Origin of the sequence: Streptomyces sp. DT190 (genome assembly GCF_049846985.1) — a bacterium.
Taxonomy (GTDB): Bacteria; Actinomycetota; Actinomycetes; order Streptomycetales; family Streptomycetaceae; genus Streptomyces.
Genome location: NZ_JBNCNM010000003.1, coordinates 577,384 through 633,515 on the forward strand (window position 1 = coordinate 577,384; position 56,132 = coordinate 633,515).

At 71.4% G+C, this 56,132-nt stretch carries 52 protein-coding genes (2 of these 52 only partly in view); 21 read left to right on the plus strand and 31 right to left on the minus strand.

Annotated features, from left to right (window positions below; all coding sequences use genetic code 11):
- Both ACPXCS_RS09365 and ACPXCS_RS09370 read right to left on the minus strand, forming a co-directional pair.
- Positions 1-112 carry the 5' end (the start) of a ribonuclease HII gene (locus ACPXCS_RS09365; RefSeq protein WP_425944900.1) on the minus strand. The gene continues 590 nt to the left of window position 1, outside the view, so the window shows 112 of its 702 coding nt (coding positions 1-112); the start codon lies at positions 110-112; its stop codon lies off the left edge, out of view.
- An 81-nt stretch (positions 113-193) separates the two neighbouring features.
- A complete protein-coding gene (locus ACPXCS_RS09370; protein ID WP_425944901.1) occupies positions 194-811 on the minus strand; it encodes a TetR/AcrR family transcriptional regulator in 618 nt (205 codons plus the stop codon).
- A gap of 187 nt (positions 812-998) precedes the next feature.
- Between ACPXCS_RS09370 and ACPXCS_RS09375 the strand changes: the two genes are divergently transcribed.
- Positions 999-2,549, plus strand: coding sequence for an MFS transporter (locus ACPXCS_RS09375; protein WP_425944902.1), 1,551 nt, complete (start codon positions 999-1,001; stop codon positions 2,547-2,549).
- A 372-nt stretch (positions 2,550-2,921) separates the two neighbouring features.
- On the opposite strand, the gene ACPXCS_RS09380 is transcribed toward ACPXCS_RS09375, so the two are convergent.
- The 3 genes from ACPXCS_RS09380 to ACPXCS_RS09390 form a co-directional block, all read right to left on the minus strand.
- Positions 2,922-3,827, minus strand: a complete 906-nt coding sequence (locus ACPXCS_RS09380; protein ID WP_425944903.1) for an ADP-ribosylglycohydrolase family protein — start codon at positions 3,825-3,827, stop codon at positions 2,922-2,924.
- Positions 3,828-3,839: 12 nt separating this feature from the next.
- A complete protein-coding gene (locus ACPXCS_RS09385) occupies positions 3,840-4,499 on the minus strand; it encodes a histidine phosphatase family protein (protein ID WP_425944904.1) in 660 nt (219 codons plus the stop codon).
- Between the two features lie 262 nt (positions 4,500-4,761).
- On the minus strand, positions 4,762-5,367 hold the full coding sequence (locus ACPXCS_RS09390) for a YdbC family protein (RefSeq protein WP_425944905.1): 606 nt from the start codon (positions 5,365-5,367) through the stop codon (positions 4,762-4,764).
- Positions 5,368-5,523: 156 nt separating this feature from the next.
- Between ACPXCS_RS09390 and ACPXCS_RS09395 the strand changes: the two genes are divergently transcribed.
- Positions 5,524-6,057, plus strand: coding sequence for a TerD family protein (locus tag ACPXCS_RS09395; RefSeq protein WP_425944906.1), 534 nt, complete (start codon positions 5,524-5,526; stop codon positions 6,055-6,057).
- A 119-nt stretch (positions 6,058-6,176) separates the two neighbouring features.
- Here the strand turns inward: ACPXCS_RS09395 and ACPXCS_RS09400 are convergent, their stop codons facing one another.
- On the minus strand, positions 6,177-9,068 hold the full coding sequence (locus ACPXCS_RS09400; RefSeq protein WP_425944907.1) for a vitamin B12-dependent ribonucleotide reductase: 2,892 nt from the start codon (positions 9,066-9,068) through the stop codon (positions 6,177-6,179).
- A 162-nt stretch (positions 9,069-9,230) separates the two neighbouring features.
- Positions 9,231-9,791, minus strand: coding sequence for a transcriptional regulator NrdR (nrdR, locus tag ACPXCS_RS09405; RefSeq protein WP_425944908.1), 561 nt, complete (start codon positions 9,789-9,791; stop codon positions 9,231-9,233).
- A 633-nt stretch (positions 9,792-10,424) separates the two neighbouring features.
- On the opposite strand from nrdR, the gene lexA reads away from it, so the two are divergent.
- The gene (gene lexA / locus ACPXCS_RS09410; RefSeq protein ID WP_171145262.1) at positions 10,425-11,204 is read left to right on the plus strand and encodes a transcriptional repressor LexA; all 780 of its coding nucleotides are present in this window, start codon (positions 10,425-10,427) and stop codon (positions 11,202-11,204) included.
- A 209-nt stretch (positions 11,205-11,413) separates the two neighbouring features.
- On the opposite strand, the gene ACPXCS_RS09415 is transcribed toward lexA, so the two are convergent.
- The 4 genes from ACPXCS_RS09415 to ACPXCS_RS09430 all read right to left on the minus strand — a co-directional run bounded on the left by ACPXCS_RS09415 (position 11,414) and on the right by ACPXCS_RS09430 (position 18,314).
- A complete protein-coding gene (locus ACPXCS_RS09415) occupies positions 11,414-13,393 on the minus strand; it encodes an ATP-dependent DNA helicase (protein ID WP_425944909.1) in 1,980 nt (659 codons plus the stop codon).
- A gap of 291 nt (positions 13,394-13,684) precedes the next feature.
- Entirely contained in the window at positions 13,685-14,524 is an 840-nt protein-coding gene (locus ACPXCS_RS09420; RefSeq protein ID WP_425944910.1) for a GNAT family N-acetyltransferase, read from the minus strand.
- A 279-nt stretch (positions 14,525-14,803) separates the two neighbouring features.
- The gene (locus ACPXCS_RS09425; protein ID WP_425944911.1) at positions 14,804-16,837 is read right to left on the minus strand and encodes an IucA/IucC family protein; all 2,034 of its coding nucleotides are present in this window, start codon (positions 16,835-16,837) and stop codon (positions 14,804-14,806) included.
- Between the two features lie 106 nt (positions 16,838-16,943).
- Positions 16,944-18,314: an aminotransferase class III-fold pyridoxal phosphate-dependent enzyme gene (locus ACPXCS_RS09430; protein WP_425944912.1), complete on the minus strand. Its 1,371-nt coding sequence runs from the start codon at positions 18,312-18,314 to the stop codon at positions 16,944-16,946.
- 466 nt (positions 18,315-18,780) lie between these two features.
- Between ACPXCS_RS09430 and ACPXCS_RS09435 the strand changes: the two genes are divergently transcribed.
- Together ACPXCS_RS09435 and ACPXCS_RS09440 are read left to right on the plus strand one after the other, a co-directional pair.
- Positions 18,781-20,004 (plus strand): trypsin-like serine peptidase, encoded by a 1,224-nt coding sequence (locus ACPXCS_RS09435; protein WP_425944913.1) that lies wholly within the window; start codon positions 18,781-18,783, stop codon positions 20,002-20,004.
- A 320-nt stretch (positions 20,005-20,324) separates the two neighbouring features.
- Positions 20,325-21,530 carry a trypsin-like serine peptidase gene (locus ACPXCS_RS09440; RefSeq protein ID WP_425944914.1) on the plus strand — a complete coding sequence of 402 codons (1,206 nt, stop codon included), beginning with the start codon at positions 20,325-20,327 and terminating at the stop codon, positions 21,528-21,530.
- A 132-nt stretch (positions 21,531-21,662) separates the two neighbouring features.
- On the opposite strand, the gene hflX is transcribed toward ACPXCS_RS09440, so the two are convergent.
- The 6 genes from hflX to miaA form a co-directional block, all read right to left on the minus strand.
- Positions 21,663-23,156 carry a GTPase HflX gene (gene hflX, locus ACPXCS_RS09445; RefSeq protein ID WP_425944915.1) on the minus strand — a complete coding sequence of 498 codons (1,494 nt, stop codon included), beginning with the start codon at positions 23,154-23,156 and terminating at the stop codon, positions 21,663-21,665.
- A 156-nt stretch (positions 23,157-23,312) separates the two neighbouring features.
- Positions 23,313-24,881 carry a M1 family metallopeptidase gene (locus tag ACPXCS_RS09450; RefSeq protein WP_425944916.1) on the minus strand — a complete coding sequence of 523 codons (1,569 nt, stop codon included), beginning with the start codon at positions 24,879-24,881 and terminating at the stop codon, positions 23,313-23,315.
- Between the two features lie 130 nt (positions 24,882-25,011).
- Complete coding sequence (locus ACPXCS_RS09455; RefSeq protein ID WP_425944917.1) at positions 25,012-27,234, minus strand: RelA/SpoT family protein; 2,223 nt, start codon at positions 27,232-27,234, stop codon at positions 25,012-25,014.
- A gap of 348 nt (positions 27,235-27,582) precedes the next feature.
- Positions 27,583-28,455 carry a diaminopimelate epimerase gene (gene dapF / locus ACPXCS_RS09460; RefSeq protein ID WP_425944918.1) on the minus strand — a complete coding sequence of 291 codons (873 nt, stop codon included), beginning with the start codon at positions 28,453-28,455 and terminating at the stop codon, positions 27,583-27,585.
- A gap of 103 nt (positions 28,456-28,558) precedes the next feature.
- Positions 28,559-29,089, minus strand: coding sequence for a hypothetical protein (locus ACPXCS_RS09465; protein WP_425944976.1), 531 nt, complete (start codon positions 29,087-29,089; stop codon positions 28,559-28,561).
- Positions 29,090-29,197: 108 nt separating this feature from the next.
- Positions 29,198-30,136, minus strand: coding sequence for a tRNA (adenosine(37)-N6)-dimethylallyltransferase MiaA (gene miaA, locus ACPXCS_RS09470; RefSeq protein ID WP_425944919.1), 939 nt, complete (start codon positions 30,134-30,136; stop codon positions 29,198-29,200).
- Positions 30,137-30,318: 182 nt separating this feature from the next.
- On the opposite strand from miaA, the gene ACPXCS_RS09475 reads away from it, so the two are divergent.
- Together ACPXCS_RS09475 and ACPXCS_RS09480 are read left to right on the plus strand one after the other, a co-directional pair.
- Complete coding sequence (locus ACPXCS_RS09475) at positions 30,319-30,603, plus strand: hypothetical protein (RefSeq protein ID WP_425944920.1); 285 nt, start codon at positions 30,319-30,321, stop codon at positions 30,601-30,603.
- A 26-nt stretch (positions 30,604-30,629) separates the two neighbouring features.
- Positions 30,630-31,115 (plus strand): antitoxin, encoded by a 486-nt coding sequence (locus ACPXCS_RS09480; protein WP_425944921.1) that lies wholly within the window; start codon positions 30,630-30,632, stop codon positions 31,113-31,115.
- A 141-nt stretch (positions 31,116-31,256) separates the two neighbouring features.
- On the opposite strand, the gene ACPXCS_RS09485 is transcribed toward ACPXCS_RS09480, so the two are convergent.
- The 4 genes from ACPXCS_RS09485 to ACPXCS_RS09500 all read right to left on the minus strand — a co-directional run bounded on the left by ACPXCS_RS09485 (position 31,257) and on the right by ACPXCS_RS09500 (position 35,330).
- Complete coding sequence (locus tag ACPXCS_RS09485; RefSeq protein WP_425944922.1) at positions 31,257-31,970, minus strand: class III extradiol dioxygenase subunit B-like domain-containing protein; 714 nt, start codon at positions 31,968-31,970, stop codon at positions 31,257-31,259.
- A gap of 60 nt (positions 31,971-32,030) precedes the next feature.
- Entirely contained in the window at positions 32,031-33,557 is a 1,527-nt protein-coding gene (miaB, locus tag ACPXCS_RS09490; RefSeq protein ID WP_425944923.1) for a tRNA (N6-isopentenyl adenosine(37)-C2)-methylthiotransferase MiaB, read from the minus strand.
- A gap of 64 nt (positions 33,558-33,621) precedes the next feature.
- Positions 33,622-34,287 (minus strand): response regulator, encoded by a 666-nt coding sequence (locus tag ACPXCS_RS09495; RefSeq protein ID WP_425944924.1) that lies wholly within the window; start codon positions 34,285-34,287, stop codon positions 33,622-33,624.
- Positions 34,284-35,330 carry a sensor histidine kinase gene (locus ACPXCS_RS09500; protein ID WP_425944925.1) on the minus strand — a complete coding sequence of 349 codons (1,047 nt, stop codon included), beginning with the start codon at positions 35,328-35,330 and terminating at the stop codon, positions 34,284-34,286. Before ACPXCS_RS09500 ends, ACPXCS_RS09495 begins: the two co-directional genes overlap by 4 nt.
- A 124-nt stretch (positions 35,331-35,454) precedes the next feature.
- Here ACPXCS_RS09500 and ACPXCS_RS09505 point away from each other — a divergent pair, with 124 nt between their 5' ends.
- Both ACPXCS_RS09505 and ACPXCS_RS09510 read left to right on the plus strand, forming a co-directional pair.
- Positions 35,455-35,940 carry a cation:proton antiporter regulatory subunit gene (locus tag ACPXCS_RS09505; protein ID WP_365093646.1) on the plus strand — a complete coding sequence of 162 codons (486 nt, stop codon included), beginning with the start codon at positions 35,455-35,457 and terminating at the stop codon, positions 35,938-35,940.
- Between the two features lie 4 nt (positions 35,941-35,944).
- Positions 35,945-37,180, plus strand: coding sequence for a cation:proton antiporter (locus ACPXCS_RS09510; RefSeq protein WP_425944926.1), 1,236 nt, complete (start codon positions 35,945-35,947; stop codon positions 37,178-37,180).
- 445 nt (positions 37,181-37,625) lie between these two features.
- Here ACPXCS_RS09510 and ACPXCS_RS09515 read toward each other — a convergent pair whose 3' ends face one another.
- Positions 37,626-38,033 carry a MazG nucleotide pyrophosphohydrolase domain-containing protein gene (locus tag ACPXCS_RS09515; RefSeq protein ID WP_425944927.1) on the minus strand — a complete coding sequence of 136 codons (408 nt, stop codon included), beginning with the start codon at positions 38,031-38,033 and terminating at the stop codon, positions 37,626-37,628.
- Positions 38,034-38,156: 123 nt separating this feature from the next.
- On the opposite strand from ACPXCS_RS09515, the gene ACPXCS_RS09520 reads away from it, so the two are divergent.
- Complete coding sequence (locus tag ACPXCS_RS09520) at positions 38,157-39,158, plus strand: TAXI family TRAP transporter solute-binding subunit (protein WP_425944928.1); 1,002 nt, start codon at positions 38,157-38,159, stop codon at positions 39,156-39,158.
- Here the strand turns inward: ACPXCS_RS09520 and ACPXCS_RS09525 are convergent.
- Positions 39,148-40,554, minus strand: a complete 1,407-nt coding sequence (locus ACPXCS_RS09525) for an ATP-binding protein (RefSeq protein WP_425944929.1) — start codon at positions 40,552-40,554, stop codon at positions 39,148-39,150. The two genes, ACPXCS_RS09520 and ACPXCS_RS09525, sit on opposite strands and share 11 nt — an antisense overlap.
- Positions 40,555-40,563: 9 nt before the next feature.
- Positions 40,564-41,250, minus strand: a complete 687-nt coding sequence (locus tag ACPXCS_RS09530) for a response regulator transcription factor (RefSeq protein ID WP_425944930.1) — start codon at positions 41,248-41,250, stop codon at positions 40,564-40,566.
- Positions 41,251-41,540: 290 nt separating this feature from the next.
- Here ACPXCS_RS09530 and ACPXCS_RS09535 point away from each other — a divergent pair, with 290 nt between their 5' ends.
- From ACPXCS_RS09535 to ACPXCS_RS09570, 8 genes are all read left to right on the plus strand, one after another.
- Complete coding sequence (locus tag ACPXCS_RS09535; protein ID WP_094053832.1) at positions 41,541-42,317, plus strand: amino acid ABC transporter ATP-binding protein; 777 nt, start codon at positions 41,541-41,543, stop codon at positions 42,315-42,317.
- Positions 42,318-42,391: 74 nt separating this feature from the next.
- Complete coding sequence (locus ACPXCS_RS09540; protein ID WP_425944931.1) at positions 42,392-43,237, plus strand: glutamate ABC transporter substrate-binding protein; 846 nt, start codon at positions 42,392-42,394, stop codon at positions 43,235-43,237.
- Between the two features lie 128 nt (positions 43,238-43,365).
- Complete coding sequence (locus ACPXCS_RS09545; protein WP_425944932.1) at positions 43,366-44,043, plus strand: amino acid ABC transporter permease; 678 nt, start codon at positions 43,366-43,368, stop codon at positions 44,041-44,043.
- Positions 44,040-44,945 (plus strand): amino acid ABC transporter permease, encoded by a 906-nt coding sequence (locus tag ACPXCS_RS09550; RefSeq protein WP_425944933.1) that lies wholly within the window; start codon positions 44,040-44,042, stop codon positions 44,943-44,945. Before ACPXCS_RS09545 ends, ACPXCS_RS09550 begins: the two co-directional genes overlap by 4 nt.
- A 208-nt stretch (positions 44,946-45,153) precedes the next feature.
- Positions 45,154-46,773: an FAD-dependent monooxygenase gene (locus tag ACPXCS_RS09555; protein WP_425944977.1), complete on the plus strand. Its 1,620-nt coding sequence runs from the start codon at positions 45,154-45,156 to the stop codon at positions 46,771-46,773.
- Positions 46,774-46,882: 109 nt separating this feature from the next.
- Positions 46,883-46,954 carry a putative leader peptide gene (locus tag ACPXCS_RS09560; RefSeq protein ID WP_310851512.1) on the plus strand — a complete coding sequence of 24 codons (72 nt, stop codon included), beginning with the start codon at positions 46,883-46,885 and terminating at the stop codon, positions 46,952-46,954.
- A gap of 93 nt (positions 46,955-47,047) precedes the next feature.
- Positions 47,048-47,587 carry a cysteine dioxygenase gene (locus ACPXCS_RS09565; RefSeq protein ID WP_425944934.1) on the plus strand — a complete coding sequence of 180 codons (540 nt, stop codon included), beginning with the start codon at positions 47,048-47,050 and terminating at the stop codon, positions 47,585-47,587.
- Positions 47,578-48,003, plus strand: a complete 426-nt coding sequence (locus ACPXCS_RS09570; RefSeq protein ID WP_425944978.1) for a rhodanese-like domain-containing protein — start codon at positions 47,578-47,580, stop codon at positions 48,001-48,003. Before ACPXCS_RS09565 ends, ACPXCS_RS09570 begins: the two co-directional genes overlap by 10 nt.
- 40 nt (positions 48,004-48,043) lie before the next feature.
- Here ACPXCS_RS09570 and recX read toward each other — a convergent pair whose 3' ends face one another.
- Positions 48,044-48,997, minus strand: a complete 954-nt coding sequence (recX, locus tag ACPXCS_RS09575) for a recombination regulator RecX (RefSeq protein WP_425944935.1) — start codon at positions 48,995-48,997, stop codon at positions 48,044-48,046.
- Between the two features lie 3 nt (positions 48,998-49,000).
- Positions 49,001-50,125 (minus strand): recombinase RecA, encoded by a 1,125-nt coding sequence (gene recA, locus ACPXCS_RS09580; RefSeq protein WP_425944936.1) that lies wholly within the window; start codon positions 50,123-50,125, stop codon positions 49,001-49,003.
- 351 nt (positions 50,126-50,476) lie between these two features.
- Here recA and ACPXCS_RS09585 point away from each other — a divergent pair, with 351 nt between their 5' ends.
- Complete coding sequence (locus ACPXCS_RS09585; RefSeq protein ID WP_425944937.1) at positions 50,477-51,031, plus strand: hypothetical protein; 555 nt, start codon at positions 50,477-50,479, stop codon at positions 51,029-51,031.
- A 69-nt stretch (positions 51,032-51,100) separates the two neighbouring features.
- On the opposite strand, the gene ACPXCS_RS09590 is transcribed toward ACPXCS_RS09585, so the two are convergent.
- The gene (locus ACPXCS_RS09590; protein WP_425944938.1) at positions 51,101-52,366 is read right to left on the minus strand and encodes an AI-2E family transporter; all 1,266 of its coding nucleotides are present in this window, start codon (positions 52,364-52,366) and stop codon (positions 51,101-51,103) included.
- 91 nt (positions 52,367-52,457) lie between these two features.
- Entirely contained in the window at positions 52,458-52,652 is a 195-nt protein-coding gene (locus ACPXCS_RS09595; protein ID WP_425944939.1) for a DUF3046 domain-containing protein, read from the minus strand.
- A gap of 80 nt (positions 52,653-52,732) precedes the next feature.
- Between ACPXCS_RS09595 and ACPXCS_RS09600 the strand changes: the two genes are divergently transcribed.
- Positions 52,733-53,677 carry a hypothetical protein gene (locus ACPXCS_RS09600; RefSeq protein WP_425944940.1) on the plus strand — a complete coding sequence of 315 codons (945 nt, stop codon included), beginning with the start codon at positions 52,733-52,735 and terminating at the stop codon, positions 53,675-53,677.
- Here the strand turns inward: ACPXCS_RS09600 and ACPXCS_RS09605 are convergent, their stop codons facing one another.
- From ACPXCS_RS09605 to ACPXCS_RS09615, 3 genes are read right to left on the minus strand one after another with little or no spacing between them, the layout of a single operon-like run.
- Positions 53,678-53,983 (minus strand): AzlD domain-containing protein, encoded by a 306-nt coding sequence (locus ACPXCS_RS09605; RefSeq protein ID WP_425944941.1) that lies wholly within the window; start codon positions 53,981-53,983, stop codon positions 53,678-53,680.
- Positions 53,980-54,702: an AzlC family ABC transporter permease gene (locus tag ACPXCS_RS09610; protein ID WP_425944942.1), complete on the minus strand. Its 723-nt coding sequence runs from the start codon at positions 54,700-54,702 to the stop codon at positions 53,980-53,982. Before ACPXCS_RS09610 ends, ACPXCS_RS09605 begins: the two co-directional genes overlap by 4 nt.
- Before the next feature lie 22 nt (positions 54,703-54,724).
- A complete protein-coding gene (locus tag ACPXCS_RS09615) occupies positions 54,725-55,555 on the minus strand; it encodes an AraC family transcriptional regulator (protein ID WP_425944943.1) in 831 nt (276 codons plus the stop codon).
- 184 nt (positions 55,556-55,739) lie between these two features.
- On the opposite strand from ACPXCS_RS09615, the gene ACPXCS_RS09620 reads away from it, so the two are divergent.
- Positions 55,740-56,132, plus strand: the 5' portion of a protein-coding gene (locus tag ACPXCS_RS09620; RefSeq protein ID WP_425944944.1) for an ATP-dependent helicase. Its footprint extends 4,581 nt past the window's final position; only the first 393 of its 4,974 coding nucleotides appear in the window; the start codon lies at positions 55,740-55,742; its stop codon lies off the right edge, out of view.

The window sequence follows — 56,132 nt, forward strand, 5'->3', positions numbered from 1 at the left end:
CGGGACCGGCCCACGCGCCGCGCCCCACCTCGTCGACACCTGCAACGATCTTCGCTCCGGTCGTGGCGCGAAGGGAGCGCTCGACGGTGTGAGTAGGCGGTTCGTACGGCATGGCGCCCCTAGATTACGCCGCCCCGAACCAGCCGCGACACCCTGGGCCACCCTGTGGCGCCAGGGCCTTCAGCAACGCGGTTCAGGAACCGTCCGGCCGCAGCAGCGGAACCATCAACTGGTCGATCATCTCCGTGATTTCGTCGTCACTCCATTCGCAGCCGCACATCTTGGAGCGGTACATCATCATGGCCGGGATGGCGTCGAAGACGTACCCGTTGGCAGCGTCGGAACGCACCTCACCTCGGGCGATGCCTCGCTCGATCACCTCACGGAGCATCTTGATGGTGGGCTCCACGACACCGTCGAAGATGACCGCGTGGAAGCGTTCGGCCTGAGTCGTGTCGCATTCGTGAATGACCGAGCGAAGCGCGAAACCGGGGCGGGAGAACATCGCGTCACGGGCGCGCAGGCACAGCGCCAAGAGGTCCTCGCGCACACCCCCTTCGTCGGGCGCCTGGTCGAACTCCGGCAGCCCGGCGCGCAGGGCGTCGGCGACGAGGTCCTCCTTGGAGGGCCAGCGCCGGTAGACGGCCGCCTTTCCGGTCTGGGCGCCGGCGGCGACACCTTCCATCGTCAGGCCGTTCCAGCCGACGGTGCTGAGTTGGTCCAGCGCGGCGTCGAGGATCGCGCGTTCGAGCACGGCGCCGCGGCGGCGGGCCGTCTGAGCGGGGGCATCCGCCCAGCTCGGGGTAACCATCGGACTCTCTCCAACGAGCAGAGGAAGCGGGGATTCCGGGGATGGGGCGCGCGCCGGGCGGCACCACAGGGGGACGTGCCGAGCGACGCCGCCGTAAGTGAACGCTTGCGTTCACTGTCGGGGACTCACTACCGTTGACGCGACAGTGAACGCGAGCGTTCACTAAGGCACTCGTGGGGGACCCATAGTGACAACCTCTCCTTTGCTCCAAGACCAGAAGAAGCCGGGTGCGGCCCGTCGGGAGGGACACCCCGGCATCGCCCTCGCAGTCATCGCGGCCTGCCAACTCATGGTGGTACTCGACGCGACGATTGTGAACATCGCGCTCCCGCACATTCAAGACGCACTCCGATTCAGCACCACCGACCTCACCTGGGTCGTCAGCTCCTACACGCTCACCTTCGGCGGCCTGCTGCTCCTCGGCGGCCGTGCCGGCGACATCCTCGGCCGTCGCCGCGTCTTCATGGCCGGCATCCTGCTGTTCACCTTCGCCTCGCTGCTCGGCGGGTTCGCTCAGGAGCCCTGGCAGCTGCTGGCCGCGCGCGTCCTGCAGGGTGTGGGAGGCGCGATCGCGTCGCCCACTTCGCTGGCGCTCATCACCACCACGTTCCCCGAGGGGCCGGAGCGCAACCGGGCCTTCGGTGTCTTCGCCGCCGTCTCGGCCGGTGGCGGCGCCATCGGCCTGCTCGCGGGCGGCATGCTCACCGAGTGGCTCGACTGGCGCTGGGTGCTCTTCGTGAACGTGCCGATCGGCGTGCTGATCGCGGTACTGACACCGCTCTACATCAGCGAGTCCGAGCGGCACCCCGGCCGCTTCGACATCGCCGGCGCGGTGACGTCGACGGCGGGCATGGCGGCCCTCGTCTACGGCTTCATACGCGCGGCGGACGAGGGTTGGGGAGACAGCCTCACCATCGGCTCCTTCGCAGCCGCGGTGATCCTGCTGGTGGCGTTCGCGATCGTCGAGTCCCGGGCCAAGGACCCCATCACACCCCTGCGGATGTTCGCCGACCGGAACCGCTCGGGCACCTACGTGATCATGCTGAGCCTGGCTGCGGCCATGTTCGGGATGTTCTTCTACATCGTGCTGTTCGTGCAGAACGTGCTCGGCTACACCCCGATCGAAGCAGGACTGGCCTTCCTGCCCGTCACGGTCGTGATCGCGCTGGGCGCGGGTCTGTCCCAGCGGTTCCTGCCGGTGCTGGGCCCCAAGCCGTTCATGGTCGTGGGCTCGGTGCTCGCGATGATCGGACTGGCCTGGCAGGCGCTCATCAGCTCCGACAGCTCCTACGTCGGCGGGGTCCTCGGCCCGATGCTGGTGTTCGGCTTCGGCATGGGGCTGAACTTCGTGACGCTGACGCTCACCGCCGTCTCCGGCGTCGCCCAGCACGAGGCGGGCGCGGCGTCCGGGCTGCTCAACGCCACACAGCAGGTGGGTGGAGCGCTGGGTCTGTCCATCCTGACGACGGTCTTCGGCTCGGCCACCAGGAACGAGGCGGAGAAGCAGCTTCCGCAGTTCATGGCGGAGGGCTCCGCGCAGCAGAAGGCGGAGTTCGCCACCACCCACCAGCTGCCGGCGCCCTGGGGGCACGAGGTACTGGCCCAGGGCATCTCCGCGGCCTTCGTCCCGGCCGCCGCCATGGCCGTCCTGGCCGTGGTCACGGCCTGGCTGGTGATCCGGGTCCGCAAGAGCGACCTGGAGGCACTGGCCGGCTCGGCCGGGCCGGGGATGGGCTGACACCGGGACGTCACGAACCGGCTGCTGCGGCTCGCCGGCAGGACCGACCGAGTCCTGCCGGCCGCTGCCGGGCCGGACCGCGGCCGGCCCGGCCCCGACGAGGCGCACGGCAGCACTCCAGCAGTGGAGCAGAACGGCGAGCAACGCCTTCATGATCACCCCCTCGCATCCAGCACGGACTCCCGGGATCGCCTGCCCGGTCATCCCACCCCCCGCCGCCACGCAGCGGTTGTCAGGACAACGAGCGGGCCGTCACGCAGAGTTCCCATGAATACGCAGAGTGCGCAAAGAAGCGGTGCCGACCCGGACTGCGAAGGCATCCGAGGGGCCGCGCCCAGGCCGTGCGGTCGGCACGCGGGGGGTGCCTGTCCCTCAGATCGACGTCGGCACCCAGTCCGGAAGGGCCTCGGTCCGCTGAACCCATTCGGCGGGCGGCGTCCCCGCCTTGCCCGAGGCGATCACGCCACCGACGATGGCGCAGGTCGTGTCGACGTCACCGCCGACCTGGGCGGTCGTCCAGAACGCCCTCTCGTAGTCGTGGAGACTCCTCGCGGCCGACCAGAGGGCGAAGGGCACGGTGTCGTGGGCCGTCGTCCGCCGCCCGCAGCCCAGCACCGCCGCGACCGTGGCGGCGTCGCCGTAGTCCAGCATGTCGCGGGCCCGGCGCAGCCCCGCGCCCACCGCGCTCTTGGGGACCAGGTCGATCACTCCGTCGAGGAGTGCTTCGGCGCTGGGCGGTCCGCCCGGCGCCGCGACGAAGGCGGCGGCCGCGGCGACGGCCATGGCGCCGACCACGGCCTCGCGGTGCTGGTGGGTGGTGTAGGCGGAGATCTCCGCTTGGTGGGTGGCCTGCTCGGGGTCGTCCGCGTACCAGGCGCCCAGCGGGGCGATCCGCATCGCCGCGCCGTTGCCCCAGGATCCCTGGCCGTTGAACAGCCCGGCGGCGAGCTCGCGCCAGTCGCCGCCCTCCCGGACGAGTCGCAGGAGGCGGTTGACCGCCGGACTGTAGCCCCGGTCGAAGTCGTGGTGCTCGGCGAAGGACCGGGCGAGCGCGTCCTGGTCGATGCGGTGATGGGCCGCCAGCACCGCGACGACGGAACCCGCCATCTCCGTGTCGTCGGTCCACTGCCAGGGCCCGGGCGGGAGCTCGCGGCGCTTCAGCAGCGGGTAGTTCACCGGCACGAAGTACTGGGAGCCCAGGGCGTCCCCGACGGACAGTCCGCGCAGGGCGGCCAGGGCGCGGTCCAGGCGCACCTCGGGGGAGAAGTCAGCGGTCATCGCCCTGCCACTCTATCCGGAGATCCCGTACGGCTCGGGATCACGCCAGCGATCGAACGGCCGGTCCAGTGTGTACTTGCCGTCGTCTCCCAGAACGAGCATCCGCATCTCGCCGTTCCCCGGATTCGACAGTGACTCGAACTCCGCGACCGTCCAGTGGAACCACCTCATGCAGAACAGCCGCATCGCCAGCCCGTGGGTCACGATGAGGACGTTCGGCGGGTGGTCGGGGTCCTCGAAACTGCGGAACAGGCTCTCCAGGAAGCCGCCGACCCGGTCGTAGACGTCGGCGCCGGACTCGCCCTGGGCGAAACGGTAGAAGAAGTGGCCGTACGCGTCCCGGTAGGCCTTCTGCAGGCGGACCTCGTCCCGGTCCTGCCAGTTCCCCCAGTCCTGCTCGCGCAGCCGTGGCTCCTCGCGTACGCGTATGAGCCCGGGGTCCAGGTGGAAGGAGCGCAGTGTCTCGTGAGTGCGCCGGTACGGGGAGACGTAGACGCTGACGCGTTCGCCGCCGAACAGCTCGCGCAGCCGCTCGCCCGTCGCCTCCGCCTGCCGTCGACCGCGGTCGGTCAGGGCCAGGGCGTGGTCGGGTTCACGCTCGTACACGGAGTCATCAACATTGCCCGTTGACTCGCCGTGCCGGACAAGGACGATGCGCCGTGGTCGTGCCATGCCGAAACCCTAGATCGGGTCAGGGCTCGCCGAGCACCCGGACCGTACCCTTACGGCGTAGGTCACACGAATTCCGCACCGGGGGGCGCGCACGCGAGGCGCGCACGCGGGGTCGCCGGCCCCGAGCGCCGACTGAGGTCAGACATCGCCCGCTCCCGAGCCGGCCGCGATCGGACATCGCCGCTCCCGAGCCGAGCGCGGTGAGACGTCGCCGCTCCCACACCGGCCCAGTCAGACGTCGCCGGTCCAGCACCGGCCGCGGTCAGACGGTCCAGCTCGGCTCCATGTCCACGACGTCACCGGTCAGGGCCGCCACGTCGGCCTCCGTCTGGGCCCGCAGGGCGAGCCGCTCCACCCGCTCGGTGCGGTACTTGCCGTGCTCGGCGGCCGACCGCCACATCGACAGCACCAGGTACTCGTTGCCCGGCGCCTCGCCGAACAGCCCGCGCACCATGCCGGGCGAACCGGCCATGGCCGGGTTCCAGACCTTCTCCTGCATCAGCACGAAGTGCTCGGCCCGTTCCTCGTGGACACGGCAGAGAGCGACGCGCAGCAGGTCGGCGTCCGTGAAGCGCGGCTCGAAGCCGGTCTTCACATCGAAGCGGTAGTCGAAGAGCCTGACCTGGGCGTCCTTGAAGGTGCCCGACTGCGCCGACGCGAGCCGGTCGTGGGACCGCGCCATGAAAGAGTCGTAGAAGGCGCGGCTCTCCCAGAACGCGAAGATGTGCGCCACGTCCGGTCGTCTCCGGCTCCAGCCACCCCCCTGCCCGCGAAATCCCGGCTCCCCCAGAAGCCCCGCCCACTTCCGCTGCCCCCGCTCGAACCCGCGGCGGTCCACCACGGTGCAGCGAATCCACTTGACCAGCACCGCGCCATGGTAAGGCCAGGGAGCGTGGCGCCGGTCACTCCCGGCTGGACCGCTCTGCCCCGCGGGCACCCGCGCGCGTGGCAGGATGGACAAACAGTCGTGAGTGCCCGTCAGTTGGGGTTGAACGGGCGGGTCGGAACGGGGAAGGGGACGCCGGTGGACGGGCTCAACAAGGGGCTGCGCAAGGTCGAGATCGCGGTGCGGTGGGATCCCAGCCCGGCGGGGCAGCCCTCCACCGACCTGGATCTCGTCGCGGCGACGTACACGGCGGACGATCCGCACGGCGACCCCGCCTACGTGGTGCACTTCGACAGCCGCTCCCCCGACGGGACGATCTACCTCAACCGGGACAGCAAGGACGGTCAGGGCTTCGGCTTCGACGAGGTCATGATGCTGGAGCTGGAGCGGCTCGCCGACCGGTACGCGCGCGTGGTAGTCGGGGTCATCATCCAGCAGCGCCCCGCTGAGCGGACCTTCGTCAGTGTCGTCAATCCCGGTCTGCGCATCCGCGAGGGGTACGACGTCCTCGCCGAGGACGACTTCGGCGGCGTCCTGGGCGCCACGGCGGCCACGGTCGCGGAGTTCGTCCGGGAAGGCACCGGCCCTTGGCGCTTCCGTCCCGGCCTGCGCGGCTTCGAGGGCGACCCCGTGGCGTTCACCAGGACGATGGGCGCGGTGGGCCGGTCCTGACGCCGCCCTCCGGAGCGTCCCGCGCGGACGCCCACGAGGCTCTGTGACAGCTCAGTGACGACGAGAGGGGCACCGGCCCGAAGGCGGTGCCCCTCTGTCATCGGCTCAGGCGCCCGGCGTCAGCTGCAGCCGCTGGTGGAGCCGCAGCCCTCGCAGATGTAGCAGGAACCGGCACGCTGCATCTTCGTCCCGCAGGAGAAGCACAGCGGGGCGTCGGCCTGGATGCCCAGCTGCATCTCGACCAGTTCGGCACTGGTGTGGGCCTGCTGCGGGGCGGGCTTGGCCGCCTCCTCCGCCTTCGGAGCGGAAACGGCCTTCAGCTCCTGCGCACGCGGCGCCGACTGGGCCAGGCCCTCGACGTCGACCTCGTCCTCGGAGGGCTCGTACGAACCGGTCTCCAGGTGACGCTGACGCTCCTCGGCGGAGTGGATGCCGAGCGCGGAGCGCGTCTCGAAGGGCAGGAAGTCCAGCGCCAGGCGGCGGAAGATGTAGTCGACGATCGACTGCGCCATCCGCACGTCCGGGTCGTCCGTCATACCGGCCGGCTCGAAGCGCATGTTCGTGAACTTCGAGACGTACGTCTCCAGCGGCACCCCGTACTGCAGGCCGACCGAGACGGCGATGGAGAAGGCGTCCATCATGCCCGCGAGGGTCGAGCCCTGCTTGGACATCTTCAGGAAGACCTCACCGAGGCCGTCGTCCGGGTAGGAGTTGGCCGTCATGTAGCCCTCGGCGCCGCCGACGGTGAAGGACGTGGTGATGCCGGGACGTCCCTTCGGGAGGCGCTTGCGGACCGGGCGGTACTCGACGACCTTCTCGACCGCGGTACGGATCGTCTCCTCGGTCTTCTCCGTGATCTCCGCCTTCTCCTTCTCCTTGGTCTTGGCGGAGAGGGGCTGGCCGACCTTGCAGTTGTCGCGGTAGATCGCGAGCGCCTTGACGCCGAGCTTCCAGGCCTCGAAGTAGATCTCCTCGACCTCCTCGACGGTCGCCGTCTCCGGCATGTTGACCGTCTTGGAGATGGCGCCGGAGATCCACGGCTGGATCGCGGCCATCATGCGGACGTGGCCCATCGGGGAGATGGCCCGCTCGCCCATGGCGCAGTCGAAGACCTCGTAGTGCTCGGGCTTGAGGCCGGGGGCGTCGATCACGTTGCCGTTGTCGGCGATGTGGGCGACGATCGCCTCGATCTGCTCCTCGAGGTAGCCGAGGCGGCGCAGGGCCTGCGGCACGGTGCCGTTGACGATCTGCATCGAGCCGCCGCCGACGAGCTTCTTGAACTTGACCAGCGCCAGGTCGGGCTCGACACCGGTGGTGTCGCAGGACATCGCGAGACCGATGGTGCCGGTCGGGGCGAGCACGGACGCCTGCGCGTTACGGAAACCGTTCTTCTCGCCGAGGCGCAGGACGTCGCCCCAGGCCTCGCTGGCGGCGGCCCACACCGGGGTGTCCAGGTCGTCCATGCGGACGGCCTTGTCGTTGGCGTCGGCGTGCTGCTTCATGACGCGCTTGTGGGCGTCCGCGTTGCGGGCGTACCCGTCGTACGGGCCGACCACCGAGGCGAGCTCGGCGGAGCGGCGGTAGGCCGTGCCGGTCATCAGGGAGGTGATGGCGCCGGCGAGGGCGCGACCGCCGTCCGAGTCGTAGGCGTGGCCGGTGGCCATCAGCAGGGCGCCGAGGTTGGCGTAGCCGATGCCGAGCTGGCGGAACGCGCGCGTGTTCTCGCCGATCTTCTGGGTCGGGAAGTCCGCGAAGCAGATCGAGATGTCCATCGCGGTGATGACCAGCTCGACGACCTTCTGGAACCGCTCGGCCTGGAAGGACTGGTTGCCCTGGCCGTCGTCCTTGAGGAACTTCATCAGGTTCAGCGAGGCGAGGTTGCAGGACGTGTTGTCCAGGTGCATGTACTCGCTGCACGGGTTCGACGCGGTGATCCGGCCGGACTCGGGGCAGGTGTGCCAGTTGTTGATCGTGTCGTCGTACTGGATGCCGGGGTCGGCGCATGCCCAGGCGGCCTCCGCGATCTTGCGGAACAGCTGCTTGGCGTCGACCTCCTCGATGACCTCGCCGGTCATCCGGGCACGCAGGCCGAACTGGCCGCCGTCCTCGACCGCCTTCATGAACTCGTCGTTCACGCGGACGGAGTTGTTGGCGTTCTGGTACTGGACGGACGTGATGTCGTCGCCGCCCAGGTCCATGTCGAAGCCCGCGTCGCGCAGGACGCGGATCTTCTCCTCTTCCTTGACCTTGGTCTCGATGAAGTCCTCGATGTCCGGGTGGTCGACGTCGAGGACGACCATCTTGGCGGCGCGGCGGGTCGCGCCACCGGACTTGATCGTTCCCGCGGAGGCGTCGGCGCCGCGCATGAAGGAGACCGGGCCGGAGGCGTTGCCGCCGGAGGACAGCAGCTCCTTGGAGGAGCGGATCCGGGAGAGGTTCAGGCCGGCGCCGGAGCCGCCCTTGAAGATCATGCCCTCTTCCTTGTACCAGTCGAGGATCGACTCCATGGAGTCGTCGACGGACAGGATGAAGCAGGCGGACACCTGCTGGGGCTGCTTGGTGCCGACGTTGAACCAGACGGGGCTGTTGAAGCTGAAGATCTGGTGCAGGAGGGCGTAGGCCAGCTCGTGCTCGAAGATCTCGGCGTCGGCGGGCGAGGCGAAGTACTTGTGGTCCTCACCGGCCTTCCGGTACGTCTTCACGATGCGGTCGATCAGCTGCCTGAGGCTGGTCTCGCGCTGCGGGGTGCCGACGGCACCGCGGAAGTACTTGCTGGTGACGATGTTGACCGCATTCACCGACCAGAAGTCGGGGAACTCGACGCCGCGCTGCTCGAAGTTGACCGAGCCGTCGCGCCAGTTGGTCATGACGACGTCACGGCTCTCCCAGGCCACCTCGTCGTAGGGGTGGACCCCAGGGGTGGTGTGGATGCGCTCGATACGCAGGCCCTTGCTCGCCTTGGGGCTCTTGGCGCGGGAACTCCGTGCCGGACCGCTCGCCGTCTCTGTCATGCCGCCTCCCTGTACGGGCGAAAACGCCCTGAAGTGCCCCGTTGTTCCGGTGCACGGTGTTCTGTCTGGTGCTGCGGGTGTCCGCTCACGTCACCCGCAACAGGTCTTCACATCGCCGCCGCCCGGCCGGTCCCGGAACTGCCGCCGGGTCCGGCCCGCCGGTCAGTCGGCGGCGCCTGCGGGCTCGGGGACCTGTGGAGTCCCTCCGGGCCCGCGGTCGTCTTCCTGGCTCCCCGCACCCGCGTCCTCGCGGTCGCCGTCGTCCGCGTCGGGGCGTCCCGTCTCTTCCCTGAGCTGCGCGATGGCCGCCTCGAAGTCCTCGAGCGAGTCGAAGGCCCGGTAGACGGAGGCGAAGCGCAGGTAGGCGACGAGATCGAGTTCCTGCAACGGGCCGAGTATGGCCAGCCCCACGTCGTGGGTGGTCAGCTCGGCGCTTCCGGTGGCCCGCACCGCCTCCTCGACCCGCTGGCCCAGCTGGGCGAGCGCGTCCTCGGTGACGGGCCGTCCCTGGCACGCCTTGCGCACACCATTGATGATCTTCGTGCGACTGAAGGGTTCGGTGACGCCGGACCGCTTCACCACCATGAGCGAGCACGTCTCCACGGTCGTGAAACGACGGGAGCAGTCAGGGCACTGGCGGCGCCTGCGGATCGACGTGCCGTCGTCGGTGGTACGGCTGTCGACGACCCGGCTGTCGGGGTGCCTGCAGAAGGGGCAGTGCATGATCTCCCAACCCTCCTCACAGCAGACTCATTAGCCTCGCTGGACGTCTCGCGTCCCACGAAGCAGCCCCAAGCATAGGCGATGACCATGGCCGCGTAGACCGGGGGGACCACAACTTGTGGGCTGCTGCTGCAATCCAACCACTAGATGTGGGGATTGGCTCATACATCCAGGCCTTACGCGCGTGTCGCACGCGTAGCCGCAGGTGACACCCGGCGGACGGACCCACACCGGCCCCGCGTGCCGCCGGAACGCCGCCGTACACCGCCGAGCACCCACGCCCCGACCCGACACGGCCGCATCCGTTCGTGCACGGCCGTATCGCTGCGACACATGCGGAGATACGGTGGGCGCCGCGAGGAGGGGACGTGGGACTCCCGCACAGATGAGGGCTCACCCCGGGGCAGGGGAATGCCGGATGGCAGACTGGGGCAACAGTCCACGAGGCGATCACCCCGGCGGTGAAGAGTACAGCAATGGGCCCTTTTGTCCGCCAGGTGGCCCGGCCGCCAATACACCCGGACACTCGATCGCGTCCGGTAATTCGCGTTTTTTCACTCGAACGTGTGTTTGGCGCAACCTTTCGAAAGCAACTACCGTTGGCTAGCAGGGAGACCATCGAGAGGGGCCGACGTGACCACCACCGCAGACAGTGCCACCATCACTGCCCAGGACCGCTCCCAGGGCCGACTGGAGCCGGTGCATGCGATGAACGAAGCCACGAACCCTGAGGGGCACAAGCGCTCCCTGCCGGGCCGACCTCCCGGCATCCGGGCGGACAGCTCGGGCCTCACCGACCGCCAGCGCCGCGTGATCGAGGTCATCAGGGACTCCGTGCAGCGGCGCGGCTACCCGCCGTCGATGCGCGAGATCGGCCAGGCCGTCGGGCTCTCCAGCACCTCCTCGGTGGCGCACCAGCTGATGGCGCTGGAGCGCAAGGGCTTCCTGCGCCGCGACCCGCACCGCCCCCGCGCCTACGAGGTGCGCGGTTCCGACCAGGCCGCCTCGGTGCAGCCCACGGACACGGCGGGCAAGCCGGCCGCGTCGTACGTACCGCTGGTCGGCCGCATCGCCGCCGGTGGCCCGATCCTCGCCGAGGAGTCCGTCGAGGACGTCTTCCCCCTGCCCCGCCAGCTCGTCGGCGACGGCGAGCTGTTCGTCCTGAAGGTCGTCGGTGACTCGATGATCGAGGCCGCGATCTGCGACGGCGACTGGGTCACGGTCCGCCGTCAGCCGGTCGCCGAGAACGGCGACATCGTGGCCGCGATGCTCGACGGCGAGGCCACGGTCAAGCGCTTCAAGCGCGAGGACGGCCATGTCTGGCTGCTGCCGCACAACGCGGCGTACGAGCCAATCCCCGGCGACGACGCGACCATCCTCGGCAAGGTGGTGGCCGTACTGCGCCGCGTCTGACAGCGCACACCGCGCATCCGACAGCGCGCACCGCGTCGGGCGGGCCGAGCAGGCCTGCCCCCTGACCGGGCCCCGGAACCCCTGCGCCGGTTCCGGGGTCCTGCGCTGTCCGGGGCCGAGCCCGGCCCTTCAGCTCGGGCCCGCGCTCGGGCTCGGGCTCGGGCTCGGCTTGCGGCTGCGTGGCCGCAGGCCGAGGCCCGGCTCCGGGTTCATTCCGCCGCTTCCGCCTGCTTGGCCACCGCGTCGATCGCCGCGAGCGACTTCCGTACCTGGTTGCGGTCCGTGGTGTACCAGAAGTCGGGCAGGGACGCCTTCAGGTACCCGCCGTACCGAGCCGTCGCCAGCCGCTGGTCCAGCACCGCGACCACGCCTCGGTCACCCGACGCACGTACGAGACGGCCGGCTCCCTGCGCCATCAGGAGGGCCGCGTGCGTGGCGGCGACCGCCATGAACCCGTTGCCGCCCGCGTCCTCCACGGCCTTCTGGCGGGCGCTCATCAGGGGGTCGTCCGGGCGCGGGAACGGGATCTTGTCCATGACGACCAGCTGGCAGCTGGGCCCGGGCACGTCCACGCCCTGCCACAGCGACAGTGTGCCGAACAGGCAGGTCTTGGGATCGGCCGCGAAGTTCTTGATGAGCTCGCCGAGCGTCTCCTCGCCCTGGAGGAGGATCGGGAACTCGGGGATCCGCGACCGCAGCTCCTCGGCGGCCAGCTGGGCGCCCCTCATGGAGGAGAACAGGCCCAGGGTGCGACCGCCCGCCGCCTGGATCAGCTCCGTGAGCTCGTCGAGCATGTCCGCGCGGTCGCCGTCCCGGGCGGGACGCGCCAGGTGCTTGGCGACGTACAGGATGCCCTGCTTGCGGTAGTCGAAGGGCGAGCCGACGTCGATGCCCTTCCACTGCGGGACATCGTCGCCCTCGGTGCCCTCCGGGGCGAGGCCCAGAGAGGCCCCTACGCCGTTGAAGTCGCCGCCCAGCTTCAGTGTCGCGGAGGTTAGGACGACCGAGCGGTCCGCGAAGAGCTTCTCGCGCAGCAGTCCCGACACGGACATGGGCGCGACGCGCAGCGATGCACCGAACCGGTCGTGGCGCTCGTACCAGACCACGTCCCACTCGGAGCCGTTGGTGATCCGCTCCGCCACGTCGTGGACGTTCTCCACGGCGGCCAGGGCCTGCTTGCGCACCGCGTCCTCGTCCTGGACGGACTTGTCGCGGGTCGTTCCGATCGCGGAGATGACGGTCCGGCACGCGTCGCGCAGCGCCATCAGCGCGTACCCCAGGTCCTCGGGGATCTCCTCCAGGCGGCCCGGCAGGGCCAGCTCCATGAGCCGCTCGAAACCCTCGGCGGCGGTCTGCAGCTGATCCGCGGCCTTCTCGTTGGCGAGTTTCGCGGCACGGCGCACCGCGCGGTTGACCTGCCCCGGGGTGAGTTCTCCGGTGGCGACGCCCGTGACCCTCGACACCAGTTCGTGCGCCTCGTCGACGATCAGCACCTCGTGCTGCGGGAGGACCGGGGCGCCCTCGATGGCGTCGATCGCGAGCAGGGCGTGGTTGGTGACGACGACATCGGCGAGCTTGGCGCGCTCACGGGCCATCTCGGCGAAGCACTCCGCGCCGTAGGCACACTTCGAAGCGCCCAGGCACTCTCGCGAGGACACCGACACCTGGGCCCAGGCGCGGTCGGAGATACCGGGCGTGAGGTTGTCACGGTCGCCCGTCTCGGTCTCGTCGGCCCAGTCACGGACCCGCAGCAGGTCCTGCCCCAGCTTGCTGGTGGGCGCTGCCGCCTCGAACTGGTCGAAGAGGCCGTCCTCCTCGTCCTGCGGGACGCCCTCGTGGAGGCGGTGCAGGCAGAGGTAGTTCGACCGGCCCTTGAGCATGGCGAACTCCGGGCGGCGGCGCAGCAGCGGATGCAGCGACTCGACCGTTCTCGGCAGGTCGCGCTCCACGAGCTGGCGCTGCAGGGCCAGGGTGGCGGTCGCCACGACCACTCGCTCCCCGTGCGCGAGCGCGGGCACCAGGTAACCCAGCGACTTGCCGGTGCCGGTGCCGGCCTGGACCAGCAGGTGGGAACCGTCGTCGATCGCTTCCGCGACGGCTTCGGCCATGGCCACCTGGCCGGGACGCTCCGTACCGCCGACGGCAGTGACGGCAGCATGCAGGAGTTCGGGGAGTGAGGGCTTCGTCATAGCGCGACCACCCTACGACCCAGCACTGACAAACGGGTGATCAAGGCGAGAGCTGGGGGCGCGATCAAGACCGTGGACTCCTCGGTGGTGAGAGTGGATGAGCCGGCCGGAGTGAGGCGGGAGTGGGCGGACTGCCGGGTGCGCGTGGATCGCCGGGGTGCCGGCATCAGGGGATCCGCCGGCGCCCGCATGTGGTCAGGTGATCGGCGCGCGATCGAGATTTTTCTGCGATCTGCGGGAACCGCGGCGGCGCGCGCCGCGTTCAATGAGTGATGGCGCGGTGACACAGCGCTACAGAAGGTGCCGGAGGGATCGGTCTCTGACCATGAGGGCGGCCCGCTTGGTGGGCAGGTCGACCTCGGCGGAGAACCGGAAGCCGGCGGTCAGGAAAGCGGCGACGGAGGGGGTGTTGCGAATGTCGGGTTCCGCGATGACGCGCGCGCAGAAGGGGCGACGCGCCAGAACGAGATCGGCCACGGCCCTGAGCAGTACGTTGCCAAGACCACGCCCTCGGTCGGCCACAGCACCCACCAGAAGATGGATTCCGGTGTCATGGGGCCGGGCGGGATAGTGGCGGGCCAGCGGGTCCAGATCCGCCCGGTAGATCTCCCAGTAACTCATCGGCGTTCCGTCCAGCACACCGACGCACGGCACGCTGCGTCCGTCACCGGTGAGCTGGGCCCGCACGTGGTCCTCGGCCACACTCGGCGAGCCTGACAGTTGCCAGAACGCCGCGGCGGCGGGGTCGTTCATCCAGCGGCTGATGAGCGGAAGGTCGCGCTCGACGCTCACGGTGACGAGGTGGAACAGACCCACGGAGGTGCTGACCGGCCCCCAGTCGGCGACCTGATCGAGCAGGTCCTCGTACGGCGTGCGGGATGCGGCCCTGGGTGCGGTGAGGGGTGCGTAGGACGTCGCCGCGGCCTGCTCGCCGCCCCACCCGGAACCACCTACCTCGTTCGCCTCCTCCGCGATCAGGGCCAGGAGTTCGTCCGGGAGCCGAAGGTCCATGGTGTCCTCGGCGTCGGTGTTCTCGATGTCGGCGTCTGTGTACCCGGCATCGGTTTCTACGCCGGTGTCCACGTACTCCGTGTCGGCGTCCGCGACAGTGCCGGTGTCGTCGATGCCCACGCGGAACCCGCCGCTGCCCGAGCCCTCACCGGTGTCCGTGCCCGGGTCGGCATCGCCACCGGCTCCAGAGACGACACCGCGGCCGGGCTCGTGCGCCGGCCCGGACTCGCCGCCGAGGCCGGCATCAGGTCCGGCGGGGAGACGGGCTCCGGCAGAGGCAGTGGCACCCGTAGGGGCGGACGGGTCGGCGGAAGGCACCAAGGGCTCCTCTCAGCAAGGCGGATGGGGCGTGTCCTCAGGGATGAAGGAGGTCGGTCATGGACAGGAAGGTCAGGGTGATCAACGGTGCAGGGGGTTGGCGATGGTGACGTAGACGGACTGGGTGTCGACCGGGCCGACGAGTTCGTCGAGGCCGTGCAGCCGGGTGAGCAGGTTGGCCTTGCAGCGCAGCATGGGTGAGTCGAGCAGCCGGGCGGGCAGCGAGGTGCGCAGCCGGGACGGGCCTGAGGCGACGGTCCCGAGGAACCGACGGAACGCGGCGAGCAGCAGCCGCTCGTCCGCCAGCCTTTGGGAGCCGAACGCGCCGATGAGACCGAGCACGTTGTTGGCCCCCAGGTAGTACGCGAAGCGCTCGTCGGCGACCTCGTCAGAGACGAAGGTGTCGCTGCGCTCTCCGATGCCGGGCAGCCGCGCGTCGAGCTCCGCGCGCCGGGACTCGCGGAAGTAGTAGCCCTGGTTGTCTCGGTAGCGACCGCCCTTGGGCCAGCCGTCGGCGTCCAGTAGGAGCAGGGTGTTCTGCTGGTGGGCCTCCAGGGCGATGCCGGCCTCCCCGTCCAGCCACAGGACCGGACGCACCACGTGCTCCAGGTAGCGCAGGAACCACTCGGTGGCGACGGCTCCGCGGGGCCGGCCGGTCCGGCGGGCGATGCCGGTGACGAGTTCCGCCAGCCGGGAGGCCGTGATCGGGTCGTGCCCCTCGGAGCGGTAGGACTCGTAGTCCGTCCGGAGGGGTGAGCACAGACGTGGCGAGACGAGTCCTGCGACACAGGAGACGTCGTCGGAAGGGGCGAACGGATTGTGGCGGATCACCACATCCAGTCCTGGCAGCGGGCTGCCGTCCGGCCTGTCGACAGCCAGCCAGGCCGGGTCACGCACGATGTCGAAAGACGGGTGCGCGGCCCGCCACTTCGCCCCGAGGCCGCTGCGGAGCAGGCGATGGATCTCGACGCCTCGGTGCAGTTCCTTACGGAGGTTCTCTCGACGGGAGTTGGTGATGCGCAAGCCGAGGGACAGCTTGAACATAGCGGAGGCGCCGGGCCGGTAGACCGTGCGTACGGAGGAGGTGGGATGCCAGGGTGCCCCATGGGGCCCGAGGTCGCGGAGCTGCCCGCTGTCCAACAGGGCGGCGGCCTCGGGACGGTGTCGGATCTCGCGTGCCTGCCACGGGTGCAGCGGCAGCAGGGCATGGCCGTCGGGCAACGGCAGTCCGGGGCCGGCCAGGCGGGCGGTGAGAGCGGAGGCCGGGACCGGGCGGCCGCGCTCGGTCCAACAGGAGTCGGCGGCCAGTACGGAGGGGGCGACAGCCATCCAGTGCAGGGGGAAGAAGCCGCGCAGTTCGGGTGAGTACTGCCGGGCTTCGGCTTCGGAGAGACCTTCGCGGCTCTTCGGCGTCGGGTGCAGGGGGTGTCCGAGGAGGAGTGCCTGCTCCGCGGACAGGAAGAGGTCGGGGGTGTCGGACGGGTGTTCCCGACGGTCGCTGACGAAGGTGGCGATACGGCGGAGGGAGTCGGCGACACCCGCGGCGAGACCGATGCCGTCGTCACGGCCCGACGCGACAGCGCCGGCCTGGGCGTCGGAGACGCCGCCCGGGGCAGATCCGACAGCCGGACCCTCCCGGGTGAGCAGGGCGGCTACCAGCACGGCGTCGACCGGTGGGGCGTCATCGGGCGCGTCGGCGAGGCGAGGGAGACCGAAGCGGTGCCAGCCTGTCGGGGACCAGTAGCGAACCGGAGCGAGGAGGGTTGTGCCGCTGGCGGGAAGGGGGATTCGGAGGACGCCATCGGAGGGAGGAGGCTGGTCGGTTTCGCGGACCCAGCAGCGCAGCAAGGTCTCCACGGCTGCGTAGTGAGCGACGAGATACGGGTCCGGATGCCCCAAGGGGTCGGTGGCAGATTCACCTCCGTCCGTCCCCCGGCCGGGCCGTGCGGCCTCAAGCCGCGGGAGAGGCACCGCCGACGGCGCCGATTCGGCCGACGCAACCGATGCCACGGACGCCATCGAGGCCACCGATTCCCCGGGCAGCTGAGTGTCGGCGGGGGTTCCTTCCCCAACGGTGGTGTGGTCGTCGGGCGTGGAGGTGGGCGTGGCGTTCAAAGGAGGACCTCGGAGGGGGGTGGTGCGGATCGTCTGGACCGGCATGGGCCGGAAGCGGGGGCAGGGCTCGCCCCGAAGAGGCTCGTGAGCGCCCGGACTTGAGGCCTCACGGCAGGGCACGATGCGCTGCACCACCTCGCTGCCGCGCTGTGACTCCCGGGCAGCTCGCCGCCGCCCGAATGGCGTCGGTCAGGCGGTCCAGTACGGCGGCTGCCTGCTCGTCGGTGATCGTCAGGGGCGGCAACAGCCGCACGACATTCGCATGGCGGCCGCCGAGTCCGACGATGAGCCCGCGTCGAAGGCACTCCCGCTGGACCATGGCGGCCAGTTGGGAGGCGGCCGGAACGGGAGCAGCAGCTTCCTGGACGGCCGAATCCTGACCTGCCGCATCCTGAACAGCCGACTGATGAAGAGACTGCTCCCTCACGGTGGGACGCTCCGGAAGAGAACCGCCCCTCGTCGCCGACGGTGCCCCCGCCCCCTCCGGGTCCACCAGCTCGACCCCGATCATCAGCCCTCTCCCCCGCACCGCACCGACGCACGCGAACTGCTGCGCCGCAGCGCGCAGTCGGCGCAGCATGCGCGCCCCGAGGGCCGACGCGCGTTCGGCGAGGCGGTTCTCACGGACGTGGGCGAGGGTCGCCGTGCCCGCGGCCATGGCGAGCTGGTTGCCGCGGAAGGTCCCGGTGTGGGTCCCGGGTTCCCCGGTGTCGAGGTCGTCCCGGTAGACCACGACAGCCAGAGGCAGGCTGCCACCGATGGCCTCGGAGAGGACCATCACGTCCGGGGTCACACCGCTGTGCTCCATCGCCCAGAAGGTGCCGGTCCGCCCGACGCCCGTCTGGATCTCGTCGGCGATCAGCGGGACGGACCGGTCGGCGGTGAGCTGCCGTACCCGTCGCACCCAGGCGTCCGGGGCGGGGAGGACGCCCTCGCCCTGGACGGCTTCGACGAGGACTCCTGCCGGAGGCACCGCGGCATCGGCAGGGAGCAGGTCGTGACAGTCCTGCGGATGGACCACACGGACAAGTCCTGCGTCCTCCTGAGCCTCGAAGCCGGTCCGCCCTGTCGCTGTCGCTGCGCGGACCAGCTCGTAAGCCGTCTGCACCGCGTCGCTCCCGGTCGGGCCGCAGAAGCGTACGCGGGCCCGGTCGGCGAGTCCGGGGGGCAGGGTACTGAAGAGTTCGGTGACGAAGGCGTCCTTGACGGGGGTCGCGAGGTCGAGCGCGTTCAGGGGTGCGCCCGAGTCGAGGACCCTGCGGATGGCTTCCAGGACGACGGGGTGGTTGTGCCCGAGGGCGAGGGCGCCCGCGCCCGAGAGACAGTCCAGATAACGGCGGCCGTCCGCGCCCTCGATCGTCATGCCACGCGCCCGCACCGGCACGATGGGCAGGGCACGGGTGTAGGTCCGGGCGGCGGAGTCGCGGGCGGACTGACGCCGCAGGAGTCCGTCCCGCGTGAGGCGCGCTCCCGGCACGCCCTCATCGACACCCAGCGCGCCCCCACCCACCCGCGGGACTCCACCGCCCCCTCGTGGGACGCCCTCGTCCGCTTCCGACGCGGTATCGGCGACGGGACCACCGGAGAGGGTCTTCAGCTGGGCATGCCCCACAGCGGCCTCCTCTGACGCACAACCCCCAAGGACGGATTCCGCCACGACTTCCCTGACCTCCCACTGGGCACGGGCACCAGGGACCGCGCACAGACAGCAGACCCCCCACCGCTACCAACCCCGGACCGCTCACCGGGTTACGGGTTGCCTCAAGATCCTTTCCGTGACGGAACTGTTGCTGTTCCGTCGGGCCTCCCCCACAGCCACCGCATAGTGTGTGGTGCCGTTCCCGGACGCGGTGAGTCGGCCCGAAGTCCCCGTGCAGCAGCGGAATCGAAGGGCCGAGGGACCGGTTTCGTCCACGTTCGTCACCATCAGGGGGAGTCAGATCATGCGATCCATCCGGCCGTCGTCCACCACACGCCGAGAGGGGAGGGCGCGCCGCGGCAACTCCCCCGTGCTGGCCGCCATGGCCCTCGCCTCGGCGCTCGCCCTGACCGCCACCGCCTGCGACTCGGGGGACACCGCGGCGAGCGGGGAGGCCTCGGCGTCCGCCACCGCCTCGGACGACGGCAAGCTCCGGATCCCGGACGACATCAGGGACCGGCTCCGCGAGCACGGGATCGACATAGACAAGTGGAAGGACGGCGCCTGGAAGAACTGGGACCGGGACGACTGGCTGCGCGAGGCCCACGAGTACGTCAACCCGATCATCGAGGGCCTGTGGAACCCGGACCGGATGCGGGAGGCGGAGGAGCCCGATCAGGGCGTCGACGAGACCGACCTCTCCGGCGACCAGGGCGTCACCGATCCGACGCCGCAGCCGGTCCGGGCGCGGGCCGTGCAGCCGTCGTACCACGCTGCCGCGCCCACGGCGGGCAAGGTGTTCTTCGACTCCCCCAAGGGCTCGGCCGTCTGCTCGGCGACGGTCGTGAAGGACCCCGCGCACCCGGGCAAGTCCAACCTGGTGTGGACGGCGGGCCACTGCGTGCACGCGGGCAAGAAGGGCGGCTGGTACCGCAACATCGCGTTCGTGCCGTCGTACAACGACGCCGGCAAGTCGGTCCAGGAGCTGGAGAACGCCACCCGCGAGGACGTCGCTCCCTACGGGGTCTGGTGGGGTGACTGGGCGCAGACCTCGGACCAGTGGATCGAGAAGGGCGGTTCGACCGGGGGCGACGGCGCGCCGTACGACTTCGCGGTCATCCATGTGACGCCGGAGAAGGGCAGCGGCGGCAAGTCGCTGGAGGAGACGGTCGGTGCGGCGCTGCCGGTCGACTTCAAGGCTCCCGCGGTGCCGCAGGTCGAGAGCGTCACGGCGATCGGCTACCCGGCTGCGCCTCCGTACGACGGGCAGAAGCTGTACCGGTGCGAGGACCGGCCGGGGCGGCTGTCGATCACGGCGTCGGACCCGACGATGTACCGCATCGGCTGCACCATGACCGGGGGTTCGTCCGGCGGCGGCTGGGTCGCGACCGGCTCGGACGGCAGGCCGGCCCTGGTGTCCAACACCTCGATCGGCCCGGTGACCTCGGGCTGGCTGGCCGGTCCGCGCCTGGGCGAGGTCGCCGAGGGCGTGTTCGACTCGGTCAGCGGGAAGTTCGCGGGCCAGTAGGCCGCGCGCGACGGAGGGGCGGGCCCGACCCGAGCATCGGTGGAGCACCCCGGTACACGGGCCCGCCGGCTCGCGGAAACCTTCACCGCCCCACCCCGGTTCGCCCTCGACTCCCCGGGCATAGTGGGGTGTCGATCCGGGCCCGGCGCGGGCGTGCACGGCACGTACGGCATGCACGGCACCCAGCCATGCACACACTCCGGCACGCCACCGCAGCGCAGCGCAGCGCAGCGCAGCGCAGCGCAGCGCAGCGACCGGACCAGACCAGACAGAAAACGCACAGCACCACTGACGTACGCATCAACGGGGGTCATCGCACCATGCGTTCCACACATGCGCCCGCACCGAGGCGCGGGCGGCGCACCGTCCTCGCCGCCACCGGGCTCGTCGCCGCCCTGGCGCTCACCGCGACCGCCTGTGGCGGTTCGGCGGACTCGGCGAGCGACAAGCCCGACGCCACCGCGTCGCAGTCGGCGGACGCCGCCGGTGGCGGCAAGGTCAAGATCCCGGCCGACCTCGCGGGCAGGCTCAAGGAGCACGGGATCGACGTGGACAAGTGGAAGGACGGCGGCTGGAAGAACTGGGACCGCGACCAGTGGCTCAGTGAGGCCAAGGACTTCGTCAACCCGGTGATCGAGGGCTTGTGGAAGCCGGAGCGGATGCAGTCCGCGGAAGAGGCGAACAAGACGGTCACGACCAAGGACGCCGCGGCCGGCCAGGGCGTCAGCGACCCGGACCCGGCGCCGGTGAGCGCGCAGGCCGAGAAGACGCCCTACCACCGCAACGCGGCGCCGGTCGGGAAGGTCTTCTTCGACTCCCCGGACGGCCCGGCGGTCTGCTCCGGCACGGTGATCAAGGACGTCAACCACCCGGGCAGGTCCAACCTGGTGTGGACGGCGGGCCACTGTGTGCACGCCGGCGGCAACGGCGGCTGGTTCCGCAACATCGTGTTCGTCCCGGCCTACAACGACCTCGGCAAGTCCGACGCCGAGCTGAGCAACGCGAACCCGGCGGAGATCGCCCCGTACGGCAACTGGTGGGCGGACTGGGCCTCGACGTCGAACCAGTGGATCCAGGGCGGTTCGGAGACGGGCGGTGACGGGGCCGCGTACGACTACGCGGTGCTGCACGTCAAGCCCGAGCAGGGGGCGAAGTCGCTGGAGGAGACCGTCGGCGCCGCGCTGGACGTGGACTTCAGCGCACCGTCGGCCGCCGAGGCCGCCGAGATGGGCGCCTGGGGCTACCCGGCCGCTCCGCCCTACAACGGCCTGAAGATGTTCAAGTGCGTCGACGTCCCGGGCCGGTTCTCGCTCAGCACGAGCCTGCCGACGATGTACCGCATCGGCTGCACCATGACCGGCGGCTCGTCCGGCGGCGGCTGGTTCCGGGTGCTGAACGGCAAGTCCGTGCTGGTTTCCAACACCTCGATCGGTCCGGCCGACAACACCTGGCTGGCGGGTCCGCAGCTGGGCCGGGACGCCGAGGCGCTCTACCAGAACATGAGCAAGACCTACGGCGGCCGCTGACCCGCACCATGCAGAACGGCCGCTGACCCGCACCATGCAGAACGGCCGCTGACCCGGACCCATGAATGCCCATGGAGAAGGCCCGTCCCCGATCTGATCGGGGACGGGCCTTTTCTACGATCTGCGCGTCGGTCAGGCGAGCGACGCCGGAACGTACGGCGTGAGTTCCGCCGCCAGTTCCTCGTGCACCCGCACCTTGAGCAGCGTGCCCTCCGGGGTGTGCTCCTCGGAGATTACGTCGCCCTCGTCGTGGGCACGGGCGACCAGCTTGCCGTGCGTGTACGGCACGAGCGCCTCGATCTCGACCGAGGGACGCGGCAGCTCGTTGTCGATGAGCGCGAGGAGTTCCTCGATGCCCTGGCCGGTGCGGGCCGAGACGGCCATGGACCGCTTCTCGACGCGCAGCAGCCGCTGCAGCGTCAGCGGGTCGGCCGCGTCCGCCTTGTTGATCACGACGATCTCGGGCACGCCGGTGGCGCCGACGTCCCTGATCACCTCGCGCACGGCGGCCAGCTGCTCCTCCGGGTTCGGGTGCGAACCGTCCACCACGTGCAGGATCAGGTCGGACTCGCCGACCTCCTCCATCGTGGAGCGGAACGCCTCGACCAGGTGGTGCGGCAGATGGCGCACGAACCCGACCGTGTCGGCCAGGGTGTACAGCCGTCCGCTCGGGGTCTCGGCCCGGCGCACGGTCGGGTCGAGGGTCGCGAACAGGGCGTTCTCGACCAGCACGCCCGCGCCCGTGAGGCGGTTGAGCAGCGAGGACTTTCCGGCGTTGGTGTAGCCCGCGATGGCGACGGACGGCACCTTGTTGCGCTTGCGCTCCTGGCGCTTGATCTCGCGGCCGGTCTTCATCTCCGCGATCTCCCGGCGCATCTTCGCCATCTTCTCGCGGATCCGCCGCCGGTCCGTCTCGATCTTGGTCTCACCGGGACCACGGGTGGCGAGGCCGCCGCCCTTGCCGCCGCCCATCTGACGGGACAGCGACTGACCCCAGCCGCGGAGCCTCGGCAGCATGTACTGCATCTGCGCGAGCGCGACCTGCGCCTTGCCCTCTCGGGACTTGGCGTGCTGGGCGAAGATGTCCAGGATCAGGGCCGTACGGTCGATGACCTTGACCTTGACGACGTCTTCGAGGTGGATGAGCTGGCCCGGGCTGAGCTCACCGTCGCAGATGACGGTGTCCGCGCCGGAGTCGAGGACGATGTCCCGCAGCTCCTCGGCCTTGCCGGAGCCGATGTAGGTGGCCGCGTCGGGCTTGTCGCGGCGCTGGATCACGCCGTCGAGCACCAGCGCGCCCGCCGTCTCGGCGAGGGCCGCGAGCTCCGCGAGGGAGTTCTCCGCGTCCTGGGCGGTTCCCGAGGTCCAGACGCCGACGAGCACGACCCGCTCCAGGCGGAGCTGGCGGTACTCGACCTCGGTGACGTCCTCGAGCTCGGTGGAGAGGCCCGCCACGCGGCGCAGAGCCGCGCGCTCGGAGCGGTCGAGCTGGTCGCCGTCCCGCTCTCCGTCGATCTCGTGGCTCCAGGCGACGTCCTCTTCCATCAGGGCATCGGCCCGAAGACCCTCGGGGTGGCTGTGCGCGAAGCGCTTGGTGTCCTGGGAAGGGGAAGAAGAGGAGGTCATTGGATCCTTACGTAGCTGGGAAACCGATGTCGGCGACGACGAGCCGCAGCTCATCCGTCACTGTGCACAACGCAGGGGCGCTCCGGGAGATTCCCGGCGTCCCGCGCCGCGCCGACCTCACGATGGTCGCACGGCACGGGGCGTCTCGTCACCGTGTTATCGCGCGCCCGCCGCCGCGGGCTTCGCGGGCGCCCCCGGCTCCGCGGGTGTCTCCGACTTCACGGGCGTCTCCGGCTTCCAGTCCGGGTGCCCCGGCATCGGCGGGGTCTTCTCTCCGTACAGCCAGCCCCGGAAGAAGCCGTCCAGGTCGCGTCCGGAGATCTCGCCGGCCAACCGGACGAAGTCCTGCGTGCCGGCCGTGCCGTCCCGGTGGCGGACGACCCACGCGCGCTGGAGGCGCTCGAAGGCCGGGCGGCCGATCTCCTGGCGCAGGGCGTACAGGACGAGCGCGGAGCCGTCGTAGACGTTGGGCCGGAAGATGTCGGTCTTCTGCCCGGGCTCGGGTGCCTTGGGCGCGGCGGGCGGTCCGCCGGTCGCGCGCCAGCGGTCGGAGGCCGCGTACGCGAGCTTCATCCGGTCCCGCAGGGGCTTGCCGGCCTGCTCCTCGGCGTAGAGGGCCTCGTACCAGGTGGCGTGTCCCTCGTTGAGCCACAGGTCGGACCAGGTGCGGGGGGTCACGCTGTCGCCGAACCACTGGTGGGCCAGCTCATGGACCATGATCGACTCGACGTACCAGGCGGGGTAGACCGGCTCGGTGAACAGCTCCCGTTCGAAGAGGGAGAGCGTCTGGGTCTCCAGTTCGAAGCCGGTGGAGGCGTCGGCCGCGAGGACACCGTAGGTCTCGAAGGGGTAGCGGCCGACCTTGTTCTCCATCCAGGCGATCTGCGCGGGTGTCTTCTCCAGCCACGGCTCCAGCGCCTCGCGGTACCGGGAGGGGACGACGTCCCGCACGGGCAGGCCGTGCGGGCCGGTGCGGTGCAGCACCGTGGAGCGGCCGATGGAGACCTGGGTGAGCTCGGTGGCCATGGGGTGCCGGGTGCGGTACGTCCAGGTGGTCTTCCCGCCGGACCGGTCCACCCCGGCGGGCAGACCGTTGGCCACGGCCGTGTGGCCGTCCGGCGCGGTGACCCGGATGGTGAACATGGCCTTGTCGGAGGGGTGGTCGTTGCACGGGAAGACCAGGTGCGCGGCGTCGGCCTGGTTGGCCATGGCGAGGCCGTCCCCGGTGCGCACCCAGCCGCCTTCGCGGCCCTCGGCGGGCACGGGGTCGCTGGTGTGGCGCACGGTGATCCGCATCCACCTGTCGTCCGACACGGAGTCCTCGGGGGTGATCACCAGGTCCTCGCCGGCGGTGCGGAACCTCGCGGGGTCGCCGTCGACCTCGACGGAGTCGACCTTGCCGTGGGCGAAGTCCAGGTTGATCCGGTCCAGGTCCGCGGTGGTCCAGGCGTCGATCGTGGTGACGGCCCGCAGCGGCTCGCTGTTCGTGCCCGGGTAGGTGAAGGACAGGTCGTACGAGGCGACGTCGTAGCCGGGGTTGCCCAGGTACGGGAAGAGGCGGTCGCCGACGCCGAGGGGGACGGCGGGGGCGCTCGCGGCGAGGAGGCATACGGAGACGGCCGAGGCGAGCAGGGCGGCGGACGTCCGCCGGCCACGGCTGCGACCGGCCCGAGGGGGACGGACACCCGGGAGGCGGGCGTGGCTGGTGTGACTGGTGAGGGGCATGTCCTCACGGCTATCAGCGCGCGCGGGCGCGCCACGGGCGGCGCGCGTCCGGCCCACCCGAACCGGGGACCGGGCCCTGCGCCGCCTGCCGCTCAGGCACCCCGCGTCTGCAGTACGGGTACGGATGCGTCTACGGCTGCGGCTGCGGCTGTGCCCGGCTCACGTCGTACACCCCGGCCACGTTCCGCATCGCGCGCATCAGGGCGGGCAGGTGGGCCGCGTCCGGGAGCTGCACGGTGTAGGTGTGCCGGACCTGCTGCTGGGTCGGAGGTTCGACGGTGGCGGAGACGATCTCGGCGCCTTCGAGGGCCATGGCCTCGGTGAGATCGGCGAGCAGATGGGGACGGACGAACGATTCGGCGACCAGCGTGACCCGGCACTCGGTGGCCTCACCCCAGCGCACGCCGATCTCCTCACGCCCCCCGTCCCTCATGCGCGCCACCGCCGGGCACTCGACGCGGTGCACCGTGACCGCTCCCCCGCGTACGGCGAAGCCGGTGATCCCGTCGGGCGGTACGGGCGTGCAGCACCGTGCGAGCCGTACGGTCGCGCCCGGCCGGTCCGTGAGGACGTCGCCGTCGGCGGGGCGGGTGCCGGGCTGCCCGGAGGTGGCGGCGGCCGGTGCGTCCGTGCCGGACGGGTCGGCGGGGCGGGGCGCGGTCGCACGGTCCCCGGAGGGCCGGTCGGTCCCGGCGGTCCGGGCCTCGTTCGCCTGGGCCTGGGCCTCGGCCTGGGCCTCGGCCTGGGCCGGGTGGGCGGCCAGCCACCGCTGGATGGCGATCCGGGCCGCGGGGGTGTGGGCGTGCTCCAGCCACTCCCTGGAGGGCTCGGAAGCCGGGTCCTGGCCCATGAGGAGCTGGACGGTGTCGCCGTCGCGCAGCACCGTGGACAGCGTCGCCAGGCGGCCGTTGACCCGGGCGCCGATACAGGCGTGCGCGTCCTCCCCGTACTGGGCGTACGCGGCGTCCACGCAGGTCGCTCCCTCGGGCAGGCCGATCGTGCCGCCGTCGGGCCGGAAGACGGTGATCTCGCGGTCCTGGGCGAGGTCCTCGCGCAGGGTCGACCAGAAGTGGTCGGGGTCGGGCGCCGCCTCCTGCCAGTCGAGGAGCCGGGAGAGCCAGCCGGGGCGGGTGGGGTCGACGCGCTCGCCGTCGGCCGGGTCGTCGGGGGCCGGCGCGTACGGGTTGCCGAGGGCGACGACTCCGGCCTCGGCGACCTTGTGCATCTGGTGGGTGCGGATGAGGACTTCGACGACCTGGCCGTCCTCACGGGCGACGGCCGTGTGCAGCGACTGGTACAGGTTGAACTTCGGTACGGCGATGAAGTCCTTGAACTCCGAGACCACCGGAGTCATGCAGGTGTGCAGCTCGCCCAGGACGCCGTAGCAGTCGGCGTCCTCGCCGACCAGGACCAGTACGCGGCCGAAGTCGGAGCCGCGGAGCCGGCCGCGTTTGCGGGAGACGCGGTGCACGGAGACGAAGTGGCGGGGGCGGATGAGGACTTCGGCGGTGATGCCCGCCTCGCGCAGTACGGCACGCACCTCGTCGGCGACCTCGGCGAGCGGGTCGTCGGCGCGGTCGGCGTTGCGGACGATCAACTCCCTGGTGTGCGCGTACTCCTCGGGGTGCAGGATCGCGAAGACCAGGTCCTCGAGCTCGGTCTTGAGCGCCTGGACACCGAGCCGTTCGGCGAGCGGGATGAGCACGTCACGTGTCACCTTCGCGATGCGCTCCTGTTTCTCGGGGCGCATGACGCCGAGGGTGCGCATGTTGTGCAGCCGGTCGGCGAGTTTGATCGACATGACGCGGACGTCGTTGCCCGTGGCGACGAGCATCTTGCGGAACGTCTCGGGCTCGGCGGCGGCGCCGTAGTCGACCTTCTCCAGCTTGGTGACGCCGTCGACGAGGTAGCGCACCTCCTCGCCGAACTGCTCGCGTACCTGGTCGAGCGTCACATCCGTGTCCTCGACGGTGTCGTGGAGCAGGGACGCGGTCAACGTCGTGGTCTCCGCGCCCAGTTCGGCGAGGATCAGCGTCACGGCCAGGGGGTGCGTGATGTACGGCTCGCCACTCTTGCGCATCTGGCCGCGGTGCGAGGACTCGGCGAGGACGTAGGCGCGGCGCAGGGGGTCGAGGTCCGCGTCGGGGTGGTGGGCGCGGTGGGCCTCGACGACGTGGCCGATGGCGTCGGGCAGCCGGTCGCGGGCGGCGGGGCCGAGCAGCGCGGCTCTGCCGAGGCGCCGCAGGTCGATCCGGGGGCGGGCCTTTCTGCGCGGCGCTGTCGGCATCACCGGCCCCGACACCGCGCCCGGCATCGGGCCTGGGGTCACGGGATTCGTGGCCTCCGCACTCATGGGCACCTCCGGCTGCGTCAACCGGCGGACGGGTGCCCCAGGGCGGACACGGCTCAGGGGGCGGCTTCGGTCCCCCGTCCGGGCCGGTGCTTGATGCTATCGAGCCCACCACGCGTGGCTGACCGCCTCTCGCCGAGCGTGAAACTGATCACCCATTCGAGGGACGAATGTGAGGTTTGCACCGTCATGCATGGTGACTCGAATGGTCGTGTTCCCGCCAAGTGGCCGGTTCCCTACGGCGGTTTCGGGTCGAGGCGCCTCCAGAGCGGTGGCGCGGGCACGCCCCCAGGTAGTGGTGCGGCTCACCCCGGGTGGCGGTACCGGCTCACTCCGGGTAGCGGTACCAGCTCACCCTCGTGTGGCGGCGTCCAGCCACTGCGCGTCGATCTCGCCCTCGGCCACGATCACCGCCGGGCCGGTCATCTCGATCTCGCCGTCGGGCCGCTCGGTGATCACGAGGGTGCCGCCGGGGACGTCCACGGTGTACGTGACCGGCGTGCCGGTGGCCGCGGGGTCCGTGCCGTCGCGGCGCGCGGCGGCCACGGCGACCGCGCACGCGCCCGTGCCGCACGAGCGGGTCTCTCCCGAGCCGCGCTCGTGCACGCGCAGCGCGACGTGCCGGGGGCCGCGGTCGACGACGAACTCGACGTTCACCCCGTCCGGGTAGACGGAGGCCGGGCTGACGGGCGGCGGGGCGTACAGGTCACCGGCGTGCGCCAGGTCGTCGACGAAGGCGACCGCGTGCGGGTTCCCCATGTTGACGTTCCGCGCGGGCCAGCTGCGCTCGCCGACACTCACGGTGACGCCGTCCTCGGGGAGCAGTGCCCGGCCCATGCCGACGGTGACGTCACCGTCCTTGGCGAGGTGCACGGTCTTCACACCGCCCCGGGTGGCGACCGCGAGGTCCCCCTCGGTCACGTGACCGGCGCGCTGGAGGTAGCGCGCGAAGACGCGCACGCCGTTGCCGCACATCTCGGCGACCGAACCGTCGCCGTTGCGGTAGTCCATGAACCACTCCGCCTCGGCCGCCATGTCCGCGGCCTCGGGGTGCGCGGCGGACCGCACCACGTGCAGCAGTCCGTCACCGCCGATGCCCGCGCGGCGGTCGCACAGGGCGGCGACGGCGGCCGGGGGCAGGTCGATGACGTTCTCGGGGTCCGGGACGATCACGAAGTCGTTCTCGGTGCCGTGACCCTTGAGGAAGGCGATCCGCGTGCTCATGCACCGATCGTACGGCGCGCGCCACGGGGCGGGGCCGGGGTGGTGGCGGCGTGCGGCCACGGGCCGGCAGGTCCTCGGCACCCGACGGGGCGCCGGGGCGCCTTCAGCGGAGCCGGGCCACCCGCCACACGGCCAGGACGACCACCGCGGCCACCATCACCGCGTACGCGACGACGACCCGCCAGTCCGGTCTGCGGCCGGAACCCTTGGCCGGGAGGCCGGGCCAGGTGTAGCCGACGCGACGGGCGGCCATCATGCCCCAGCCGGCCGCGCAGGAGCAGATCAGCAGGCCGAGCATGGCGATGACGGCACCGCTGTCGCCGAAGTCGAAGGCGAGCGGGAAGGCGAACATCAGGGAACCGAGCGCCGCGAGACCCACGATGGGCGCGAGCTGCCAGAGCCGCAGCCGGCGTTGCGGGCGCAGCTCGACCTCGACCTCGTCCGCGAACATCTCGTCGGGCTCGGGTCCGTCGTCCGTCACACTCGGCGTCTCGTCGGGCCCGTCGGAGCTGAGGCGGTCCGTCTCCTGCTCCGGTCCGTCCTGGTGCTCCAGCGCGTCCTGGTGCTCCGGCACGTCCCGCTCGGCGGTGATGTGATCGGTGCTTTGTGCGGTGTCGCGAGGGCCGGCCTCCATCGCCACGCGCCCTCCCAACTAGGACTCAACTCGGTCGATCGAAGCTCGATGATGGCACGCCGCCGAAGGACCGGATGACGGCCTGGGCGTCCCGATGCCATGACGTGATCAGGCTGTAACCGGTCGTTCGACCAAGGACAGCGCGAGCTGCGGAAGTTCCGCCAGATCGGCTGCCGCCCCACTCAACCAGTGCACCCGCGGATCGCGCCTGAACCATGAATCCTGACGGCGCGCGAAGCGTTTGGTGGCACGCACGGTCTCGGTCCGTGCCTCTTCCATGGTGCACTCCCCGGCGAGCGCCGCGAGGACCTGCTGGTAGCCGAGCGCGCGCGAGGCCGTACGCCCTTCGCGCAACCCCTGCGCCTCCAGTGCCCGCACCTCGTCCACGAGTCCGGCGTCCCACATCCGGTCGACCCGGCGTGCGATGCGCTCGTCCAGCTCGGGACGGGCCACGTCGACGCCGATCTGGAGCGTGTCGTAGACCGAGTCGTGGCCGGGAAGGTTGGCGGTGAAGGGCTTGCCAGTGATCTCGATCACCTCCAGGGCCCGCACGACCCGGCGTCCGTTGCTCGGCAGGATGGCACGGGCCGCCTGGGGATCGGCGGCGGCCAGGCGGGCGTGCAGCGCGCCGGAGCCGCGGAGGGTGAGTTCCTCCTCCAGGCGGGCGCGGACCTCGGGGTCGGTCCCGGGGAACTCCAGGTTGTCGACGGCCCCGCGGACGTACAGCCCCGAGCCGCCGACCAGGATCGGCCAGCGACCCTCGGCGAGCAGCGCGTCGATGCGCGCGCGGGCCAGGCGCTGGTACTCGGCGACGGACGCCGTGACGGTCACGTCCCAGATGTCCAGGAGGTGGTGCGGCACTTCGCCGCGTTCCTCGGGCGTCAGCTTGGCGGTGCCGATGTCCATCCCTCGGTAGAGCTGCATGGAGTCGGCGTTGACGACCTCGCCGCCGAGTCGCTGGGCCAGGAAGACGCCCAGATCGGACTTTCCGGCCGCAGTCGGTCCGACGACGGCGATGACGCGGGGGGCGGGGGGTGCGCTGCTCACCGACCCAGTCTCCCAAACCTCGGACCCCTCTCTCGAACGAGTTACGTGACGCCACGGCCGCGGGGTCGTTGCCCGTTGCGAGGTTCCTGCCGCCGGATCGCAGAGGCGGTGGCCCGGGCCGCGCAAACGGACGCACCGGGCGACGCGGGATTTCGCCCGCACGAGTAACGTATGGAGTGGATATGGGCGTTTTTGCACGACTTCTCCGGCGGTCCAAGGCCACGGAGGAAGCTGCCGCCGAGGCCGGGAGTGACACGGCACAGGCCGGGTCCGAGGCGGCGGAGGCGGCGTCGACCGCCGAGGTGAAGGCGGCCGAGGGGACGCCGGAGGCCGCCGAGCCGGCGGTCAAGGGCTCCGAGGGCGCCGAGAGCGCCAAGGGCACCGAGAGCGAAGGCGTCGACATCCCCAAGCAGCAGTCCACCGACAAGGCGGCCGACAACGAGGCCGGGGACAGCGCCCGTACGTGACCGCCCCGCGCGAGGGAAGGTGAACCATGGGTCTTCTGAGCAGTGTGAAGGCCAGGCTGGGCCCGGCGAAGGACAAGGTCTCGCACCTCGCGCACCGGCACGAGGACAAGATCCAGCACGGTCTCGACAAGGCCGCCCACGTCGTCGACAAGAGGACCAAGGGCAAGTACAGCCACCGGATCCAGACGGGCACGGGCAAGGCCAAGCACGCCGTGGACCGGCTCGCGCACGGGCACACGCACGACGTCGGACCGGAAGCGGGCGGCACGCCCCCACCGCACGGTGCTGCCACCCCGACGCCGGGTGCTGCCACCCCGACCGCGGACACGGCCACGGCCACTCGGGCAACAGGCCCGGCCGCCTCCCCACCTGGTGCGGCGCCCCCGCCTCCGAGTGCGGCGAATCCGCCTCCAGGTGCGGCGGCCCCACCGCCTGACCCGGGCCGTACGGCACCCCCGCGGGAGACGGACGGCACCATGCCGCCGGACGACGTGCCACCGCCCACTTCCTGACCCGCGCGTCGGCACACCGAGGGGCGGCACCCAGAAGGGCACATCGAAGAGCGCACCGAAGGGCACATCGCCGGACGGCCGTGGAGCATCGGCTCCCGGCCGTCCGGCGTTTCAAGGGCCGCAGCCGAGCCCGCGTGCGGCCTACGACCAGGCGGCGACGGCGTATCCCACGCCGTACGGCGCATCCTCGAACAGCAATGCTCCCCCGAGTCCGGCACCCTCGGCCGCGCCTGCGAGGACCTGCCAGGGGGCCCGGCCGGACACCTGCAGCTCGCGGGCGAGGCCGGTGTCCAGCGCCATCAGGGCCGGCAGGTCCGCGGCGCCCAGCGCGCGCCCCACCCCGGCGTCGAAGGGGGCCGCCCGCTCGTCGAGATAGCCCGGGGCCTTGAGCGTCCGGCACGCACTCGCGTCGCCCATCACCAGCAGGGCGAGCCGCTCGGCACCGGCCGCGAGGTCCCGCCCGGTTCGGGCGCAGTCCTCGGGGGCGAGCTCCTCCCCCACGCCGATGCCCTCGACCGGGACGTCGGACCAGCCGGTCCGCTCCAGCAGCCAGGCGGCGACCGTCAGGGAGTACGGCAGCCGCCGGGCCGGGTCCGCCGCCCCGGCCGGTCCCAGCCGTACGCCCAGGTCGACGCCGAAGCCCCGGAACGACCCGCCGGTGCCCTGCGGGTACGCCTGGGGCCCCGGGGTGTCGTCCGGTCCGACCACCACCAGCCGGTCAGGACGGGCGGCGGCGAGCACGCCCAGCGCGTCCGTGCAGGCGGCTCGCGCGGCGTCCAGTTCCGGAGCGGCACCCGCGGCGACCTCGGGGACCAGCAGGGGCGGGCAGGGGCAGACGGCGGCGGCGACAAGCATGATCGGCAGGGTAACCCTCACCGATGCCTGTCGCCGTGCGCGGGCGGCGGTGCCCCGGGCTCAGTCGCAGCCGCAGCCGCTCGCCGCCACCGGCAGCGGCTCGGGGACGCCGATCCTGGGCAGGCCGAGCAGGACGCCCGTCGGCTGGGACGCCTTCGAAGCCTTCTCGGCGTTGCGCTTCTCCCACGCGTCGCCCGCGCGGGTGCGGCGCACGTCGAGGACGGGCCCCTCGGCGAGCAGGTGGTGCGGGGCGGCGTAGGTGATCTCCACCGTGACGACGTCGCCGGGGCGGACCTCCTGGTCCGGCTTGGTGAAGTGGACGAGGCGGTTGTCGGGGGCGCGGCCGGACAGGCGGTGCGTGGTGTCGTCCTTGCGGCCCTCGCCCTCGGCGACCATCAGCTCCAGCGTGCGGCCGACCTGCTTCTTGTTCTCCTCCCAGGAGATCTTCTCCTGGAGCGCGACCAGGCGCTCGTAGCGCTCCTGGACGACCTTCTTCGGGATCTGGCCGTCCATCTCCGCGGCCGGGGTGCCGGGGCGCTTGGAGTACTGGAAGGTGAAGGCCTGGGCGAAACGGGCCTCGCGGACCACGTGCAGCGTCTGCTCGAAGTCGTCCTCGGTCTCACCGGGGAAGCCCACGATGATGTCCGTGCTGATCGCGGCGTGCGGGATGGCGGCGCGGACCTTCTCGATGATCCCGAGGAAGCGCTCCTGGCGGTAGGAGCGGCGCATCGCCTTCAGGACCGGGTCGGAGCCGGACTGCAGCGGCATGTGCAGCTGCGGCATCACGTTGGGCGTCTCGGCCATGGCGGCGATGACGTCGTCGGTGAAGTCGCGCGGGTGGGGCGAGGTGAAGCGGACCCGCTCCAGGCCGTCGATCTTCCCGCAGGCCCGCAGCAGCTTGCTGAAGGCCTCGCGGTCGCCGATGTCGGAGCCGTACGCGTTGACGTTCTGCCCGAGCAGGGTGATCTCGGAGACGCCCTCGGCGACCAGGGCCTCGATCTCGGCGAGGATGTCGCCGGGCCGGCGGTCCTTCTCCTTGCCGCGCAGGGCGGGGACGATGCAGAACGTGCAGGTGTTGTTGCAGCCGACGGAGATGGAGACCCAGGCCGCGTAGGCGCTCTCGCGGCGCGTGGGCAGCGTCGAGGGGAACGCCTCCAGCGACTCGGCGATCTCGACCTGCGCCTCCTCCTGCACGCGGGCGCGCTCCAGCAGGACCGGGAGCTTGCCGATGTTGTGCGTGCCGAAGACGACGTCCACCCAGGGCGCCCTCTTCACGATGGTGTCCCGGTCCTTCTGCGCCAGGCAGCCGCCGACGGCGATCTGCATGCCGGGGCGGGCGGCCTTCTTCGGCGCGAGGTGGCCGAGGTTGCCGTACAGCTTGTTGTCGGCGTTCTCCCGGACCGCGCAGGTGTTGAAGACCACGACGTCGGCCTCGCCGTCGGCACCCTCGGGGGCGCGGACGTAGCCCGCGTCCTCCAGCAGTCCGGACAATCGCTCGGAGTCGTGGACGTTCATCTGGCACCCGTAGGTGCGTACCTCGTACGTGCGCGTGCCGCCCACTGACTGGCTCCGGTCGATGCTGCTCATGGGGACAAGGGTAGGCGGTCGGCGTCAGTGGGTCGGCCGCCTGTGGACAACCCCGCCCCTGGGCTCACGGCTCGATGAGCCCGGCCCTGATGGCGTACCTGGTCAGCTCCAGCCGGTCGCGCATGCCGAGCTTCTGCAGCAGGTTGGCGCGGTGGCGTTCGACGGTCTTGGCGCTGATGAAGAGGAGTTCGCCGATCTCCTTGGAGGTGTGCCCCTCGGCGACCAGCTTGAGGATCTCCTCCTCGCGTTCGGTGATGGCCCGTTCCGGCAGGCCGTCGCCCCGGTGGAGGCGCTCCAGATAGGAGCGGACCAGGGCCCGCTCGGCGCCCGGGTAGATGAACGGTTCGTCCCGCACGGCCGCCCGGCACGCCTCGACCAGGTCGCGGTCGGCGACCGACTTGAGGACGTAGCCGCTGGCCCCGGCCCTGAGCGCCTCGAAGAAGTACTCCTCGTTGTCGTACATCGTCAGGATGAGGATGTGCAGGTCGGGCAGCCGGCGGGAGAGTTCCCTGGCGGCCTGGAGGCCGGTCATGCGGGGCATGGCTACGTCGAGGACGGCCAGGTCGACGGGGGTCTCCCGGGCCTTGGCGACGGCCTCGGCGCCGTCTCCGGCCTCGGCGACGACCGCCAGGTCCGGCTCGCCGTCCAGGATGAGGCGCACGCCCCGGCGCACCAGGGTGTGGTCGTCGGCGAGCAGAACGCGGATCGGGGTGGTCGCCGGGGTGCTCATCGGCGTGCTCCTTCCGGCGCCGGCAGGCGCAGCCGTACGTCGGTGCCGCCGTCCGGGGCCGGTCCGAGGGTGAGGGCGGCGCCGACCAGGAGGGCGCGTTCGCGCATGCCGGTGATGCCGGAGCCCTCGGCGGCGGTGCCGAGGCCCGTGCCGTTGTCGCGGACGAGGAGTTCGACGCCGCCCGGGACGGGCCGGAGGCGGAGTTCGGCGCGGTCGGCGCCGGCGTGCCGGGCCGTGTTGGTCAGGCCCTCCTGGGCCACCCGGTAGACGACGAGTTCCGCTTCCGGGGTCAGGGCGGGCAGGTCGCCGGTGATGTGGTGACGCACGGTCAGGCCGTGCGTGGTGAACTCGGCGGCGAGCGAGCGCAGGGCGCTGGCCAGGCCCAGCTCCTCCAGGACACCCGGGCGCAGCCGGCGGGCGATCCGGCGGATCTCGTCCAGGCCGGCCCGGGTCGCCTCCTGCGCCTGGCCGACCTCCTCGCGCAGTCCGTCGGGGGCCCGGTCGGCGACGCGCTTGAGCTGGAGCAGGACGGCGGTCAGGGTCTGCCCGACCTCGTCGTGGAGCTCCCGCGCGATGCGGTGCCGTTCGCTCTCCTGCGCGGACAGCGCGCGGGCGGCGCCCGCGGCCCGCTCGGCCTCCAGCCGGTCGAGCATCGTGTTGTACGTCGTGATCAGCCCGGCCGTCTCCGCCGGGCCGCCGACCACCGGGCGGGAGCCGGGGCGCAGCAGGTCCGCAGTGGCCATGGCGCGGTCCAGCCGCTGCAGGGGCACCAGCCCGAAGCGCAGGACGAGCGCGTTGCCGATCAGCAGCAGCGCCAGACCGCCGAGCAGGACGAGCGCCTCTCCGGCCAGGACGGGGGTGGAGACGGTGACCGGGCCGAGCAGCAGCGCGGTGGCCACCACCAGACCGGCCGCGTTGAGCGAGAAGATCCGCCAGAACAGCGACACGTTCCTGGCTCCGCTCCTTCCGGCGCTCGCGTCCGACACCTCCCCGGCCAGTCTCTCCGGCGGCCGGCCGTTGCGTATATCCGTCACGACACCCATGTCGCCACCGTACGGCCGGATGGCAGCATGCGGATGTGGCCCGTCCGTCGATCGGCACTGCTCACGGCACCGCTCAGGACACGGACACAGGCACCACCCAGTCGGACGAACAAAGGGAAGAAACGTGTCAGCTCCGCGCCTGAGGGCGACGCCGCTGCCGGGCATCGGGGTCCAGTACGACCTGGAGACCCGCGAACACCGGCATCTGTCGGTGGTCGCGCACCGCGACGGTACGCGCACGGTGAACGTGTACCGGTCCGACGATCCCGACTCCTGCGCGCAGTCCCTGCGGCTGACCAGCTCCGAGGCGGGCTCGCTGATCGACGCGCTGAAGCCGTCCCACCACAGCCCGAGCCTGCTGTACACGACGGACCTGGGCCTGGTCGCCGAGCGGATCGAGGTGGCCGCGACCTCGCGCTGGAACGGGCGGGTGCTGGGCGAGACCCGGATGCGGACGGACACGGGCGCGTCGGTGGTGGCGGTGCTGCGCCGGGCCGAGGCCATCCCCTCGCCGGCGCCGGACTTCCGGCTGGCGGGTGGGGACACGCTGATCGTCGTGGGCACGCGCGAGGGCGTCGACGCGGCCGCGACGATACTCGGGCGGGAGTGAGCCGGTGCACTCCGCGGTTCTGCTGATCGAGTTCGGTTCCATCATTCTCGGCCTCGGCCTGCTCGGCCGGTTCGCCGCCCGTTTCCGGCTCTCGCCGATACCGCTGTACCTCCTGGCCGGTCTGGCGTTCGGCGAGGGCGGGCTGCTGCCGCTGGGCGCGAGCGAGGAGTTCGTCGCCACGGGCGCGGAGATCGGCGTCATCCTGCTGCTGCTGATGCTCGGCCTGGAGTACACGGCGAGCGATCTGGTCTCCAACCTCAAGACGCACTATCCGTCCGGTCTGGTCGACTGCGCGCTGAACGCCCTGCCCGGGGCCGCGGTGGCGCTGCTGCTCGGCTGGGGGCCGGTGGCCGCGGTCGTCCTGGCCGGTGTCACCTGGATCTCCTCGTCCGGCGTGATCGCGAAGGTGCTCGGCGATCTGGGCCGGGTCGGCAACCGCGAGACGCCGGTGATCCTCAGCGTGCTGGTGCTGGAGGACCTGGCGATGGCGGTGTACCTGCCGATCGTCACCGCGCTGGTCGCGGGCGCCGGGCTGCTGGCCGGCAGCGTGACCCTGGCGATCGCGCTGGGCGCGGCGGGGCTCGTGCTGTTCCTGGCCCTGCGCTACGGCCGGGTCATCTCGCGGTTCGTCTCCAGCGACGACCCGGAGAAGCTGCTGCTGGTCGTGCTGGGCCTGACGATCCTGGTCGCGGGCGTCGCGCAGCAGCTGCAGGTGTCGGCGGCGGTCGGTGCCTTCCTGGTGGGCATCGCGCTGTCCGGGGAGGTTGCGGAGGGCGCGCACACGCTGCTGAGTCCGCTGCGCGACCTGTTCGCGGCGGTCTTCTTCGTCTTCTTCGGCCTGCACACCGACCCGTCGAGCATCCCGCCCGTCCTGCTGCCGGCCCTGGGCCTGGCCGTCGTCACCGCGATGACGAAGATCGCCACGGGTTACTGGGCGGCCCGGCGGGCCGGGATCTCCGTCAAGGGCCGCTGGCGGGCGGGCGGTGCGCTGGTCGCCCGCGGCGAGTTCTCCATCGTCATCGCGGGTCTTGCGGTCGGCGCCGGCATCGAACCGTCCCTCGGCCCGCTGGCCACGGCGTACGTCCTGATCCTGGTCGTCCTGGGGCCGCTCACCGCGCGGTACACGGAGCCGGTGGCGACCTGGTGGGGCCGACGCCGTGAGCGGAACCGGCCGGATCCGGAGCCGGAGCCGACGCCCCGGGCGACGGGGGCGGAGACGGAGGCTCCGGTCGCCGAGTGAGGTGGGGCCGGGCGATCGGGCCGGTGGGCGGGGCGGTCGGGCCTGGTGGCCGAGGTGATCGGGCCCGGCGGCCGGGCGGTCGGCCTTATGGCCCAGGTGATCGGGCCCGGCGGCCGGGGCGGTCGGCCGCCTTATGGCCCAGGAGGTCGGGCCCGGCGGCCGGGGCGATCGGCCGCCTTATGGCCCAGGAGGTCGGGCCCGGCGGCTGGGGCGGTCCGGCTGGCGGGCGGGGCGATCGGCCCCGGTGGCCGAGGTGATCGGGCCTGGCGCCCGGGGCGGCCCGGCTGGCGCGCGGGGCGATCGGGCCTGATGGCCCGGCACCGGGGCTCGGTACGGCCACCGGCCACGAGGCGCGGCCCCACTCGGAGGTGCGGCCACCGGCCACGAGGCGCGGCCCCACTCGGAGGTTCAGCCCCCCGCCATCCGACACCCGATGCCGCCCGGGTCAGACGCCCCCGCCCGGCTCCCACCCCTGCTTTCGCAGCACTCCGAGCACGTCCGGAGCCTCGTAGTGCTCCCCCTTGAGGACCTTGCCGTCGGCACGGCGGGAGACCGAGCCGTCCGGGCCGATCTTCGTCATGTTGGAGCGGTGGATCTCGGCGAGCACCGCGTCGAGGTCGATGCCGTGGACCAGGGCCGTGCCGTACGCGACGTAGACCACGTCCGCCAGTTCGTGCGCGAGCCGGTCGAGCGGGCCGGTCACCGACACCTCGGCGACCTCCGCGGCCTCCTCCGCGAGGAGTTCGCCGCGGTGGGCGGCGAGTTCCGGGGAGACCTCCGTCGGGGTGCTGCGGGCGTCCAGGCCGAAGGCCAGGTGGAATGCACGGACCAGGTCAGCGGGCGAGGAGCTCATGGGGGCGACTGTAGTGGCCGCCACTGACACACCGCCCGGTCTCTGCGCCCGCTCCCTGCTCCCGCCCCCTGCTGTGACCCCTGCCCTGGTCACGGGGGTACCCAGGCTGGCAGGATCGCCCGCATGTCCAGGACGTTCCCCCGTTTCGGCCGGCACCGGGCCCTGCGGGGCGGTGCCGCCGCCCTCGTGGTCCTCGGACTGCTGCTGTGGTGGCTGCGCCCCTGGGCCGAGGAGCCGCCGGGCGGGGCGATCGACTTCGGCACCGGCACACGCGCCGGGGTCTACCACGAGTACGGCGAACTCCTGCGCCGCGAGATCGTCAAGGACATGCCCGACCTGCGCGTGCGGCTGCTGACCAGTGCCGGATCGCAGGAGAACGTCGCGGACGTGGCGTCCGGCGACGCCGACTTCGCGATCGCCGCGGCCGACGCGGTCGCCACGTACAAGCTCGACAACCGCACGGGCGCCGACGCGCTGCGCGGCGTCGCCCGCCTCTACGACGACTACGTGCAGCTCGTCGTGCCGCCCGGCTCGGACATCCGCTCCGTCGCGGACCTGCGGGGCAAGCGCGTGGCCATAGGGCTGCCCGACTCGGGTGTGCGGCTGATCGCGAACGGCGTGCTCAGGGCGGCGGGCATCGACCCGGAGAAGGACATCGAGCCGTCCTCGGACGGCATCGACACCGGGCCCAAGCGGCTCGGCCACGGGCTCGACGCCTTCTTCTGGTCCGGCGGGCTGCCCACCGACGGACTCAGCCGGCTGGCGAAGAAGTCGGCGTCGGCCTTCCGGTTCGTGCCGATCGACGCCACGCTGGTGGCCAAGCTGCACGAACAGGGCGGTGCCACCCGGTACTACCGCGCCACCAAGATGCCCGAGTCGGCCTACCCCACGATCCAGCGGGGCAAGCCGGTGCCGACCCTGGCGGTGTCCAACCTCCTGGTCACGCGCAGCGACGTGGATCCGCGCCTCACCGAGTGGCTGACCCGCACGGTGATCGACCGACGCGACGGCATCGGCTCCACCGTCCACTCCGCCCAGCTGGTCGACGTGCGCACGGCGATCTACACCGACCCGCTGCAGCTGCACGTGGGAGCCCAGCGCTACTACCAGTCGGTCAAGCCGTAGGCGCCGACCTCGGGACGCGCACGGTCACCCGCAGGCCGTGCGGCTCGTGGTGGTCGTAGGCGATCGAGCCGCCGCCCGCCGCGAGCAGCGCCCGCGAGATGGACAGGCCGAGGCCCGAGCCCTTGATGTTCTGGTGCCGGCCGCTGCGCCAGAAACGGTCGCCGACGCGGGCCAGTTCCTCGTCGGTGAGGCCGGGGCCGTGGTCGGTGACGACGACGGTGGAGGTGTCGCCGTCCGGGGCGACCGTCACCTCGACCGTCTCGCCCTCGGGCGTGAACTTCACCGCGTTGTCGATGACCGCGTCCAGGGCGCTGGACAGGGCGACCGGGTCGGCCCAGGCGGTCGTCGGCGGGCAGTCGCCGACCAGGGTCACCCCCTTGGCCCCGGCGGTCGGCGCCCAGGCCGCGACCCGTTCGGCGGCGAGCTCGCCGACGTCCGTGATCCTCAGGTCCGCCTCGGTGTGCTCGGCCAGCGCCAGGTCCAGCAGGTCGTCCAGGACCTGCGCGAGGCGCTTGCCCTCGGCCTGCACGGAGGCGATCTCCTTGTTGCCCTCGGGCAGCTCGAAGGAGAGCAGCTCGATGCGCAGGAGCAGCGCCGCGAGAGGGTTGCGCAGCTGGTGGGAGGCGTCGGCGACGAAGGCGCGCTGCTGCTCCAGGACGTCCTCGACGTTGTCCGCCATCTCGTTGAACGACCGGGCCAGCCGCTGCAGTTCCGGTGGACCGCCGGCCGCGGCGACCCGGGACTTCAGCCGTCCGGTGGCGATGTCGTGCGTGGTGGCGTCCAGGATCCGCACGGGCTTGAGCACCCAGCCGGTCAGCCGCAGGGCGGCACCGACGGCCAGCAGCATCGCGCCGAACTCGCCCGCGCCGATGACCAGCCAGCCGTGCAGCGTCCGCGAGCGCATCTGCCCGGTCGGGGAGTCGGTGACGACCACCGCGACGACGTCACCGTCCCGAATGACCGGAGAGGCGACCACGAGGTTGCGGCGCTGCCAGGGCCACACCTGCTTCGGGTCATGGCTGCGGCGGCTGAGCAGCGCCTCGTCGAAGGCGGCGCGCACCTCGCCCGCCGCCGGCAGGGTCCACCTGGCCGGTGCCTTGGCCATGGCCTTGCGGCTGCGGTAGAAGACACCGGCGCGGATGCCGTAGACCTCGTGGTAGCTGCGGAGTTCACTGCTGAGCGTGGCCAGGCGCTCGTTCTCGAACGCGCCGGTGGTCCCGTCGGGCGAGTCCGTGACGAACTGCGCTAGGGCCGCGAACCGCGCGGTGTCGTCGATGCGGTCGACGACGACCTTCTGCTGCTGGGCGCCCGCCAGGCTGACCGCGAGCGGCACGCCGAGGGCGAGCAGTACGGCCGCCATCAGGACGATGAGCAGCGGGAGCAGACGAGTGCGCACCCGGCCCCGCTATCCGGCAGGCGCGACGAGCCGGTAGCCGACCCCGCGTACGGTCTCGATGAGGGCGGGCATGCGGAGCTTGGCGCGCAGGGACGCGACGTGCACCTCCAGGGTGCGCCCGGTCCCCTCCCAACTGGTGCGCCACACCTCGCTGATGATCTGCTCCCGGCGGAAGACCACCCCGGGCCGCTGCGCGAGCAGGGCCAGCAGATCGAACTCCTTGCGGGTCAGCTGGATCACCGACCCGTCGACGCTGACCCGGCGGGTGGGCAGCTCGATGTGCACCGGGCCGAGCCGCAGCGCGGTCTCGATGCCGCTGGAGGTGTCCTCGTGGGAGGTGCGCCGGCTGACCGCGTGGATCCGGGCGAGCAGCTCGCCGGTGTCGTAGGGCTTGACGACGTAGTCGTCGGCGCCGAGATTGAGGCCGTGGATGCGGGAGCGCACGTCGGAGCGGGCCGTCACCATGATCACGGGGGTGGTGGTGCGCTTGCGGATCTTGCCGCAGACCTCGTACCCGTCCTGGTCGGGCAGGCCCAGGTCGAGCAGGACGACACCGAAGCCGTCCCCCTCGGGGACCAGGGCCTGGAGAGCCTCCTCGCCGCTGCGCGCGTGCGTGACGTCGAAGCCGTGCCGTGCCAGGACCGCCGACAGGGCGGCGGCGACGTGGTTGTCGTCCTCGACGAGCAGCAGTCTCACCCGGGCCCCCTTCGGTTCACTGGCCGTACGATCTAGGTGTGTACAAAAACGCGTGCACGCGCGCGCGTGCACCCTGTGCAGTCACGCTGATGGATGAGGACGGCGTCAAGAGGGTTCCGGTTGCTGAGGGCTTCCGTTACCCGGCTGGTATGAGCGCCGCTCCCCAGTGCTACGACATGTGTCCGATTGCTATCGGATCGTGATGCTCAGATTCCCCTCAGATGTAATGACGCAGGTCGTAGAGGGTTACTACTGTCCTCCGAAACCGAGGAGGACGGAGCCTGAGAGCGATGACCGAAGTATCGGTGGCCAAGGAAGATGTGGCCGCGACCGGAGAACTGGTCGTCCTGAAGAGCGTCAACAAGCATTTCGGCGCGTTGCACGTACTCCAGGACATCGACCTGACGATCGCCCGCGGTGAAGTCGTCGTGGTCATCGGACCGTCCGGGTCCGGCAAGTCCACGCTGTGCCGCACCATCAACCGCCTGGAGACGATCGACTCCGGCTCGATCACGATCGACGGCAAGCCGCTGCCGGCCGAGGGCAAGGCCCTGGCGAAGCTGCGCGCCGACGTCGGCATGGTCTTCCAGTCCTTCAACCTCTTCGCGCACAAGACCGTGCTCGAGAACGTGATGCTCGGCCAGATCAAGGTCCGCAAGAAGGACAAGCAGGCGGCCGAGGAGCGGGCCCGCGCCCTGCTCGACCGGGTCGGCGTGGGCGCGCAGGCCGAGAAGTACCCGGCACAGCTCTCCGGCGGCCAGCAGCAGCGTGTCGCGATCGCCCGGGCGCTGGCCATGGAGCCGAAGGTGATGCTCTTCGACGAGCCCACCTCCGCGCTCGACCCCGAGATGATCAACGAGGTGCTGGAGGTCATGCAGCAGCTCGCCCGCGACGGTATGACCATGATCGTCGTCACCCACGAGATGGGTTTCGCACGATCGGCGGCAAACCGCGTGGTGTTCATGGCGGACGGCCGAATCGTCGAGGAGGCTGCGCCCGACCAGTTCTTCAGCAATCCGCGCAGCGACCGCGCCAAGGACTTCCTGTCGAAGATCCTGCACCACTGACGGCGCGCGTCGCGCCCGCGACGGTCCGCGTCACCTGCAACGACGGTTTCTCTTCACGGCAAAGGATGTTCCCAATGAAGCTCCGCAAGGTCTCCGCTGCGGCCGCCACCGCTCTCGTCCTCGCTCTCACTGCCACTGCCTGTGGCGGCGACGACGGCGGTGACTCGAACGGCTCCGGCTCCGGCGGCGGCGACAAGATCAAGATCGGCATCAAGTACGACCAGCCCGGTCTGGGCCTGAAGGAGCCCGACGGTTCCTTCTCCGGCTTCGACGTGGACGTGGCGACGTACGTGGCCAAGGAACTGGGTTACGAGCCCAACCAGATCGAGTGGGTCGAGACCAAGAGCGCCGACCGTGAGAACGCGCTGTCCCGCGGCGACGTGAAGATGATCGCGGCCACCTACTCGATCACCGACGAGCGCAAGCAGAAGGTCGACTTCGCCGGTCCGTACCTGCTGGCCCACCAGGACCTGCTGGTGAAGAAGGACTCGGACATCACCAAGGCCACGGACCTCAACGAGAAGAAGCTGTGCTCGGTCGCCGGTTCGACCTCGGCGCAGAACGTCAAGGACGACTTCGCCCCGAAGGCCCAGCTGAGCGAGCGCGGTGGCTACTCGGAGTGCCTCTCCGCCCTGCAGAGCGGTGCCGTGGACGCGCTGACCACCGACGACTCGATCCTCGCGGGTTACGCCGCGCAGGAGCAGTACAAGGGTCAGTTCAAGCTGGCCGGCCTGAAGCTGAGCAACGAGAACTACGGCATCGGGGTCAAGAAGGGCGACAAGGCGACCCTCGACAAGATCAACAAGGCCCTCGAGAAGATGGTCAGCGACGGCGCGTGGGAGAAGGCCGTCCAGGAGAACTTCGGCCCGGCGAACTACAAGAACGAGCCCGCCCCGAAGATCGGCCAGATCGTCCAGTAACGCGGGACTCCGCCGACGCAGGATCCCCGCAGCCCTTGCGGGGATCCGCAGGCGCGCTGCCGTCGCTCCTCTGACGGCAGCGTGCCACGTCCGCCCCCTACGCCACCCACCCGGAAGCGCGGGAGATCGTGTTCGACTTTCTTTCAAAATATGACGACCCGTCCGTGCTGGGCGCTTTCTGGGTCACCATTCAGCTCACCGTCTTCTCAGCCATCGGTTCCCTGATCTGGGGCACCCTCCTGGCGGGCATGCGGGTCAGCCCCGTCCCGCTGATGCGCGGTTTCGGCACCGCCTACGTGAACATCGTCCGCAACATCCCGCTGACCGTCATCATCGTCTTCACCTCGCTCGGCCTCGCCGACATCTTCGGCGTGACGATGGGGGCGACCGATGACTTCGAGCTCAAGTACTTCCGGCTGGCTGTGCTGGGCCTCATCGCCTACACGGCCGCCTTCGTCTGCGAGGCGATCCGCTCCGGCATCAACACCGTGCCCGTCGGGCAGGCCGAGGCTGCACGGGCCATCGGGCTCAGCTTCAGCCAGGTGTTGAGGCTCGTGGTACTGCCACAGGCGTTCCGCTCGGTCATCGGCCCACTGGCCAACGTGCTCATCGCGCTGACCAAGAACACCACCGTGGCGGCCACCATCGGCGTGGCGGAAGCCGCCCTCCTGATGAAGGAAATGATCGAGAACGAGGCTCAGACGCTGCTCATCGGCGCGGTCTTCGCCTTCGGGTTCGTGGTACTGACCCTGCCCACCGGCCTGATCTTCGGCTGGCTGAGCAAGCGACTGGCGGTGAAGCGATGACTTCCGTTCTGTATGACACCCCCGGGCCGAAGGCCAAGCGGCGCAATGTGCTGTTCTCGGTGGTCTTCTTCGTCCTGCTCGCGCTGCTGCTGTGGTGGGTGTGGCAGACGCTGGACGACAAGGGACAGCTGAAGTGGTCCCTGTGGAAGCCGTTCACCACGTCAGAGGCCTGGACGACCTATCTGCTGCCGGGACTGGCCGATACCCTGAAGGCCGCGGCGCTCTCCATGGTCATCGCCCTTCCGCTGGGCGCCGTCCTCGGCATCGCGCGCATGTCGGACCACCGCTGGGTGCGCGTCCCGGCCGGTGCGGTGGTCGAGTTCTTCCGGGCCATCCCGGTGCTGCTGCTGATGCTGTTCGCCAACGAGTTCTACGTCCGCTCCACCGGCATCCCCAGCGATGAACGGCCCCTGTACGCGGTCGTCACCGGCTTGGTGCTCTACAACGCCTCGGTCCTGGCCGAGGTCGTCCGCGCGGGCATCCTCTCCCTGCCGAAGGGGCAGTCGGAGGCGGCCATGGCGATCGGCCTGCGCAAGAGCCAGACGATGAGCAGCATTCTGCTGCCGCAGGCCGTCACGGCGATGCTGCCGGCCATCGTCAGCCAGCTCGTCGTCATCGTGAAGGACACCGCGCTGGGCGGCGTGATGCTCGGGTTCACCGAGCTGCTCAACACGCGCAGCACCCTCGCGGCCAACTACGCGAACGTCATCCCCAGCTTCATCGTGGTGGCGGTCATCTTCATCGTGCTGAACTTCATCCTCACGTCCTTCGCCTCCTGGCTGGAGGGCAGGCTGCGGCGCAGCAAGCGGAGCACCGGGGCGGTTCTGGGCGCCGAGAAGGTCGACGACCTCAATGCCGCCGAACTGGGCGGTGGAACCGACGCCGGCGGCACTACTCGCTGACGGTCGGCCGGTACTCGGCAGGGCTCGTCTGACGCTCTCTCACCTCTCGTGACACACTCAGGGGCAGTGGCATGATCGCCACTGCCCCTCGTCACTTGACGCAAGCACCGGCAATGGGTTGCATACGTTCTGTGATCGTGCACCCTGCTCCACCTTCGTGTTCACCTACGTCTCTCAGGACAACACCACGGGCAGGGGGCGCCGCGCCGTGGATCCGGTGATCATCGTGGGAGCGGGGCCCGTCGGGCTCACGCTCGCCCTGGCGCTGGCACGCCAGGAAGTGCCCTGCGTCGTCCTGGACGAAGGCCCGGGCAAGGACGAACCCCGCGCGGCACGCTCGGTCGTCCTGCGTGAGGACACCGCCGCTCTCATCGAACGTCTGACCGGTGTCCCCCTGGACCAGGTCGGCGCCCACTGGGCCGGATGGCGGTCGGTGCGACGCAAGCAGGTGATGCGCGAGGTCTTTTTCGACGGCAGCGAACCGATTCCGCTGCACATCGCCCAGCACGTCCTGACCGGCATCCTGCGTTCCGCGCTCGCCGGCGAACGGCTCGTCAAGATCGCCGTCGACAGCCGCCTGGACGGCATCGAACAGGAGCCCTCGGGCGTCACGGCCCACACCCGCGGCGACAAGGGCACCTGGTGGCGCGGCAGTTACCTGGTCGGCTGCGACGGTCCCCGCTCCACCGTGCGCAAGCTCCAGGACATCCGCTTCCCGGGCCGTACGGCGGTGGAACGTCACGCCGTCGCGGCTCTGCGCACGGAACTGCCCTGGCCCCACGAGGCGTTGCTGCACCGCTCGCCGCCCTGGCGCACGTCAGGCCCCTCGGCCGGTGAGATCAGCGCCCGGCCGCTGCCCGACGGCGTCTGGCGCCTGGACTGGCTCCTGCCGCCCGGCAAGGACCTGGTCACTCCCGAACTGCTGCTGACCCGCATCCGGGAGACCCTGGCCGGCTGGACGGGCGGCGAGACCCCGCCCTACGAACTGCTCGACACCGGCGTCCACACGGTTCACCACCGGCTGGCCCGCCGCTGGCGCGCCGACCGCGTCTTCCTCGCGGGGGATGCGGCCCACCTGCTCGGCGCCCTCGGCACGCACGGGCTGGACGAGGGGCTGCGGGACGCCGACAACCTCGCCTGGAAACTGGCCCTGGCCTGGCACCACGGCCCGCACGAAGCACTGCTCGACAGCTACCAGGCCGAACGCCGTGCGGTCGTCGCCGCCCGGCTCCGCGCCGCCGACCAGGCGCTGCCGCTGCTGCGCGGCGGTGGGGGCCTGCGCTCCTACGTCCCCGGCTCGTCCCGGGGCCACGACGCGCTCCTCACGGACGGTCACCTGGGGCAGGGCCAACTCGGCGCGCCGGGGGCGTACGCCGACTCACCGCTCGCACCCGGGCCCCTGGAAGGGACGGTGCCCGTCGACACCCCGCCCGGAGCTCCGGTCACCGACGTCCAGGTCACCGCCGAGGACGGCACCTTCGTGCGGCTGCACGACCGGCTGGGCCGAGGAGCACTGCTCGTCGTGCTGATCGCGCCGGGCACGGGCGTGTGGGAACGCAAGCACTGGGCCCGGGCGGGCATCATGCCCCGGCTCGCGGCGGCCGTGGCGGCCCTGCCGTACTCCGCCGAACTGCTGGTCGCCGAGAGCTATCCGGGCGCGGCCGCCCACACCGTGCTCCTGGTACGCCCCGACGGGCACCTCGTCACGGCGTTCGGCGGTGTCCGCCCCGAGGAGCTGTACGCGGCGGCCGAGGCCACGGTCGGCGGACCGGCGAAGGCGCAGACAGAGGCGCAGACCGAAGCGGGTGCCTCGGCCGGCTCTCCCTGACACCGGCACGTGGAGTGACGCCTTCACTGTCACGGTGCGTCCGCATGGTGACAGTGAGTTGACCCGTCCGGGCGGCCATGGTTCACTCCGGTGCGTGACCGACACCTGTGTGCGCCTGTGGCGGAGGGTCCATATGGACCTCCTTCGCTATGCGGGCTGCGTGTGTCGCCCGTCCTGCTGACTTCGCATCCTTCTTCCCGCGCGCGCCGCGCCCTGTCCGCGTCGGCTGCCGCGCCCTCTTCGCGAACCCTCACCAGGCTTCAGGACGGCACCCGTGTCTGTATCCCCTTCCGCGCCCTCTTCTGTCTCCACCGCCCGTTCGGCTCCGACGCAGGCCGACCTCTACGACTTCGTCCGGCGCACGGCCGCCGACCGTGAGCTCATCGCCTCCCTGCCGCTCGACCCGGAGGGCCGCACCTGGGTGCGACTGGACGGCCCCGGCGGCAGCGAAGCCTGGCTGATCGGCTGGCCGCCCGGTACGGGCACCGGCTGGCACGACCACGCCGACTCCATCGGCGCCTTCCTGACCGCGTCGGGCGAACTCAAGGAGAACTCACTCGCGGCCCGGCTGCCCACCGACGGCTGGAAGACCCTCGAACTCACCGAGGGCGTCGACCGGGAACGGCGGCTGCCGGCCGGCCAGGGCCGCGCCTTCGGCCGCCATCACGTCCACGAGGTGCTCAACGAGTCCCGCGACCGGCACGCGATCTCCGTCCACGCCTACTACCCTCCACTGCCGCAGATCCGCCGCTACAGCCGCAGCGGGCCGATCCTGCGCCTGGAGCAGGTGGAGCGGCCGGAGGACTGGCAGTGAGCGCCCCGGAGTCCGGGCAGGACAGTGAGGGTCGGTCTCCCGTGGGGATCGACGCGCTGCTGGAGCGCGTACGCGCGAGCTACCGGCGGATCGAGCCGCGGGAGGCGTACGAGGCCGCCCGGGCCGGCGACGCGCTGCTGGTGGACATCCGCTACGCCGCCCTGCGCGAACGGGACGGTCTCATCCCCGGTGCCGTCGTCGTCGAGCGCAACGAACTGGAGTGGCGCCTCGACCCGCAGGGGAGCCACCGTCTTCCCGAGGCCACGAGTCACGCCCTGCGCGTGGTCGTGATCTGCAACGAGGGATACGCCTCCAGCCTGGCCGTGCAGTCCCTGCACCAGTTGGGGCTGCGCCGGGCCACCGACCTGGTCGGCGGCTTCCAGGCGTGGCGGGGAGCGGGACTTCCGGTGGAGTGAGCCGGATGCCCGGGGAGGGGCGCTTCGGCCGGCTTCCGGCTCAGAACTCGTCGCCGACCGGGAAGTCCGGGTCTTCGCCCTCCTCCTCCAGCGCCTGTCGGACCACGCGCAGCGCCATGCCCTCGGGGTAGCCCTTGCGGGCGAGCATGCCCGCGAGGCGGCGCAGCCGCTTGTCCCGGTCGAGCCCTCGGGTGGAGCGCAGCTTCCGGTCGACGAGCTCCCGCGCGGTCGCCTCCTCCTGCTCGGAGTCGAGCCGGGAGACGGCCTCGTCGATCAGCGTGGAGTCGACGCCTTTCGTGCGCAGCTCCCGGGCGAGCGCCCGCCGGGCCAGCCCACGGCCGTGGTGGCGGGACTCCACCCAGGCGTCGGCGAAGGCGCTGTCGTTGATGAGGCCGACCTCTTCGAACCGTGACAGCACCTCCTCCGCGGCCTCGTCCGGGATCTGCCGCTTGCGCAGGGCGTCGGCGAGCTGTTTGCGCGTTCGCGGGGTCCCGGTCAGCAGGCGCAGGCAGATCGCCCGGGCCTGCTCGACCGGGTCCCCCGGAGGCGCCTCCTGCTCGGCCCTCGACGAGGCAAGGGCGCCTCCGTCCTCGGCGTCGGCCGCCTCACCGAAACCACGCCGACGCCGCCCACGCCCCCGGCGCGTCCCGCCGCCACGCGAGTCGCCCCGGGGAGGCCTGGGAGTGTCTCCCCCGTACGCTCCTTCGTCCTCACGCCGGTCGTCGTACCCGTGGGGATCGGCATATCCGTGCGGACTCTCGTGCGCGTGCGGATCGTCACCCCCGTACGGATCATCCCCGTGCGGACCGCTGCCCCCGTGCAGCCGGTCGCCCCCGTGCAGCCGGCCGCGCGCGTCCAGCCCCGCGTCTGGCGCGATGTCCTCGTGCGTGTCCGCCCCGTCCACGGCCGAGCCCGTCCTCTCTCCGGTGCCCCTCCCCCGTGGGGCACCGGAGGCGGCGTACTCGTACTCCGCCCAGTCGGTTCGTCGTGTCACGGGTCAGCTCTTGGCTGCCGCGGCCTTGGACTTGGTGGCCTTGGCCGCTGCCGGGGCGGGGACGGCCGGGGCCGCGTCGGCCGGGGCGGGAACCGCGGCGTCCGTGCCCTGCTGGGCGGCAGGCTCCGCGGGGCGCACGCCGACGCCCAGCTTCTCCTTGATCTTCTTCTCGATCTCGTTCGCCAGGTCGGGGTTGTCCTTGAGGAAGTTGCGCGCGTTCTCCTTGCCCTGGCCGAGCTGGTCGCCCTCGTACGTGTACCAGGCGCCGGCCTTGCGGACGAAGCCGTGCTCCACGCCCATGTCGATCAGACCGCCCTCGCGGCTGATGCCCTGGCCGTAGAGGATGTCGAACTCGGCCTGCTTGAAGGGCGGCGCGACCTTGTTCTTGACGACCTTGCAGCGGGTGCGGTTGCCGACCGCCTCCGTGCCGTCCTTCAGGGTCTCGATGCGGCGGATGTCGATGCGCACCGAGGCGTAGAACTTCAGGGCCCGGCCACCGGTCGTGGTCTCCGGGGAGCCGAACATCACGCCGATCTTCTCGCGGAGCTGGTTGATGAAGATGGCGGTGGTCTTGGACTGGTTGAGCGCGCTGGTGATCTTCCGCAGGGCCTGGCTCATCAGGCGGGCCTGCAGACCCACGTGGCTGTCGCCCATCTCGCCCTCGATCTCAGCGCGCGGGACGAGCGCCGCGACGGAGTCGATGACGATGAGGTCGAGGGCGCCGGAGCGGACCAGCATGTCCACGATCTCCAGGGCCTGCTCGCCGTTGTCCGGCTGGGACAGGATGAGGTTGTCGATGTCGACGCCGAGCTTCCTCGCGTACTCGGGGTCGAGGGCGTGCTCCGCGTCGACGAAGGCGACCTGGCCGCCGGCCTTCTGCGCGTTCGCCACCGCGTGCAGGGTCAGGGTGGTCTTACCGGAGGACTCCGGTCCGTAGATCTCCACGACGCGGCCGCGCGGCAGACCGCCCACGCCGAGGGCCACGTCCAGGGCGGTGGATCCGGTCGAGATGACCTCGATGGGCTCCTGGGTCCGGTCGCCCATGCGCATGACCGCGCCCTTGCCGAATTGCCGTTCAATCTGTGCGAGCGCGGCATCCAGGGCCTTCTCGCGGTCGGTTCCTGCCATGGGTTCCACCCGATTTGCTTGAGTCGATCGCTTCACGTCAAAGACGCTAACGCCTGCCACTGACAATGCGCCTCGACGCCCGTCCGGCCTGTGGATAACTCGGGCACTTCTCCACCCAAACTACGTCGAAACGCCCGTCGTTGAGCCTTGCCGGTGCCTCCATAAGAATGGATGTTCGATTTTGGTGTCAAGCGCACCACGCGGCACTCCCGACACCACGAGGCCCGGATCCAGACCCCAGTCCCCGCAACGACCGGGCCGGACAGCCGGCACAACATCCGCGCCACCCGCGCCGGAGTACCGTGCCCCGCATCGCCGCGTTCACGCAGCCGGAGGCAAGGGGGGAAGGCGATGTGCCGGATCGACGCCGCCGCCAAGGAGGCCGCCGTCGCACGCTTCCTCCGGAAGTTCCCCTCCGCGGCCGAGACCGGCCGGGAGCACCCCGCGCTGCGCGGCTGCGGCACGATCGCCCGGCAGGAGTTCCCCGGGTGCCCCGCCGACGTCCCGGCCCTGCTGCGCGCACTGCTCGACGCGGCCGCGGCCGCCGAGGCGGAGAGAGTGCTCTGCGACGTCCTGATGGACGGTGTCTTCCACATGGGCCCGGCCATGCCGACGGCCCTGCCGTACCTGATCCGTCTCACGGCCGACCCGCAGGTACCCATACGGTCCACACTGCTCGAGCTGCTGCTCGTGGTCGCGGAGCTCTCGCACCCCGTGGACGAAGGCGGCGAGCGCGCGGTGCGGCTCTTCGGCGGCGACCGGGACCACCCCGAACGCGCCCGGTGCCGGGCGGTCTTCGCCGACCATGCCGACGTGCTGCGCGCCCTGCTGGAGGACGAGACCCTACCCGGCGAACCGCTTCGTCCCGACGAACGGGAAAGCCTGCTGCAGGCCGCGGCCGTGTGATGACCGGGCACCTGGCCGCTCAGGCGCTCAGCCGCCCAGCCACTTGCAGGACCGGTGGCATCCGGTCCTTCAGGAGCCGTCTTCCCGCGGGCCCTCGTCCGCGCCCCGCTCCCCCGGTCGCCGTGCCACCCACAGCCCCCGCGCGCGGGTCAGCAGCCCCGGTCCCTCACCTCTTCGGTGGCCGTGGACCCGAGGGTCGTCCGTGACGTCGTAGCGCTTCACATACGCCCCGAGGAAGGCCTGCAGGGTCGCGATGGCGGGGATGGCGATCAGCGCGCCGACGGCGCCGAGGAGCGCGGTGCCCGCGATGACCGAGCCGAAGGCGACCGCGGGGTGGATGTCGACGGTCTTCGAGGTCAGCTTGGGCTGCAGCACGTAGTTCTCGAACTGCTGGTAGATGACGACGAAGATCAGCACCCACAGCGCGTACCAGGGGTCCACCGTGAACGCGATCAGCATGGGCAGCGCGCCCGCGAGATACGTGCCGATGGTGGGGATGAACTGCGACACCAGGCCCACCCACACGGCGAGCACGGGCGCGTAGGGCACGTCCAGCGCCTGCAGCAGCACGAAGTGGGCTATGCCGGAGATCAAAGCCATCAGACCGCGCGAGTACAGATAACCGCCGGTCTTGTTCACTGCGATCTCCCACGCGCGCAACACCTCGGCCTGCCGGGCGGGCGGCAGGACGGAGCAGATGGTGCGGCGCAGTCGCGGCCCGTCGGCGGCGAAGTAGAACGAGAACAGCGCGACCGTCAGCAGCTGGAACAGGCCCCCGATGACCTGTGCGGAGACGTCGAGGACACCGGTGGCGCTGTTCTGCACGTAGTTGCGCAGCCAGTCGGAGCGGAGCAGGCCCTCCTGGATGTCGACGCGCTTGAGATCGGTCTCGAAGTGCGCGTTGACCCAGTTGATGACGGAGTCCAGGTAGTCCGGGAACCCCTCGACCATCTTGATGATCTGGCCGGCGAGCATGGACCCGAGGAGCGTGACGAAGCCCGCGGCCACGATCACCACGCCGATGAAGACGATGAACGCCGCGAACCCCCGGCGCAGGCCGCGCGAGGCCATCCAGCTCACCGCGGGCTCGATCGCGAGGGCCAGGAAGAACGCGATGAGGACGTTGATCAGCAGGCCGGTGAGCTGGTGGAACGCCCAGCTGCCGAGCTGGAAGACGGCGACGAGCGCGAGCGCGAGCACCATGGCCCGCGGCAGCCAGCGCGGCATGCGGCCGTTCGGTCCGGCGGCCCCGCCGGCGGGGGGCCGGGTGGGGGGCGTCGGTCCCGACGGGGATGCCTGCGGGGCTGCCTGCCCGGTCTCGTCAGTGGGTGCCACGGACCAAGTCTCACCCACGCCACCGACAGCCGTCTGCCCGCCTGCGATCTTCGTGGCCGGCCGGCCCTCCGGGGCGGCCCGTCGGCAGGGGTCAGCGCCTCTCGCGGGGCACGTCCATCACCGAGCAGACCACCTGCCAGACCTCTTTGGCGTCCCAGCCGGAGTCGAGCGCCTCGTTCACCGTGCGTCCGCCGAGGTCCGACATCACGTGGTCGCGCGCGAAGGTGTCGGCGTAGCCCGGACCGAAGTGCTCCGCCATCCGCTGCCAGAAGACCGTCAACCGCATGACTCCAGTATCCCGCCCCTGGGGGTGGGCCTGAGCCGGGACCGCCTGCGCGCGCCCCTTCGCGCCCTACGGTCGGTGCCATGGCCGATACCGGAGCACCCGCACTCCCCCCGACGCCCCTGCCGCACACTCCCGTGGCGCGCGCCGAACGCTTCGTCTGGCTCACCGCGCGCGTGCTGGAGCAACGCCTCTTCGCCCACCACTTCCGGGGTGGTGCCGCCGAGCCGGTGGAGGCGGCCCTGGACGCCTACCGCAACGGGGACGGCGGGTACGGCCACGCCCTCGAACCCGATCTGCGCGGCCCGGTCAGCCAGCCGCTGCACACCGCCCGTGCCCTGCGCGTCCTGGACGCCGTCGGGCGGTGCGCGGGCCAGCGGGTGGAGCGCATGTGCCGCTACCTGACGTCCGTCTCCACGGCGGACGGGGCGCTCCCGGCAGTGCACCCCAGTCAGCGCGGCTACCCCACAGCCCCGTTCCTGCCGGTCGTGGCCGACCCGCCCAGCGAGCTCCTGGCCACCGGTCCGGTGGTGGGCCTGCTGCACCGCAACGAGGTGTGGCACGCGTGGCTCTTCAGAGCCACGGACTTCTGCTGGCAGGCGGTCGAGTCCCTGGAGAAGTCGCACCCGTACGAGATCGAGGCCGCCGTGGCCTTCCTGGACGCCGTTCCCGACCGCCCGCGCGCGGAGGCAGCCGCCGACCGCCTGGGCCGCCTGGTGCGCGCGCAGGGCCTCGCGGTACTGGACCCCGACCGCCTGGAGGCGTACCCGGTCTCCCCCGGCTACGCCCCGGGAGAGCACCACTTCCCGTGCGACTACGCGCGGACCCCGGGCTCCCTCGCGCGCGGGTGGTTCACGGACGACGAGATGGCCCGTTCCCTGGACCACCTCGCGGCCCGGCAGGAGGAGGACGGCGGCTGGCCGGTCCGGTGGCGGCGGTGGGCCCCGGCCCCGGCGCTCGAGGCCCGTGCGATCGTGACGATCGAGGCGCTGCGCACCCTCGGCGCGTACGGCCGGTCCGTCGGCTGATCACGCCAGGGCCCGCACCCCCGCGGTCACCACCACGGCAGCCGCGACGACGACCAGGAAGGGCGCGCGCAGCAGCAGCGCCACGGCGGCGGCACCCAGCCCCGCTGCCCGCGCGTCCAGCACCAGTGTCTGTCCGTCGGCGAAGGTCTGCTGGGCCGTGAGGGCCGCCAGCAGCGCGACGGGCAGCAGGGCGGCCAGTCGTTTCACGACGGGCCGTTCCAGGGCGCCCGCGGGCACCAGCAGCCCGGCCAGTTTGACGGCGTAGCAGCCGAGGACGGTCACCCCGATCGCGATCCAGACGTTCATCGCCCGGCCTCCCGTCCCCTGCGCCGGCCGTCCGCCCACAGCACGGCGGGCGCCGCCAGCGCGGCCAGCAGCACGGGCACTCCGGCGGGCAGCACGGGCAGCAGCCCGATCCCCAGCAGTACCGCGAGCCCGGCTGCGGCCCGCTCGGTGCCGCTCCTGAGCATGGGTGCGAGCAGCGCCAGGAACACGGCGGGCCCCGCGGCGTCCAGGCCCCAGGCGTCGGTGTCCCCGATGGCCTCGGCGCCCAGGGCACCGAGCAGCGTGGTGAGGTTCCACAGCACGTACAGGCTCAGTCCGGTCACCCAGAAGCCGGTCCGTGCGGCGCGGCGCGTGGGCTGGGCCAGCGCGACGGCGGCCGTCTCGTCGATCACCCACTGGGCGGCGAACGGCCGCACCGCGCGCGGGAGGGCCAGCACCTGCGAAAGCCGCAGGCCGTAGAAGGCGTTGCGCACACCGAGGAAGAACGCCCCCGCGGCCGCCGTGAACGGGCTGCCGCCGCCCGCCAGGGCCCCCACCAGGGCGAACTGGGACGCGCCGGTGAAGACGAGGAGACTGAGCGCGCAGGTCTGCCACAGGGTGAGCCCGCTCCCGGCCGACGTCACGCCGAAGGCGAACCCGGAGAGCCCGACGGCCACCCCCACACCCAGGGCGTCCCGTATGACGGCCCGGTCCGGCTTCCCGTCGGTTCCTGCATCCTCGATAGCTGTCGTTTCTGCCACACACCGAACCTACGGCCGGCCGCTAGGGCGGGTCTTGTACGTTCTTGCGCTCGCGCTGATAGGCGCCCGGAGGGACGCCGACGATCCGGCTGAAGTGCCGGTTGAGGTGCGGCTGATCGGTGAATCCCACGGCCACGGCCACCTCCGAGGGCGCCGTCCCCGCGTCCAGCAGCCGCCGCGCCCTGCGCACCCGCGCGTCCGTCAGCCACGCGTGCGGCGGCATCCCGTAGGTGTCCCGGAAGGCCCGCAGCAGCGCGAACGGGCTGGTCCCGAGATCGGTGGCCAACCGCTCCAGCCCTGGTGGCCGCACCATGCGCTCCTCCAGCACGCCACGCGCGCGTGCCGCGATGGCCGCCCCGGCCGTGCGCACGGCACGCCTCGGCATGGGCCCGCCGTTCAGCCGGAGCAGCCTGGTCACGGCGACCCGCAGCAGCGTGTCGGCGGCCAGCGCGTTGCCCTCGTCCGCGGCCCGCAGCACCTGGTGCACGAGCCCGACGGCGTAGGGGTCGTCCACCACCGGGCTGACGAATCCCGGCGTCCCCCGCAGGGCCGTCGTCTCGGCCGCGATCTCCGCCACCACGTCCACCGAGGGGTACACGGCGCCGTAGCGCCAGCCCTCGGGAACCCCGGCCCGCCCGGTGTGCGGCGTGTCCGGGTTCACCAGCGCGAGGGCCCCGGCACCCGCGTACTGGTCGCCCCCGCCGTGGTGGAACACCTCCACGCCGTCCGCGATGGCGGCGATCACGAAGTTCTCGTGCGTGTGCCGCACGAAGGTCTTGCGCACGTACCGGGCCCGCAGCAGATCCACCCCGGGCAGCTCCTCGTACTGCCAGTGCCGCGCGCGCTCACTCATCCCTCCATTGTCCGGCCTCCGGCCGACGGCGAAACGGCGGGCGGGGACCACCGCGAAACGCCGGGCGGGGACCACCACCGAGCGCCCGGCGGGCGCACCGCGGACCACCGCCGTCCCGGCCCCGGGACGGCGGGCGGAGTCGCGGCGACCCGCCGTTGTCAGTGGCGGGGTGCACGATGGACGCATGGTCAGCACAGCGCCCGGCCCCCTCGACGGCTTCTCACCCGCGACCCGCGCCTGGTTCACGGGTGCCTTCCCCGCGCCCACCACCGCCCAGTCCGGCGCCTGGCAGGCCATCCACGAGGGTTCCGACGTGCTGGTCGTGGCCCCCACCGGCTCCGGCAAGACCCTGGCCGCCTTCCTGGCCGCGCTGGACCAGCTGGCCTCGACCCCTCCCCCCGCCGACCCCAAGAAGCGCTGCCGCGTCCTGTACGTCTCCCCGCTCAAGGCCCTGGCCGTGGACGTCGAGCGCAACCTCCGCAGCCCTCTGACGGGCATCCGCCAGGAGTCCGTGCGGCTGGGGCTGCCCGAGCCCGAGGTCAAGGTGGGCATCCGTTCGGGAGACACGCCCGCGGCG

Excerpts from the sequence above, each read along its gene's own strand:
- ACPXCS_RS09475 (WP_425944920.1), top strand. The coding sequence starts at position 30,319 with ATGGGCGTTTTTGCACGACTTCTCCGGCGGTCCAAGGCCACGGAGGAA.
- ACPXCS_RS09520 (WP_425944928.1), top strand. The coding sequence starts at position 38,157 with ATGTCCAGGACGTTCCCCCGTTTCGGCCGGCACCGGGCCCTGCGGGGC.
- ACPXCS_RS09600 (WP_425944940.1), top strand. The coding sequence starts at position 52,733 with ATGGCCGATACCGGAGCACCCGCACTCCCCCCGACGCCCCTGCCGCAC.
- miaB (WP_425944923.1), bottom strand. The coding sequence starts at position 33,557 with ATGAGCAGCATCGACCGGAGCCAGTCAGTGGGCGGCACGCGCACGTAC.
- ACPXCS_RS09485 (WP_425944922.1), bottom strand. The coding sequence starts at position 31,970 with ATGCTTGTCGCCGCCGCCGTCTGCCCCTGCCCGCCCCTGCTGGTCCCC.
- recA (WP_425944936.1), bottom strand. The coding sequence starts at position 50,125 with ATGGCAGGAACCGACCGCGAGAAGGCCCTGGATGCCGCGCTCGCACAG.
- ACPXCS_RS09380 (WP_425944903.1), bottom strand. The coding sequence starts at position 3,827 with ATGACCGCTGACTTCTCCCCCGAGGTGCGCCTGGACCGCGCCCTGGCC.
- ACPXCS_RS09440 (WP_425944914.1), top strand. The coding sequence starts at position 20,325 with ATGCGTTCCACACATGCGCCCGCACCGAGGCGCGGGCGGCGCACCGTC.
- ACPXCS_RS09455 (WP_425944917.1), bottom strand. The coding sequence starts at position 27,234 with ATGAGTGCGGAGGCCACGAATCCCGTGACCCCAGGCCCGATGCCGGGC.
- ACPXCS_RS09370 (WP_425944901.1), bottom strand. The coding sequence starts at position 811 with ATGGTTACCCCGAGCTGGGCGGATGCCCCCGCTCAGACGGCCCGCCGC.
- ACPXCS_RS09500 (WP_425944925.1), bottom strand. The coding sequence starts at position 35,330 with ATGGGTGTCGTGACGGATATACGCAACGGCCGGCCGCCGGAGAGACTG.
- ACPXCS_RS09415 (WP_425944909.1), bottom strand. The coding sequence starts at position 13,393 with ATGACGAAGCCCTCACTCCCCGAACTCCTGCATGCTGCCGTCACTGCC.
- ACPXCS_RS09605 (WP_425944941.1), bottom strand. The coding sequence starts at position 53,983 with ATGAACGTCTGGATCGCGATCGGGGTGACCGTCCTCGGCTGCTACGCC.
- ACPXCS_RS09595 (WP_425944939.1), bottom strand. The coding sequence starts at position 52,652 with ATGCGGTTGACGGTCTTCTGGCAGCGGATGGCGGAGCACTTCGGTCCG.
- dapF (WP_425944918.1), bottom strand. The coding sequence starts at position 28,455 with ATGAGCACGCGGATCGCCTTCCTCAAGGGTCACGGCACCGAGAACGAC.
- ACPXCS_RS09550 (WP_425944933.1), top strand. The coding sequence starts at position 44,040 with ATGACTTCCGTTCTGTATGACACCCCCGGGCCGAAGGCCAAGCGGCGC.
- nrdR (WP_425944908.1), bottom strand. The coding sequence starts at position 9,791 with ATGCACTGCCCCTTCTGCAGGCACCCCGACAGCCGGGTCGTCGACAGC.
- ACPXCS_RS09540 (WP_425944931.1), top strand. The coding sequence starts at position 42,392 with ATGAAGCTCCGCAAGGTCTCCGCTGCGGCCGCCACCGCTCTCGTCCTC.
- hflX (WP_425944915.1), bottom strand. The coding sequence starts at position 23,156 with ATGACCTCCTCTTCTTCCCCTTCCCAGGACACCAAGCGCTTCGCGCAC.
- ACPXCS_RS09480 (WP_425944921.1), top strand. The coding sequence starts at position 30,630 with ATGGGTCTTCTGAGCAGTGTGAAGGCCAGGCTGGGCCCGGCGAAGGAC.
- ACPXCS_RS09535 (WP_094053832.1), top strand. The coding sequence starts at position 41,541 with ATGACCGAAGTATCGGTGGCCAAGGAAGATGTGGCCGCGACCGGAGAA.
- ACPXCS_RS09450 (WP_425944916.1), bottom strand. The coding sequence starts at position 24,881 with ATGCCCCTCACCAGTCACACCAGCCACGCCCGCCTCCCGGGTGTCCGT.
- ACPXCS_RS09385 (WP_425944904.1), bottom strand. The coding sequence starts at position 4,499 with ATGGCACGACCACGGCGCATCGTCCTTGTCCGGCACGGCGAGTCAACG.
- ACPXCS_RS09615 (WP_425944943.1), bottom strand. The coding sequence starts at position 55,555 with ATGAGTGAGCGCGCGCGGCACTGGCAGTACGAGGAGCTGCCCGGGGTG.
- ACPXCS_RS09515 (WP_425944927.1), bottom strand. The coding sequence starts at position 38,033 with ATGAGCTCCTCGCCCGCTGACCTGGTCCGTGCATTCCACCTGGCCTTC.
- ACPXCS_RS09465 (WP_425944976.1), bottom strand. The coding sequence starts at position 29,089 with ATGGAGGCCGGCCCTCGCGACACCGCACAAAGCACCGATCACATCACC.
- ACPXCS_RS09400 (WP_425944907.1), bottom strand. The coding sequence starts at position 9,068 with ATGACAGAGACGGCGAGCGGTCCGGCACGGAGTTCCCGCGCCAAGAGC.
- ACPXCS_RS09585 (WP_425944937.1), top strand. The coding sequence starts at position 50,477 with ATGTGCCGGATCGACGCCGCCGCCAAGGAGGCCGCCGTCGCACGCTTC.
- ACPXCS_RS09495 (WP_425944924.1), bottom strand. The coding sequence starts at position 34,287 with ATGAGCACCCCGGCGACCACCCCGATCCGCGTTCTGCTCGCCGACGAC.
- ACPXCS_RS09435 (WP_425944913.1), top strand. The coding sequence starts at position 18,781 with ATGCGATCCATCCGGCCGTCGTCCACCACACGCCGAGAGGGGAGGGCG.